This window comes from Neopoerus faecalis, assembly GCF_029218125.1.
GTDB classification, from domain to species: domain Bacteria; phylum Bacillota; class Clostridia; order Oscillospirales; family Oscillospiraceae; genus Oscillibacter; species Oscillibacter faecalis_A.
Genome location: NZ_JARFXX010000006.1, coordinates 114,636 through 171,449, shown reverse-complemented (window position 1 = coordinate 171,449; position 56,814 = coordinate 114,636). Strand labels below are relative to the sequence as shown.

Here is a 56,814-nt window from a genome sequence, read left to right as displayed (position 1 = left end):
CGAAGCAGCGCCCGGTGCACCCAGCTCTCCTCTTTCCCCGCCTGCCGGATATTGCCGGTCAGCAGCCGCCCATCCATGATAAAGGGCGTCTGCACCACTGTTTTTTTCGGTGTCTGCCCCAAATCCGATGGTGTAGCGGGCCGGTCCGTTTCCTTCGGCAGAAAGCTGACAACACCGTTATGCTCCAAAATTGCCGTTTGAAGCTGGTTTAGATCAAACCACCCGGCAATTCTGCAAAACGTGAGGAACTCGTTGATGTCCAGCTTCGCCTTTTTCAGATTGTCCCGGTAGAGCACACCATCCTCCAGCAGCACCAGCGGCTTGCCGGTCAGAACGCGGCGGGCTGTCAGCGAATGACTTGTCCACAAAGAGATTCCTACCGCCGCAAGGCCATAGAGCACCAGTGCTGTCAGGCTGTTCAGCGGCGCGTCCAGATTCGTTGCCAGTTCCGCCGCCACAGAGCCGATGGTAATTCCCTCCACATAGTCAAACATCGTCATCTGGGATACCTGCTTGGCTCCCATGAGCTTTGTCAGCAAAAACAGCACCACCAGTGACAGCAGCGTTGTCAGGCTTACAAGGCCAATGCTTTTCAGCACATCCATAAAAATACCTCCCACGGCACCTGTTTTCTACAGTATGCCGCGGGAGGACATTTTTTATTTTGCCTGCGCTTCCTCCGTCGGTAACTCACCGGCATGGTGCGCGTTGGTGTGGACGTTGATAAACTGCGCCTTCAGCTTGGAATACAAAATCGTCTGGCTGGAGTAGAGGCCCTGATAGCCGGAGAGCATATAGCTCAAGCAGCAGGCCAGTGCAAAATACAAAAGGCCCTCCGCGCCGAACAGCTCCACCGCCAGCAGCGTGGACGCCAGCGGGCAGTTCGTTACGCCGCAGAACACCGCCGCAAGGCCCACAGCCGCACCAAACCCGGCGGGCAGTCCCAGCAGCGGCGCCACAGCACAGCCAAAGGTAGCTCCCACAAAAAAGGAGGGTACCACCTCGCCGCCCTTAAAGCCCGCCGCCAAAGTAATGGCCGTGAACAGCAGCTTTAATAAAAACGCCCACGGGACCGTCACAATCCCCTGCTCCACCGCCGCCGTTACAATGTCCATGCCCGCGCCGTTATAGTCCGTGCCGAACAGCAGCGTCAGTACGATTACAGCCACGCCGCCGCAGGCCACCCGCAGCCACGGGCTTTTGATTTTTTTCATCAGGTGCCCGGCCCCGTGCATGACCACGCAGAATAGAATCGCTACCACGGCGCACAGCACGCCCAGCACCGCCACACGGATAAACACCCCTGTGCTCTGGGCCGGAATCGCCACGGAAAAACGGGTCGGCTCCACGCCGAGATGCAGTGACACGCCATAGGCCACCAGCGCCGCCAGCAGACTGGGATACAGGGCCACATGGTAAATAACGCCGATACTGATGACCATGATGGCAAATACCGTGGCCGCCAGCGGCGTCCCGAACAGCGCGGAAAAAAAGGCTGCCATGCCCGCCAGCGTTGCTACCCGCAGGTCCTTATCATCCAGATGGAACACCCGGCCCATACATTGGCCCACCGTACCGCCCATCTGAAGGGCAGCGCCCTCCCGTCCGGCGCTGCCGCCGCACAGGTGCGTTAAAATCGTTCCCAAAAAGATAGCGGGCAGCAGGAAAATGGGCAGCCTTTTTCCCTGATGCACAGCGTCAATGATGTCATCTGTCCCGAGACCGTCCGTTTTTGTCAGCTTATAAAAGCCCACAATGACCAGTCCCACCGCAGGCAGGCAATACAGCACCCACGGGTGCGCCCCCCGGAACGCGGTCACCTCATGGACGCCGAAGTGGAACAGTGTTCCAATCACGCCGCAGACTACGCCGATAGCCGCCGCGTCCACCGTCCACTTCAAAAGCGTCCAGCAGTATAGTCCCCAGCGCCGCAGAGCGGTCCGGGTCATTCCTTTGTTCATGGTTCTCTCTCCTCAACATATTCTGACATCCCGGCGGGGCTGTCATGCCTCCGTATCGTTGGCCCTTGCCGCCCCGGAAGCCACCGTTGTCATTATAGTTAAGGATTTGCTAAATTTCAAGCAAAAGTGACAGGATCGCTAAAATGTTCTCCCCTGCTGCTGACCGCCGATTGACGCCGCCAGCAGTCCCAGCGCCGCAGGCAACAGCCACAGGCTCCCGCCTGTCTGCCACATGAGCCATACCGCAAGGCAGCAAACGGCGGCGGCCGCCGCGCAGCCAATACACCGGCTGCCCCAGAAGGCCGCCTGCGGTCCTGCCAGCCAACTCAGCAGCAGATACAGCACCGTCCCCCCGTCCAAAGGTAAAACAGGCAGCAGATTGAAAAGGCACAGCACCGCGTTGGCACCTGCCAATCCGTCGCAGTCCAAAGCCCCGAACAAAACCGCCGCCAGCAGATTGGCTCCTGGTCCCGCCAGCAGACACAGCAGCTCCTGCCCATAGCTCAGATTCCCCCGTGTTTCCATTATCGCGCCCAGCACACTAATTCGCAGCCAGCAGATTCCCGCGCCGCTGAGCCGCAGTGCCAGAATATGCCCCAGCTCATGCAGCAGCGCCGCCGACAGCACCAGCAGCGCCGCCTCACCGCCGCAGCTCACGGCAAACCAGCCCACTATCAGAAAAAAGCCGCCGGAGACCGACAGCTCAGGCGGTTTCCACATAATAGACCGGATTGAGGTAGACACCGTCCTTCTGAAGCTCAAAATGCAGGTGCGGGCCGGTAGCCATGCCGGTCTGCCCCACCTCCCCCAGCTTTTCCCCTGCCTTTACAGCGGCGCCGGAGCTGACGCTGATGCGGCTGCAATGGGCATACAGCGTAGTACAGCCGTTGTCATGGGTCACGGTACAGTATTTGCCGTAGCTGCTGCTCTCACCCACGGCAGTCACGGTCCCGTCCGCAAAGCAGCCAATGGCGGTGCCGCTGTCTGCCGCCAAGTCCACACCGTAATGGAAGCGTTCCTCACCCTCTGTGGGGTGCTGCCGGTAGCCAAAGCAGGAGGACAGCGCTCCCTTCACCGGCGTCTGATGGTCAAAGCCCAGAATCGCCTGCCGCATACTGACGTTTTCCGGCAGCTCCTCATCGGAATACAGCACCAGATTCTCTGTATCTACCTCCCCGGCCCCGCTTTCTCCAGCAGGCAGCATATCCGCCAGACGGTGCGCCTTCAGCTCCGTCAGCGCCAGCGGCGTATCCGTGCTGTCCGCCGATGTTTTGTCCGCCTCTCCCACTTCGGGCTGGAAAACCGCGCGGTACACCTCCTCCGCAGCCGACGCCGCACCGCCCTCCCGGGTAAACAGCTCCCCTACCGCCGCGAACACAGCCTTGACGTCCATATTCCGATTCAGCGCCGCTGAAAGCGTTCGGTCAAGCTCTGTCATCCTCCCCGGCAGCAGCAGCTTGACCGCCACCAGCAGTACAAAAAGGCTCCCGCAGACCACCAGCCTCAATAGACCTGCCTGCCCCTTGGCCCCTCCTGCATCCTTTCTGTTTGTCCGATATCCCGCCGCCTGTTTTCTTTTTCCCGGCGCAGGGCTCACCCGGCGTCCTGTCCGTCCTGTCAACATAGGCAAGCCTCCTCCCAAAATTGAGCTGTTCCGGTTCCATATCTATGTCCCTCCGCCCCGGAAAATACCATAGGGTATTTTACTCGCTTGCCTTTCTGCGCCCTTTTGTCCGTATACTTTGGCAGGAGCGCCGCCCTTATCCCGTTTTTCGTTTTTTTCGCCATTTTCCACTTGACCTTATGTTAAAAATCTATTAAAATAGTAAATTGCATTGCAATATTATATTATGGAGAGTCTTTCGCTCTCCTTTGAATGGAAAGGCCGATCGATATCATGAAACATCCCTACAAAACCCGAGAGGGCGGCGCGACCGTCACAATCTTCGTTCCTTACGATTGTAAGAATCACTGCCCTTTCTGCATCAACAAGGAAGAATACGGTGATATGACTGGCTTCTCTCTGGAGAAGATCGTGGAAAGCATCCGCCGGATGGACGCCATCACGCCCCGGTGCGATTTTGTGTTTACCGGCGGCGAGCCCTTTGCCGATATTGAAAAGCTCCAGACCATGCTGGACGTTATCCCCACAACTCATCGCGTCTTCATCAACACGACTCTGCCGGTCTCCCAGCTTCAGACCGAGGATGACATTCTGGCGTTTGCGGAGCGGAACAAGGAGAAAATCACCTGCATCAACGTTTCCCGGCACATGCAGCATTATGTGGTGGAGTCCAATGACTCTCTGCTCTCCCGTCTGCCGGTGCCCTTCCGCATCAACTGCGTGCTCTACAAGGACTATCCCAAGGAAAACCTCATTCCCTTTATTGAGCGGTTCCGCAAAATTCCCGGCGCCAGCATCCAGTTCCGCTTTGATTACACGGCAACCACGCCGGAAAATCTCTACGAGCCGGATAAAATTCTCCATGATCTGAAGGAAATTGCCGATTATACCGGGCTGGATGGCTGCCGGATGCGCTGCGGCTTCCACTTTGACTACAAGGGCATGGAGCTGACCTACCACAAGACCCTGCCCTACTCCACCATTGAGGAGACCGACCCTACAGATGGCGTGACCTACGATATTCTCTATGATATCCTCATCAAGCAGAACGGCGATATCCACTCCGATTGGACCGGTGTGAAGATGGATGTTCCTGCCTACAAAAAGGTCACCTTTGAGCCCTATGACCTCAAGTGGCTGGAGGGCGGCCCCCGCAAGTAAACGAATTTGCTTCAGGCTGACAAATCACTTGTGTGATTTGTCAGCCTGTTTTTTATCTTCCATACGAAGTCATTTCATTTTCTGATAAGTCTGGCTTGTATTGCAAAAGCGCAAAAAAGGACGCCCTGTTCAAAATGAACAGGGCGTCCTTTTCCATATTCTATTCGGTTCCGGTGCCGTATCAGCGGTTCAGACTGGCCGCCCAAAGTCCTGCATCGCCAAAGCCCCCGCTGGGGTCTCCGCCCCACGGGTCCACCGGCACCGTCGGCTCCGTAGGCGTTGAGGGCTCAGAGGGAAGATTTTCATCTCCAAAGCCCCCGCTGGGGTCCTCCGTGGGCGGATTGTAATTGGGGTCATTGGGATCCTCGGCCTCTCCGCTGGAATGGTCGGGATCCTCCGGCGTCATCCCGGCATGGACCGGACAGCCGATGACTGCGGGATAGGTCTCGCCGCCATTCGCCGTGGGCGTGGGCTCCAGCCCGATGGCCCGCTTCATTTCGATCAGGTGGAACATACTGTCCGGGTTCTTGGCGCTGTCCGTTGTGATGGATGCGTAGCGAGTCCCGTTTGCCCGGAAATACTCCTCCCGCTCAAAGTCCAGCACGGCTACCTGCTTAACCGCAGAGGACGGGCAGCTATCCGTGGCAAGACATTTGCCCTCAGTACAGTAATCCACGAAAACGTGCATATCGCAGGACTCGGTGGGAGCAGTCCCCGATGCCACTGTGACCTCAACGATTCGGCTGCCCCGGATATCGGAGGCACACGCGTCCGTTGCCAGCTTGCCGCTGTCAGAACAGACCCGCACCGTTTCCAGACCACTGGAGGGTTTTGAAAAGCTCTTATTGGCCAGATTTTCGTGAATTTTCTGCATGACCGGTTTCCACATGGTAATAGCCGGGTTGCCGGAGGCGGAAATTTTCTCGTTGGTGGAGGGATAGCCTGTCCACACCGCTGCGCAGTAGTAGGGCGTATAGCCCACAAAGTAGCGCACGCGGCTGTCATCGGTGGTACCGGTCTTACCGGCGATGGTCATGCCGCTGAACTTGGCGGAGGTGCCGGTACCGGCGTTGACCACGCTGGTGAGCATCTGGTTCATGAGGTATGCGGTGGTCTCCTTCATGGCAACGTGGGTCTCACCCTCGTTTTTCAGGACCACCTCGCCGTTGCTGTCCCGGACCTCGGTGTACATCTTGGGGGAATTATAAACGCCGTTGTTGGCAAAGGCAGAAAAGGCCGCCGCCATCTCCACGGTGCTCAAGCCGTAGGTCAGACCGCCCATGCCCAGGGGCGAAACAGCCATATCCTCCGGCACAAGGCTCAGCCCCAGCTTCTCCGTGGCGTAAGCGTAGGATTCCGCCACCCCCAGCGCCTGCACGGTCTGCACGGCGATGGTATTGATGGAGCGGCGGACGCCCTCGCCGATCATGGTCCGGCCGGTGTAGGTATTGGGGGAGTTCTTGGGCCACGGCGTACCGTTCAACAGCTCGACGGGGTAGTTATCAAACGTGGTGGCCGGGGTCACGGCTCCGGCATCCAGCGCGGCGGAATACACCGTCAGCGGCTTGATAGAGGAGCCCACCTGATGCTTCTGCACCGCGTAGTTATCCACAAGGTTCTGGGTCTTGGCCCCCACTGCGCCCACCATGGCAACGATGTTGCCCGTATAGGGGTCCATGATGGTAATACCGGACTGAAGCTGCTTACCCTTCGCGGAGTGAATATTCAGGTTGTCCGTATTCTCATAAACGCTTTCGGCAATTCTCTGGATGTCCAGATCCATCGTGCAGTAGATCTGGTAGCCGCTGTTGTTCACAAGCCGCTGCGCCGCCTCATAAGAGATGCCTTTGGCCTCCGCAAGATCATTCGTCACATCCTTGATGAGCTGCTCAACGAACCAGTTGTTGATCTCAACACCGTCCGTCTGCTTGATGACGCTGCTGGCATCGCCGGAGGTATCTGTGAAGTTCAGCGGCTCCGCCTTGGCGGCCTCATATTCCTCTTTTGTCAGGTAAGGCTTGCCGGTGTCGGGATTGACAACCTCCGTCATTTTCTTCAGGATGGTCTCCTGCCGCTGCTTGTTCAGCTCCCGGGGCGTAATGGTTGTACCGTCCTTGCGGGTGTACGTCCGTTCATATTTGGGGTTGTATAGGGACGGGTTATTGGTGATGGCGATGATGCAGGCGCTCTCCGCCACAGTCAAATCCTTAGCGTCCTTGCCGAAGTAATATTCCGCGGCGGTCTGTACACCGTTGCAGCCGCTGCCAAGGTAGATCATATTCAGGTACAGCTCTAAGATTTGCGTTTTGGTGTAATTCTTTTCAAATTCCAGCGCTCGGAAAATCTCCTTGACCTTACGGTTGATGGTGTTCTGATTTTCGCCGGTCATGTTTTTCAGCATTTGCTGGGTAATGGTGGAGCCGCCGTAGCTGTCATTGCCGCCGGTAAGCATCGTCACCGTTGCGCCCAGCGTCCGCTTCCAGTCTACGCCGTGGTGGCTGAAGAAGCGCTCATCTTCAATGGAGACTGCCGCCTCCCACAGTCCCGGCGCCATATCGCCGATGTCCACCCAGACGCGGTTTTCCTGTCCGTGGACCTTCTGGAACTCCACCCACTCGCCGCTGTCCCGGTTCTGGTAGTACACCACGGAGCTCAGGGCCATGGTGTAATCCTCTGCCTTCACATCCAGTGTTGGCAGCAGGGATGTATTGACATACTTCATAAAAATGCCGAACAGCATCGCCACGGTGCACACACCCACCAACATCAGCGTCAGCACCGTCATTAAAATACCCTTGGCCGCGCCAGCGGTCCGGTTTCTCCGCTGCTTCCGGGGATGTCCGACCGGCTCCTGTGCCCGCGGGCTTCTTCTCTCGTCCATGAGGACCTCCTTTTTGCATTACTCAAAGCGCCATATAGGAATGGCTGCATACTACACCATTATCAGAGATATTATATCATCCCCTGTCAACCTTAAAAATGTCGGTTTCTCCTGCCAAAAAGTTTCCGTACTGCTCCGTTTTTTGGAAAACTCTTTGTTTTCTTAACGTCCGGCTGCAAAACTTCCACCGTTTTTCATCTCTTTTGCTCTTGCAAAGTCTGCTGCTTTCCGCTACAATAGCATCAAATCACCGTGCGCCGCTTTGGTGCCCGGTCTGAGAAAGGGTAAACGAGATGAGTGAAGAATTCGGCCCCACCTTTATTACCGTAACTGACGAGGACGGCAAGGAGCTGGTCCTTGAATTTGTGGATACTCTGGAATATAACGGCCAGATGTATCAGGCCTTCTTCCCCGCCGAAACCGAGGATGAAAACGAGGATGACCCCGATAACGGTCTGGTCATTCTGAAGGTCATCCATGAGGATGGCGAGGATATGCTCTCCACGCTGGATTCCGACGAGGAGCTGGAGGCCGTATACGAGCAGTTCATGGAGCTGCTGTTTGATGACGAGGAGGAATAACCGCCTCCCTGTCCGGGAAAACTGACACCATGCCCTGCGGGGTGCGTGATAGATCTTTTTTTAACCCACATTTCGTTATTCGGGATGCCGCCTCAGTATGTGGCTCGCAGGCCTCCCGGCTGCTGTTTGCGGCTGGAAGTTGGAAGCGGTAAAGCATACTGGAAGCAACCCACCTGTGCTTGAAGGTGCAGGTTATAACGAGGTCTACACGGCCGCCGCGGGGCACATGAATATCAAAACGGACTGCTTTGCAGTCCGTTTTTTCAGACTATTTTCAGATAACTTTGCTATACTTTTAAAAGTCGGGTCATGCCCTGCCGAACGCGGACATAATCTGGCTCTTGCATATCGCCGTCCAATCCAGTATAATAAATCGGTATGCAGCGGCGCCGTTCGGCTCTGCCGCAACGGAAGAACCATTGAATTTGAGAGGATGAACAACAAAAATGAGCGCATCGAACGAAAAGAAAACGCGAAAGGACGCCATTTCCGAAACGCCCAAGACCGCCATGGAGATTGAAAAGCAGAAGGCGGAAAAGCGCAGCAATTTCCTGTACGGTCTGATTGCCGTGGTATTTGTGGTGCTGGCCGTGGTGTCTCTGGTTTGGAAATCCGGCATTGTCAACCGCACCGCCACCGCCGTGACCATTGACGGACAGAAGTACAGCGCCGCCGAGGTGAACTTCTATTATCAGAATGTCTACCGCAGCTTTTTGAGCAGCAATTCTTATTTCATCAGCTATCTGGGACTGGACACCAGCTCCTCCCTGAAAAATCAGACCATCAACGCCACGGCCGCATCTATGATGGGCGTGGAGGAGGGCTCCTCCTGGTTTGATTACATGATGGATAACGCCATCCATCAGATGACCACCATCCAAAAGGGTCTGGAGGCTGCCAAGGCGGAGGGCTACCAGTTCCCGGACAGTGTGCAGGCCCAGTATCAGGACTCTATGGACTCTCTGAAGACCGCCGCCACTTCCAGCGGTATGTCCGTCAATAAGTACCTCCAGCAGAATCTCGGCAGCACCATGACGGAAAAGGTCTACGGCCAGCAGGTTCTGAAGCTCCTGCAGTATCAGGATTACGCCAACGCCTATGCCGACCGGCTGACCTATACCGATGAGCAGTTGGAGGAAGCCTATCAGGCCGATACCAAGACCTATGACAAGGCCTCTTGGGAGTATGTGGTTGTCAGCGGCGCCGCTGAGAGCACTACGGACGCCGATGGCAACACCGTTCAGCCCACGGATGAGGAAACCGAAGCCGCGAAGGCTGCCGCCAAGGAGACCGCCGATAAGATTCTGGCAGCCTACAAGGCCGGTACCTCTCTGGAAAGTGCCGCCGGCAACTATGAAAAGGCCAGCTATTACAGCAGCGACAGCACCACCTACTACGATGGCACCACCGGCAACTGGCTGTTCGACGGCGCCCGCAAGAGCGGCGATACCGCCGTTCTGGAGGTCGGCAGCAGCTACTATGTGGCTCTGTTCCACAGCTGCGGCCGCGAGGAATACAACACCGTGGATGTGCGCCACATCCTCATTCAGCCCGAGAGCGGCACCCTGTCCACTGATGACGAGGGCTATGATGCCGAGCAGGAGGAGTTGAAGGCCGCCGCCCGCACCAAGGCTGAAGAAATTCTGGCTGAGTGGAAGGCCGGTGACGCTACTGAGGATTCCTTTGCCAAGCTGGCAATGGAGGATTCCGCCGATGGCTCCAAGTATACCGGCGGCCTGTACGCCCGCATCACCAAGGGTCAGATGGTTGAAGCCTTTAATGACTGGTGCTTTGACTCCTCCCGCAAGAGCGGCGACACCGATGTGGTGGACACCACCTACGGCTCCCATGTCATGTACTTTGTCGGTACGGACCTGCCCGCTTGGGCCGCTGCTGTGACGGACAACCTCCAGACCGAGGACACAAACAAGTGGAACGAGGAGCTGACCAAGGACGCCGTAACGGAGCAGAAGAACTTCGGCATGAAGTTCGTCAGCTGATCTTATATTCCCCTTTAAATCTTTAATCACCGGGGCTGGCTGATGATCAGTCGGCCCCGCTTTATTTCTGATAAAAGCCTGTCCAAAGGCAGGCGGGAGCAAATGATGGACGCACGTTTTTTAAGAAATGAAATGCTCTGGGGCAAGGAGGGGCAGGCCCGTCTCGCCCGTGCCCATGTGATTTTATTCGGGCTGGGCGGTGTCGGCAGCTATGTGGCCGAATGTCTGGCCCGCTCCGGCATCGGAGAGCTGACGCTGGTGGACGGAGACACGGTGGCTCTGTCCAACCTGAACCGGCAGTTAGAGGCCCTGTCCTCTACCATTGGACTGCCAAAGGCCGAGGCCGTAGCCCGGCGCATCGCTGAAATCAATCCGGAGGCGGTCCTGCACCCCATGCAGGCGCTGTACAATGCCGATAACCGGGCACTCTTCTTCCCGGAGGGCTGCCACTATGATTACATCGTAGATGCCATTGACCTTGTGAGCTGCAAGCTGGATTTGGCTGAGACTGCCCGGCGGCTGCACATCCCGCTCATCATGGCGCTGGGAACCGGCAACAAGCTGGACCCCTTCCTGCTGCGGCTGGCGGATATTTCCGAAACCTATGGCTGTCCGCTGGCGCGGGTCATGCGAAGGGAACTGCGAAGCCGGGGGATTCAGCACCAAACCGTTGTCTTTTCCCCGGAGGAACCGGCCCCCACTCTCCAACTGGAGGCCCCGCCGCCGGGACGCCGCAGTGTTCCCGCCAGCAATCCGTGGGTCCCGGCCACGGCCGGTCTGCTGATGGGCAGCAAAGTTGTGCGGGAGCTTATCAGTCGAGAGGGATAATGCTATGTTAACCGGAACCATTATCAACACGCTTGCCATTGTCGCAGGCTCTCTGATTGGGCTTGCCATACAGGCCGTCACCAAGCACTCCGCCGACGACGTGTCCGCTGACAGCCTTGGTGGGCGGCTTCAGGCCCTTGTAATGCAGGGCATGGCACTGTGCGTCCTCTACATCGGCATCAGCGGCAGTCTCAAGGGGGAAAATACGCTGGTGATCATCATCTCTATTGCGCTGGGCGCCGTTATCGGCGAACTGCTGGACTTGGATGCCAAAATGCACGCCCTCGGCGACTGGGTACAAAAGAAAACCGCACGCCTCGTCCATACGGACGAAGGCTCCCCCAGCGTGGCAGACGGTTTTGTGACCGCTTCCCTGCTGTTCTGCGTAGGCGCCATGGCCATTGTCGGGTCGCTGGAAAACGGCCTCACCGGCAACTACGATACTCTGAAAGCCAAGGCCGTGATAGACGGAATTGCCGCCATTGTTTTCGCCTCGTCTCTTGGGATCGGCGTTCTCTTTTCCGCCGCGGCAATCTTTCTCTATCAGGGGACGATCTCCCTTGCAGCCGGATTGCTGGCCCCCCTGCTCAGCGATAGTGTAATCGCGGAGATGACCTGTGTCGGCTCTCTGCTCATTGTGGCGTTGGGACTGAATATGCTGGTGGCGTCAAAAATCAAGATCATGAATCTGGTCCCCGCCATTTTTCTCCCGATTTTGCTCTGCCTGTTTATGTAAATCTCCTGACCGTAAAGAGCAATTTCAAAGCGGACATTGCATAAAAGTAAAAACCCCGGCAGGTCATCGTTTCCGATGACCTGCCGGGGCTTCATTTTAAATCAGGTTAAGCATTCATACAGAGCAACCGCTCCGCGCCGGATACGGCTTACTCCTGATTGCCGTTGTCCTCTCCGTTGTCTTCCTCCAGAGAGCTCATGTCAAACTCCAGCTTTTCGCCGCAGTTGGGGCAGATGACCTCGCCATCCTCCAGCACGGACTCATCAAAATAGATGGTCTCCTCGCAGGTGGGGCAGGTGGTAGCGTAGCAGTCCTCGTCCTCCTCGGCATCGTCCTCATAATACTCATTGTCAAAGGACTCGTCCTCGTCATCATCCTCGCCGTACACAGCGTCCTCAACGTCCTCCAGATCGTCGCTGACAACGTCCAGACCGTCCTCCAGCTCTGTCTGAGAATCCCACAGGTCCTCCAGCTCCAGACTGATATCCTCTAAGATATCGGCCATGGCGGAGAGAATTTTTCCCTCGTTGGACTCGGTATCCAGCTTCATGCCTTCCATAAGGCCCTTTAGATAAGCAACTTTCTCAGTGATCTCCATCGTGATCGCTCCTTTCAAAATATCATGTTGGGAAATAAAGGGGGGACTGCAGTCCCCCCTTTCGGCTTACTCCTTGACGCGGCCCAGATACTCGCCGGTGCGGGTATCCACCTGAATCTTCTCGCCCTCGTTGATAAACAGGGGCACCTTGATGATCGCACCGGTCTCCAGCGTAGCGGGCTTCGTGACGTTGGTGGCGGTATCGCCCTTCACGCCGGGCTCGGTAGCGGTGACCTCCAGCTCCATGAAGTTAGGAGCCTCCACGCTGAACACATTGCCCTTATAGCTCACCAGCGTGCACATGGTATTCTCCTTGACAAACTGGAAGCTGTCGCCCAGAACGTCCTTGTTCAGCGGGGTCATGTCATAGGTCTCCGGGTCCATGAAATAGTACAGATCGCCGTCGTTGTAGCTGTACTCGGCGTTTCTGCGCTCCACAGTGCCGTTTTCAAACTTGGCGCTGGGGTTGAAGGACTCCTCACGGATAGCACCGGTCATCACGTTCTTGTACTTGGTGCGGACAAAGGCAGCGCCCTTGCCGGGCTTCACGTGCTGGAAGTCCACCACCAGCATGGGCTTACCGTCCATCTCAAAAACAACACCCTTGCGGAAATCGCCTGCGGAAATAGGCATAGTTAAATCCTCCTCACAAATCTTTACGAGAAAACGACCGTGAAGTGGACATTTTCTCAATATTTTCTGTTTCTTCAAAATTGACCGATGATATTTTACCCTATCTTGTCCGCCTTTGCAAGTAGTTTTCCGTTTATTTTGTGTTTTCTTTCGGCTTTTTTTGCATTTTCAGCGGACAGGCCGCCTTAAACGGCCGCTGCAGCAGGTGCAGAAATCGGTTCCACGCCCCCACCGGGCCGCCCAGCGGCTCCACCATCAGCGCCAGTACGCCTGCCCTGCGGGCGGCCAGCATATCCGTCAGCAGCTTGTCCCCCAGCATGGCCGTGTGGGCCGGGGACACGCCCACGCGCTCCATAGCGGCCCACAGGCCCTTGGGGCTTGGCTTTCCCGCGTGGCCCTGAAAGCCCACCCCCAAGTCCGCGCAGAACTCCGTGACCCGCTGCCCGGAGCGGTTGTTGGAAACGATCATGACCGTGATGCCCGCGTTCTCCATGGCGGCGATCCATCGGCGCAGCGCGTCATCCGGCCGCCGGACAGCCTTCGGCGCCAGCGTATAGTCAAGGTCCGTCAGCAGCAATCCGATTTCACGCTGCCGCAGAAACGCGGGCGTAATGTCCCGGTAGCTGTCAAAAAGAACATCCGGCGTCAAAAGCATGAACCGCTCCCCCTTTTCGTATAAGTGGTAGTATAGCAAAAAGCAAATCATTTCTCAAGGGGGGAATTCTCATGCGCCTCTATTTGACCGTGCGGCCCGAGGATGTCCGGGAGGCGGCGCCCTACCATCGGGAGCTGGCTCACGCCGCCTATCATATTGGGGAGGAATCCGCGCTTTTGCGGCGAAATCTGCTGGTGCAGACCAGCGGCGGGCTGCTGGTACTCAGCGACCGGGGCGCGCCGCCGGTGGAGGACCCGGAGGGACTGGCCGGGGCGCTGCTCCGGGAGTGCGGACGCAGGAGCTATTCCGGCATCGTACTGGATTTTGAAATGCCGCCGCGCCGGGACCTATCCGACCTTGCCGCCGCCCTCGGACGGAGCTGCGCCGCCGGACACCGCCCTCTTTACCTCCCGGAAGCGTATGCCAAATTAACAGCGCACCGCATCGTCATCATCAACACGGCAGTGTCCGGCGGCAGCTTTGAGGAGCACCTGCGTGAAGTCATCTCACTTTACGGCGGTTCCCAACACATTGCGCTGGACGTTCAACTGCTCCGAATGTGCTTTTCCCTCCCAGCCCCCACCGGGCTGGGAGAACCGCTGACGCCGGAGAAGCTGGATACGCTGCTGCACGCGCAGGGCCCCGCCGTTTTCTTCTCCCGGGACCTGTGCGCCCGGTACTTTACCTGTACACGAAGCGGTCAGGCGCAGTTCATTCTGTTCGACGATGCCGGAACGCTGCGGCAAAAGCTGCGGCTGGGACAGCAGCTTGGCGTAGCCGCCGCCTTTTTCCAGTGGCCGGAAATCAGCAACATCGCCCCGGAGCTGTTTGCCCGCTCCTGAACCAATATTTACCGTTTTATTTCCGCACTTGCCGGAACGCTGTCTTTACAAACCGCGCAGAAGCGTGTAAAATATTTGTTAATTATTGAATTTTGCAGAATACGGTCATATTTAAAAAAAGAGAGAGAATACAAGAGTGGTTATGAACAAACATACGAATTGGTCCCGGCTGGCCGCCGGTGCGCTGGCGCTGTCCCTTCTGTCCGGGTGTGGTGCAGAAAAGGCCGCCGCCGAAAGCAAAACCGTTACGCTGGACCCCAGCAATCCCGTTTCCCTGACGGTGTGGCACTACTACAACGGCGCACAGCAATCCGCTTTCGATGAGCTGGTTTCCGAGTTTAACGCCACCGTTGGCAAGGAGAAGGGCATTTATGTAGAGGGCTACAGTCAAGGCTCCGTATCAGACCTTGAAAAAGCTGTCACTGCCGCAGCCGCCGGCTCCGTCGGCTCTCAGGAGCTTCCCAATATCTTCTCCACCTATGCCGACACAGCATACGCCATGCAGCAGCAGGGCAAGCTGGCCGACCTTTCCCGGTTTTTCTCCGCTGAGGAGCTGAGCGAATACGTGGACGCCTATATTCAGGAGGGCTACTTCCACGATGACGGTGCGCTGTACATCTTCCCTGTCGCTAAATCCACCGAGATCACCATGATCAACACCACCGACTGGCAGCCCTTTGCCGACGCCACCGGCGTCACGCTGGACCAGCTTTCCACCACAGAGGGCATTGTGGACGTTGCGCGGCAATACTACGAGTGGACAGACAGCCTGACCCCCGATGTGCCCGATGACGGTAAGGCCTTTTATGGCCGGGATTCCATGTCCAACTATTTCATCATCGGCATGAAGCAGATGGGCGTGGACATTTTCGATGTGGAAAACGGTGAGGTCACGCTCCGGCCGGAAAAGGAGCAGATTCGCCGCCTGTGGGACAACTATTACGTTCCCTACGTCAACGGCTGGTTCGCAAGCCTCGGCAAATTCCGCTCCGACGATGTCAAGACCGGCGACATTCTGGCTTACACCGGTTCCTCTTCCTCCTCCATGTACTTCCCGGATCAGGTGGTGCTGGATGACAGAAGCCGCCCCATCGGCTACGCCGTACTGCCCACGCCGGTCATGGAGGGCGGCCAGCACATCAACGTGCAGCAGGGCGCCGGCATGGCCGTGACCCTGTCCGACGAGCAGCATGAGTTTGCCGCCTGCGAATTTTTGAAGTGGTTCACCGCCAAGGAAAATAATCTCCGCTTTGTGTGCGACTCCGCCTATCTGCCGGTCCGTAAGGACGCTAACTCCATGGAAGCGCTGGAGGCTGTCATTGAGGACCAGCAGCTCAGCATCAACAGCAAGGCGTATGACTGCCTGAGCAGCATCCTCAGCGATTACGATTCCATTTCGTTCTACACGCCCAAGTGCTTCCAAAACGGCTTTGCCGCCCGGAAGGTGCTGGACTACAACCTCTCCGACAAGGCCGTGGCTGACAAAGCCGCCATTGACGAGGCCGTTGCCGCCGGAACGCCCCGGGCCGAGGCTGTCACCCCCTATGTGACGGACGAGGCTTTCGAGACGTGGTACGAGGCCTTCTGCCAAGTGCTGGAAACCGCCGCTCAGTCCTGAGCGAAATGATGCAAGGCCCTGTCGGGCTGAAGGAGGCGCCATGAACCGGCGTAAAAAATCACTGACGTACCTGTTGCTTCTGCCTTTGCTGCTGGTTGTGCTGCTTCAGGGCATTGTCCCCTTTTCCATTCTGCTGGCCAGCGGCACCCGGGAAACCATGGAGCGCAATACCGTGGACATCGACAGCAATTTGGTGGAAAACCAGAGTGTTGTGCTGCAAAACGCCATGGTGGACCAGTGGAGCGGCATTCGGAACGAAAGCAACTTTCTAACCAATATGCTCTGGTCATTCCTTGCGGAGCAGGATATCTCCATAGGGACCTTTCTGGGAGATTCGGTGCTCCAGCGCGCCTATGCGGCGCAGGTATTCCCGGAGCTTCTGGACTATCTGCGGCGGGACAGCTCCTGCGGCGTGTTCCTGATTCTCGCCAACAGCGCCGACCCGATGCTTCCGGCAAATTACGAGGGCTTTTTCCTGCAGGATTCCGACCCCGCCACCAAAACCGAGACAAACTCCGACCTTCTGATTGAGCGCGGCGATAAGGCGCTGGCCCGCCAGTCCGGCATTACGCTGGACAGCTCATGGTCCCCCTCCTTCTCCTTTCAGGGGAGCGGTGTTCGGGCGGCGGACGATTTCTTCTATAAGCCCTATCTGGTAGCCCGCGAAAATACAACCGTGGACATGACCAGCCTTGGCTATTGGTCCCTGCCCTTTACATTAGAGGCGCATCCGCTGGATAACCACTGGATGATTACCTATTCCGTTCCCCTGCTGTGCAACGGCGAAATATACGGCATTGTCGGCGCGGAGGTATCCACCAGCTATCTTTCCAATAACTATCTCTCCCTCCGTGAGCTGGACCGCAGTCAAAACGCCGGCTACGCGCTGGCCATTGACCAGGGGGACGGAAGCTACCGGGCCATCATCGGCAAGGGCGCGCTGTATGAAGCCGTTCATCAGGAAGACGGTCTGTTTACCCTGTGGAAAACAGAGGTCAGTAATCTGCTCCGTGTCAAGGACTCTCAGGTGGGCGACCAGGACGTTTACGCCGTTGTCTCCGGCATGAAGCTCTATAACCGCAACGTTCCCTACGGAAATACGGATTGGGTCCTCTGCGGCTTTGTATCGGAAAGCTCCGTGTTCGGCCTTGGAAATCAGCTCTATCAGAATGTTCTCACCACGATTCTGTTCTGTGCGCTCATTGGCATGGCCGCCATGTTTGTGTGCGTCCGGCAAATTACCCGGCCGGTCTATCAACTGGTGGACAGCGTTCGAGGCGGTCTGCACGGCCTGAAGCTGTTCCGCCCCTCTGATATTTTAGAGGTGGACGAACTGCACCATGTCATTCAAACGCTGACGGAAAGCGAAATCACCACTGAAAATCAGCTTGCCGAAGAAAAGGAGCGCTACCGCATCGCGCTGAAAAGCTCCAGCGATGTCTTCTTCACCTACCGGCAGGAGGAACAGCTCATTGAAATCGTCAACAGCCGGCAATTTAACGGCACATGGACGGTAGAGCAGTTCCGGAAGGGTGTCCTACAGTCCTGCCTCACGCCGGAGGAGCAGGCATCCTTCAACGCCCTTCTATCCAGCTATGCACCGGAGGTACGGGCACAATTTCTGTTCCGCCTCCCGGAGCATCCTAACGGACTGTGGGTAGAGCTGCGCGGCAAGGCTGTTCCTGAGGCTCAGACGGGACATCGCCGCGTGGTGGGTTTTGCCCGTGACATTCAGGAGGAAAAGCTGAAAGAGCTGGAGCGGACACAGCGGCAGATGCTTGACCCCGTGACAGACTTTTACCGTTTGAAACCCGGTCTGAACGCCGTTGCCGCCGCCCGCCGCAGCAGCCCTGTGGGCTTCCTTGTTCTCATTGACATCTGCGACTTTACCAAAATCGTCCAAAGTCACAGCCTGACCTTCGGCGATGTGATTTTAGAGGAATTTTCCAAGCAGATTGCCTCCGTCTGCGGCGGCATAACCACGCAGCCCCTCTTGATTCGGGCCGGCTCCGACGAATTTCTCCTCTGGCTGCCGAACGTCACCGAAGTGGATTGCCGTGGCGCTTTGAAGGCATTGCAGACACAGTTCGCCTCTCTGATTCGTTCCAGCGCGCTGGAGCTTCGCTTCCGGGCCGGTATCACCCCTGCCACAGGAGAATCCACGGAGCTTCTTCTGCGTCAGGTCCGCACGGCCCTTGCCAATGCGGAGCTGCTGGATGCCCCGCTTGCCGTATGGGGCAGTTTGGAACAACCCAATGCCGCAGGCAAGCCCTTTGGCGAGGTCATATCCCTTGGCTACACGGAGCAGATGGGACTTGCCGCGCTGGCGCTGAATCTGTTTGACCGCAGCCCCTCCACCCCGGCGGCGCTGGACCTGCTGTGCTGCCGCCTGCGGGACCGCTTCGGCCTTAAAAATCTGCTGATCGACACGTTCCGGCAGGAGTATTTTTCCAGCAGCGTTGAATACGAGTGGCGCCCCGTTCTGGCACTTGGCAGTGAGCACAGCATCATTCGGTGGACCGATGAGAGCTACCGTCATCTGGACAGCGCTGTGGAGCAGGGCAAGCTGCTGCCCTTAAAGCAGCTTTATTTCATGCTCACGCTGCCCGATGACATCTATCAGCCAGAGGGCCTTATGTTCCCCATGTCGGATAACGGCCGGTATTCCGGCGGACTGTTCCTCATCGGCGTGGACGCCGCGCTTCTGGAGAAAAAAGAGGACGCCAATCTTCTCTGGGAACTCGGCACCATCATCCAGAACCGCATCAACCTGACCCACCATGACCAGTCCGCGCAGGCCAAATCCGAGTTCCTTGCCCGGATGTCCCACGAGATTCGCACACCCATGAACGGCATCATCGGCATGACGGAAATCGCCCTGAAGGAAAACCAGACCGAGGCCGCCCGGCTGGAGTGTCTGCAAAAGGTACGCAGCTCCTCCGAATATCTGCTGGGCCTGCTGAATGATATTCTGGATATGTCCAAAATTGAAAGCGGAAAGATGTCTCTGGTGGAGGAGGATTTTGACCTGCCACAGCTTTTGAACGAGCTGCATCCTGTGCTGGACGCCAAATTTGAGGAAAAGCAGCAGCTATTCCGCACGGATATTCAGCTTAATAATGACTGGTTCCGCAGCGATTCTCTCCGCATTACGCAGGTGCTCATCAATCTGCTGGGCAACGCCATCAAGTATTCCGGCAGCGGTACGGAAATTCTCCTGACCGTGCGGGAAACGGTGCTCTCCGGTGGGTGTTCCCGGGTCTATTTTGCCGTGCAGGACCACGGCATCGGCATCGGTGAGGCGGACCGCCAGCGGATTTTCCAGAGCTTTGAGCAGCTGGACAGCTCCGTTGCCCGCCGTCAGGGTACCGGCCTCGGTCTTGCCATCAGCAACCGGCTGGTGCACATGATGGGCAGCAGCATTCATCTGGACAGCACCGTGGGACAGGGCAGTACCTTCTCCTTCTCCCTGACCCTCAAGCACGGCACGGCTCAGGCGTCCCGTCCCGCGCAGCAGCCGGAGGGTGAACTGAAGTTCAACGGTCTCCGGGTCCTTGTGGCGGAGGACAATGCCCTGAACATGGAAATTCTGAAAACGTTTTTGGAGGACATGGACTGCCGCGTGGACTGCGCGTGCAACGGCAGTGAGGCCGTGGAAAAATTCTGTGCCTCCCCGGAGGGCTATTACCGGGTGGTCTTTATGGACGTTATGATGCCGGTCATGGACGGTCTGGCCGCCACTCATGCCATCCGCACCCTGCCTCGGAAGGACAGCGCTGCCGTTCCCATTGTGGCTGTCAGCGCCAACGCCTTTGACGAGGATATCAAGCGCTCCCTTGCCAGCGGCATGAACGCCCACCTCTCCAAGCCCATTGAGGTGCAGAAGCTCCGTGAGCTGCTCCGGCAGCTTACCTCCAACGCATAAATCAAGACGCGCCCCGGTACGGTGAAACGTACCGGGGCGCGCTTTCTATTCTTGTATTAAAAGACAGGCCGTTATTCGTCCAGCGCAGTCAAATCCGCAAACGTCTCGCGGCGGACCGCCGTATAGCTCCCCTCTGGCGTCAGCATCACAATGGGCGGACGGGGCAGGCGGTTATAATTGGAGGCCATGGAGTAATTATAGGCCCCGGTGGTGCAGACTGCCAAAATATCGCCCCGGCAGGTATCTGCCGGCAGCTCCACATGGGGCTGGATAATGTCGCCGCTTTCACAGCAGCGGCCCACCACATCGAAGCGCTCTGTGGGGCCGGTCTTGCTGCCGTGATACACCGTGTACCGGGACTGGTACAGCGCGTAGCGGGGATTGTCCGTCATGCCGCCATCCACTGCGGCATACTGCTTATAGCCGGGAATCCGCTTAATAGAGCCAACGGTATACAGCGTCATACCCGCGTCGGCCACAATGCTGCGGCCCGGCTCCATCAAAAAGCGGGGCATCGGCAAGCCGTGCTTTTCCGTTTCACGCCGCAGATGGAGGGCCACCTCCCGCAGCCGCGCCGGGATGTCAATGGCCTCGTCCTCCTCGGTATAGCGGACGCCGTAGCCGCCGCCCAAATTCAGCTCCTCCAGCACAGCGCCGGTCTCGTCCCGTATCTCCGCCAGAAACGCCGCCATGATGTCAATGGTCCGCTGGTACACATCCTCTCCAAACACCTGAGAGCCCACATGGCAGTGCAGCCCCAGCAGCTTCAGGTGCGGCTGGGCCAGCGCCAGCTTCACAAGCTCCATGGCCTGTCCCGTCTCCACGGCGGCCCCGAACTTGGAATCCACCTTTCCGGTGCTCACGGCCTCGTAGGTGTGGGGGTCGATGCCCGGCGTCACCCGCAGCAAAATGGCCTGCGTAACACCCGCCCCCGCCGCCGTTTTCTCCAGCGCCAGCAGTTCCTCCCGGTTATCCGCAATGAAGCAGCCGATACCGGATGCTACGCCGTAGGCAATGTCCGCGTCCGTCTTGCAGTTACCGTGAAAATGGATACGCTCCGCCGGAAAACCCGCGGCCAACGCGGTATACAGCTCCCCGGAGGACACGACATCCACGCCCATGCCCTCCTCCGCCATAATGCGGTAGATCTGCTTGAAGGACGCCGCTTTGCTGGCATACAGCGGTAGAGAGTCCTCTGGGAAATTCTCCCGGAACGCCTTTAGATACATCCGACAGTTGCTCCGAATCCGCTGCTCATCCATCAGGTACAGTGGGGTGCCGTATTCCGCCGCCAGGCGGGTCACCTCCTGACCCGCAATGGTCAAAACGCCCTCCGGCGTTCGTCCGATATTATCTGAAAGCATTTTTCATTCCTCCTGCGGCTAAGCCGACAATTCACGGCATTCCCGCAGGCGCCGTTATTTTGTGATAGATAATACCATATTTTTCCGACTGTGGAAAGCGTTTTCTTTCCATTTTTCGCCGCAAAACTGCACAAAATTACGGCGGACAACCGCCTTCTCTCCGTTGTCCGCCGTTTAAAAACAAATCAGGCAAAATATTTTCGTCTGCCGTGTCTGACCGTTTAGGAATCCTGTGTGCTCTGCCCGCCCGCCGAACGGTCCAGATAGGAATAGAGGGTATATTTGGATATTCCGAAATATTTGGCCACCTTCTCCCCGGAGCGGGTCACTAAAAAGGCCCCCTGCTCGCTGAGGAAGCGGATGGCGCGAATCTTGTCTTCCTTATTCATTAGTGCTGCCGGCTTTCCCACCAGCGCAACGGACTGTCCGATGAGCTCGTCCAGCACATCGTTGATGTTGATGATCTTCTCCGGCTCCGCCGACTGCGGCTCGTCCACGGAAATAAAGTCCCGCAGGGCCTCCCCCGCCAGCAGCATGGCGGAAATATCGAAGTTGATGGCCAGAATGGCCGTTACCCTTCCCCTGGCATTTTTGATGTAGATCGTGGAGGATTTCAAAATCTTCCCCTCCGGCGTCCGGGTCAGGTAGCAGAGATGGTCCCGGGCCTCCCACTCCTGATGCTCCATGCGCTCCAGCACAACGGCGGAGGCACCGTCCCCCACCTTTCTCCCGGAAACGTGCCCGTTCTCAATGGCAACGATGGTGTGGTCCGCGTGCCGGGTCAGGTCATGGACCACCACCTCACAATGACTGCCGAACTGCGCCGCAATGCCCTTTGCGATCTGGCATAAAAGTTCCAGCCTTCCGCTCTCCATGCACACCACCCTTTCCCGTTCATCATACCATACTCCCACGGCAATGCAAACATTTTTCTAAAAATTTTTTAGGTCTGTAAAAATTTTGTTTGACACCTGTTAAAAGCGTGTTATGATGAAGGTAACTACAGGCGCGATCCAGAAAATAACCATATTTGACGGAGGGCAACAACATGGATTTTGAAGCGATCAAGGCGGCGGCCCGCGGCTATCAGGCGGATATGACCCGCTTTCTGCGGGAAATGATCTCCCACCCCAGCGAAAGCTGCGAGGAGCGCGAGGTTGTTCACTGCATCAAGGCGGAGATGGAGCATCTCGGCTATGACGAGGTGGAGGTAGACGGTCTCGGCAATGTCATCGGCTGGATGGGCGATGGAGAAAAGATCATCGCCATCGACTCTCATATCGACACCGTCGGCATCGGCAACCTCTCCAATTGGGAGGCCGACCCCTACGAGGGCTACGAAACTGAGGACATCATCTACGGCCGGGGCGGCTCCGATCAGGAGGGCGGCATGGCCGCTGCCGTATACGGCGTCAAGATCATGAAAGATCTGAATCTCATTCCCTCCGGCTATCGAATCATGGTAGTGGGCTCCGTTCAGGAGGAGGACTGCGACGGTATGTGCTGGCAGTACATCGTCAACAAGGACTTTGGCGGCCCTGAGGACGCCCGCAGCAAAATCGAGTTCGTGATCTCCACCGAGCCTACGGACGGCGGCATTTACCGGGGTCACCGGGGCCGCATGGAGATTCGCGTAGATGTAAAGGGAATCTCCTGTCATGGCTCTGCCCCGGAGCGGGGCGACAACGCCATCTATAAAATGGCGGATATTTTGCAGGACATCCGTTCCCTGAATGAAAACGGCGATGGTCCCTCCAACGAGATTCGGGGCCTTGTGAAAATGCTGAACCCCGCCTTCAACCCGGAATACGCCGAGGACGCGCAGTTCTTGGGCCGGGGCACCTGCACGGTCTCCCAGATTTTCTACACCTCCCCCTCTCGCTGCGCCGTGGCGGATGGCTGCTCCATTTCCGTTGACCGCCGCATGACCGCCGGTGAAACATGGGACTCCTGTCTCAAGGAAATTGAGGCGCTCCCCGCCGTGCAAAAATATAAGGACGATGTGAAGGTCAGTATGTATATGTATGACCGTCCCTCCTGGACCGGCGCTGTCTATGAGACGGAGTGCTTCTTCCCCACTTGGATCAATAAGGAAAGCGCCGCCCATGTTCAGGCATTGGCGGACGCCCATAAGGCGCTTTGGGGCGAGCAGCGCATCGGCCACGCCGATGCCGATCCCAAATATGATGCCATGCACCTGCGGCAGCGGCCCCTTATCGACAAGTGGACGTTCTCCACAAACTGCGTATCCATTCAGGGCCGCTATGGCATCCCCTGTGTTGGCTTCGGCCCCGGCGCGGAATCGCAGGCCCACGCCCCCAACGAGATCACATGGAAGCAGGACCTTGTGACCTGCGCCGCGCTGTACGCCGCCGTTCCCGGCCTCTATAAGCCGGAAAACCGGACAAATGACGCAACTGAGTTCCGCCAGAGCCTGACCGACAACGAAATCCAATAAAAACACATATAGGAGAGAGAATCATGTCTAAGACAACCGAACTGGCCCGCCATTTAGAGCGCCTGCACATCAACAATATGTATAAGTCCGATTTTTACTGGACTTGGGATAAAACCGATGAGGAATTGGAGGCCATTTTCACGGTGGCCGATGCCCTGCGGGACCTGCGGGAACGGAACAGATCTACCCGCATCTTCGATTCCGGCCTTGGAATCTCTATTTTCCGGGATAATTCCACCCGCACCCGTTTCTCCTTTGCCTCTGCCTGCAACCTGCTGGGCCTTCAGACGCAGGACCTTGATGAGAAAAAGAGCCAGATCGCCCACGGCGAGACTGTCCGGGAAACGGCGAACATGGTGTCCTTCATGGCCGATGTCATCGGTATCCGGGACGATATGTACATCGGCGAGGGCCACAGATACCAGAAGACCTTCATGGATGCGCTGAATGAGGGCTACCGGGACGGTATTCTGGAGCAGCGTCCCACGTTGGTGAATCTTCAGTGCGATGTGGACCATCCGACGCAGTGCATGGCCGATATGCTGCACATTATCCACCAGTTCGGCGGCATAGAAAATCTGAAGGGCAAAAAGATCGCTATGACATGGGCCTATTCCCCCTCCTACGGCAAGCCCCTGTCCGTCCCGCAGGGCGTCATCGGCCTGATGACCCGCTTCGGCATGGACGTTGTGCTGGCTCACCCCGAGGGCTACGAGGTCATGCCCGAGGTGGAGGAGATCGCCCGGAAGAACGCGGCGGCCACCGGCGGCAGCTACAAACGGGTCGCCACGATGGAGGAGGCGTTTGACAATGCCGACATCGTGTATCCCAAGAGCTGGGCGCCCTTCGCCGCCATGCAGGAGCGCACCAAGCTCTATGCCGCCGGCGATCAGGCGGGCATTGACGCGCTGGAGCAGCGCCTGCTATCGCAGAACGCACAGCACAAGGACTGGACCTGCTCCGAGGACATGATGAAGCGGACAAAGGAGGGCAAAGCGCTGTATCTCCACTGCCTGCCCGCCGATATTTCCGGCGTGAGCTGCAAGGAGGGCGAGGTGGACGCCTCCGTATTTGACCGCTATCTGGTGCCGCTTTATAAAGAGGCCAGCTTCAAGCCCTATATCATCGCCGCCATGATCATGATGAGTCAGGTAAAGGACCCCGTTTCCGCTCTGCGGGCGCTGGACGCCGCTGACAGCAGCCGCAAGCACTTTTAAAAAGGCGAGCGTACATAAAATACAGCCATAGCGGGAATCCTATTCCCGCTATGAGCTTTTCTTGGGAAAGCCATCGTCATGATTATGATTAGAAACGAGGATGCAGCTATGGGTAAACGTATCGTCATTGCTCTGGGCGGCAATGCGCTGGGTAAAAATCTGCCGGAGCAGATGCAGGCTGTCAAGGAGACCTCCAAAGCCATCGCGGACCTGATCGAAGCCGGGCATCAGGTTGTTATCGCCCACGGAAACGGTCCTCAGGTGGGCATGATTCAAAACGCCTTTGCCGCTTACCGCAAGCAGGAGCCCAGCGCTGACGTCATGCCGCTTTCCATGTGCGTTGCCATGAGTCAGGGCTATATCGGCTACGATCTGCAGAACGCTCTGAAGGAGGAGCTTTTGAACCGTGGACTTCAGCAGGGCGTGGCCACCGTTTTAACGCAGGTGGTGGTGGATGAAAACGATCCCGCCTTCCGGCATCCCACAAAGCCCATCGGCGCCTTTATGGCAAAGGAGGAAGCGGAGAAAATGGCCCGGGAAAAGGGCTGGAGCGTGGTGGAGGACGCCGGACGCGGCTGGCGGCAGGTTGTTGCCTCCCCCCAACCCATGGCGGTGGTGGAGCTGACAACCATCAAGACGCTTGCCGAGGCCGGCAGCGTTGTCATCGCCTGCGGAGGCGGCGGTATTCCGGTCATTGCTACAAACCGCCACCACCTCAAGGGCGCCGCCGCTGTCATTGACAAGGACTTCGCCTCGGAGCTGCTGGCAGAGCACCTCAATGCCGATATGCTCATCATCCTTACAGCCGTTGAAAAGGTCGCAGTCAACTTCAACAAGCCTGACCAGAAATGGCTGGATACCATGACGCCCGATGAGGCCCGCGCCTATATGGCCGAGGGGCAGTTTGCCCCCGGCTCCATGCTGCCAAAGGTGGAGGCCGCCGTGAAATTCGCGGAATCCAAGCCCGGCCGCACCGCTCTTATCACACTGCTGGAAAAGGCCCGGGATGGTATCGACGGTAAAACCGGCACCAGAATCTCCCTGTAGTCACGCAAAAAAAAACAGGCGAACACACTTAAAGAGTGTTCGCCTGTTTTTTTATTTACTTCGTATGCAGTCGTGCGGCTGTGACAATATTGCTCATCAGCATAGCCCGAGTCATGGGTCCCACGCCTCCCGGCACCGGGGTGATGTAGGACGCAATAGGCTCTACACCTGCAAAATCCACATCGCCGCAGAGCTTGCCCGCGTCATTGCGGTTCATGGCCACATCAATGACCACCGCTCCGGCCTTCACCATATCGGCGGTGACAAAGTTCACACGCCCCACAGCAGAAACCAGAATGTCCGCCTGTCGGGTCAGCTCCGCCAAATCCGGCGTTCTGGAATGGCACAGCGTCACTGTCCCCTCCGCCTGCGTCAGCAACGCCGCCATGGGTTTGCCGACAATATTGCTGCGCCCCAGCACCACGCACCGCTTCCCCGCAGGGGAAATGCCGTATTCCCGCAGCATTTCCATGACGCCTGCCGGTGTGCAGGGCAGAAATACCGGACTGCCGGCCTGTAGTCGCCCCACATTATAGGGGTGGAAGCAGTCCACATCCTTCTCCGGCGCGATGGCCTCAATGACCGCCGCTTCTTCCAGCGGCTCCGGCAAAGGGAGCTGCACCAAAATCCCGTCTACCTCCGGGGCGCGGTTCAGACGGTCAATGAGCGTCAGCAGCTCTGCTTGTGTTGTCTGCGCCGGAAGCCGGTAGGGAAAGCTGCGGATGCCGCACTCCGCGCAGTCCACCTCTTTGCCCCGCACATACACCTGCGAGGCAGGGTCCTCCCCTACCAATACCACTGCCAGCCCCGGACGGCGGGGCAGCTCTGCCGCCGCTGCCGCAGCACGGGCCTTGACCTTGACCGCCAGTGCCTTTCCGTCAATCCGCACTGCCATGGTCTTCCTCATCGGCGGTCTCCGTTTCCGCGGACTCCCGATTTTCGGTCTCGGTCTCGACGGCTTCCGCCGTCTCCGCCTCCGTTTCCACGGCGTCCGTTTCTTCACCGGCAGTGGGCCCCTCATTCAAAAGCGTTTCCGCTAAAACCGCGTCCTCCGATGCCGCTGCGGCAGCCCGGGCCTTCTCGGCGGCCACTCGGTTCACCCATAGGCCCTCCGGCGACCGCTTTTTGACGGCGATGTTATATACCAGCATAAAGGCCGCCACCGCCGCCATAACGATGCTCAGCGCCTGAGAAACGCGGATGCGCTGGCCAAACAGCTCCCAGTTAAAGAGGTACAGGCTGTCCGTCCGCAGGCCTTCGATCCAGCTCCGGCCAAGGCCATACCACAGGAAGTAGAACCATGTGTTCTCCCCATCAAAGCGGCGGCCCTTGGACACGATGAACAGGATCAGCAGCAGGCCGATCAAATTCCAAAGGCTCTCATAGAGGAACGTGGGGTGCACCTCAATGCTGGTATAGCTGGTGACCCACAGCTTCATCCGCCAAGGCAGGGTTGTTTCCGTGCCGAAGGCCTCCCGGTTGATGAAATTGGCCCAGCGGCCGATGATCTGCCCCAGCATCAAACCCATCACCGCCAGATCCGTCATGGCAAAGAAGGGGATCTTATGCCGCTTCGTGTAGATCAGCGCCACAAGGACGCCGACGATCACCGTACCGTAAATGGCGAGGCCGCCATCCCAAATACGCAGCATGGCGCCCCAGTCCAGCGAACCGTCCGCTTTGCGGTAGAGGTCCAGATAAAAGAGCACATAATAAATGCGGGAGCCGATGATGCAGCAGGGCACGGCCCAGAGCACCATGTCCATGACGTTGTCCTCCGTCAGTCCGTAGTGCTTGGACTGCTTCATACAGAGATACAGCCCCGCCAGCATGGCAGCGGCCAGAATGATCCCGTACCAGTAGATCCCGTGGCCGATATGGATGGCCACCGGGTCAATGTTCAATTCCCAATCCCCGAACAGGCCGGGGAAGCTGATGGGCATGTTTTTCATTGCGGTCAATGCATTCACAACAGGTTCTTCCTTTCGCCAACGGAGCCGCCGCCCCATTGTATATGTTTTCGTGCAAGAGAGCCAACGGGCCTTTTCCTCCGTTCCCCCGCTTACTGCTTGGGAACAATGCGGCTGAGGACCATGTGCTCCGCCGTGACGTTCGTTTTCAGGAACGCGGCAATGTCCTCCGCCGTAATGGAGTCAAACACCTCCGGGAAGCGGAGCGGATCATAGCCGTGGAAATAGCCCTCCGTCAAGGTCACAGCGATGTTCTCAAAGGAGTTCAGACCCCGGAGATTTGCGCCGAAGGACGCCTTGCGGATACGCTGGAAGTACGCCTCGTCCATACCCTCCGCCGCAAGACGCTCCGCCTCCTGCAAAATGGCGTCTGTCACCGCGTTTGCGTCCCTGCTGTCTCCTCCGGCGTAGAGATACGCCACACCGGGCAGCATCTCATAGGCGCCGCCGAAGCTGGGATTGATGAGTCCCTGCTCATAGAGCCGCTGGTAAAGCGGGCTGGAATCCCCCAGCAGAATATCGCAGGCCAGATCGCCCAGGATATTTGCCCGCATATAGTCGCTACCCTCCGCCGCCGGCGCGCACTTGAAGCCCGCAAGGAACTGCGGCGCGGAGACCTCCATCTCCATGACAGTTTCCTTTTCCGCCACGGTCTCCGGCTCCTCGCCGTAATCCCGCTCAATGACCGGGCCGCTGAGCTTTGGCAGCACCCGGTTGGCAAGGTCAGCCACATGAATCGGGTCCACATCGCCCACCACTGTCAAAATCATGTTGGCCGGGGTGTAAAACGCCTTGTGGCAGTTATAGAGCGTGTCGGCGGTGATGTGGGAAATGCTCTCCACCGTTCCGGCAATGCTGGTGCGGGCCGCGTGGTTATGGTACAGCGCCCGTAGCATCCGGGTGTATATCTGCCAGTCGGGGTTGTCCTCGATCATACGAATCTCCTGCCCGATGATGCCCTGCTCCTTGGCAACACTCTCATCGGTGAAATAGGGAATGGACACAAAGGACAGCAAAATCCGCAGATTTTCCTCAAAATGCTCGGTGGAATCAAAATAGTAGGCCGTCATGGCATTGGCGGTAAAGGCATTGGGTTCCGCACCGTTTTTAGCAAGCTCCTGCAGGGCGTTGCCCTCCCGGGTGTCAAACATCTTGTGCTCCAGATAGTGCGCGATGCCTGCCGGAGTATCCAGCCATTTTCCATCCAGCCGGAAGCGGGTATCCATGCCGCCGTAACGGGTGGAGAAAAAGGCGTACTTCTTGCTGTAGCCGGGCTTTGGGACCACGCAGACCTCCAAGCCGTTTGCAAGGCGCTGGCGGCAGACCGCCTCGCCGATCCGCTCATAAAACGTTTCCTTCATGCCTGCGCCTCCTTACCCTTCAGGAAATAGACGGTATCCAGCTTCACCATGCTCATGGCCCGGCAGATACGCTCCGCCGAAACCTCCATCACAGCCTGCGCCAAATCGGCCGGGGTCTCGCTGCGGCCGGTAGCCGCCTGCCCCAAATAGAAGTTTTCCAGCTTGCCCTGGGAATCTCCCACAGTGGCGTAGCTGTTGAGCAGTGTGGAGCGGGCGCCGGCCAGCTCCCATTCCTCCAGCTCACCGTTCTGCACCGCCGCGAGCTGAGATAGAATCTCATCGTAGGCCCGCTGGTAATTCTGAAATTCGATACCGGAGGAAACCGTGATGATACCCTTCTGCCGGTGGTACATGGAGGAGGCGTAGTAGCACAGGGACAGCTTTTCCCGCACATTCAAAAAGAGCTTGGAGTTGCTGGAGCCGCCAAAGAGCGTGTTGCCCAGCAGCAGAGCGGGCATGTCGTCACTGCCGCAGGAAAAGCCCATGCTCAGCTTGCCCTGCGTCACCTCCATCTCGTCCTCCACGGTCTGTACGCTTTCCCGGCAGACATGTGGCACGGCATCGGCAATGGTCCGCACCTCCTCCCGGGGCAGCGTGGCAAAGGCCGCCGCCAACGCCTGACGCACCCGGTCCAGTTCGGCGCTGCCGCTGTAAATAATTTCCAGCGGTGCCGTTGTGATCAGGTCACGATACTGGTCATAAAGCCGCAGCGCCTGCAGCTTGTCCACCGTTTCCTCATCGCCCAGCCGGGGAATGGAATACGGCTCCCCGGTGCACATGGTCCGCAGCAGGCGGCTGTCCGCCCAGTCCCGCTTATCGTTGACGAGGGAGCGGATGGCCTCCAGCAAATTTGTCTTTTCGCTTTCAAAATACTCCGGAACAAACCGGCCATGGCTCGTCACCGGGTCGCAGATCAGCTCGCCCAGCAGCGCCGCCGCAGGCTCTAACAGACGCTCGCCCCCCGGCGCGTAGCGGTCGTCAATGAAACTGGCTACAAAGCCAATGCACTGATTTTCGCCCTTTTTCCGCACCGTGTAATCAATGGACGCATCGTAAAGGTCATCCATTTTCCGGGACAGCGCTCCCATGTCCGGGCAGCTCACCGTGCCCCGCCGCAGCACCGCCGCCAGCAGCGCGTTGGCCCCGGCGGTCTCCCACCGCAGCGGCGTGACAAACTGCGCGGAGAGCAGGCTGGTTTTGAATTTTCTGGCAGGCAGATAGGTCAGGTGGACGCCCTGCGCCAGCTGAATACGTGTTGCTTCCAAATCATCAGCTCCTTATGGGGCGGCAGAGCCGTCCCTCTCAATGTCAATACAGAGGATATTATATGCCATATTTATGAACAATTCAAACCTTTTTCGCAAAACAGGGCCGCATTTTACCATACGGGCAAAAAAAGTGCGGAAACCGCGAAAAAATGCGGTTTTCGCACTGATTTTCCAATCTATTCCAACACCCGCAGCAGATTTTCGGAGGCAATGCCCTGCCGCTCCGCCGCTGAAAAGCCCAGCCGCTCCAGCTCGAAGAAGAAATTTCCGGTCTGGGCGCAGCTCTCCATGCCCTCGCAGCCCTCATTGCCCGGGCCGAAGTATTCACAGAAATCAAAGCCGCAGGCCACGTGTTCCGGCCCGATGGTCTCCGCGATATGGGCGGCGTGGCGGGCCAGCATGGCTGCGGTCTGCATACGCGGCTCCGCATGGACGAACCCGTGGTACACATTGACACCAATGACGCCGCCGGTATCCCGAATAGCCCGGAGTTGCTCATCCGTCAGGTTCCGGCGGACATCGCACAGGGCGCGGCAATTGGAATGAGATGCCACCACCGGCCCTTCCGCCAGCTTCAGAATATCCCAAAAGCTGCGGTCGCTGGTGTGGGACACATCCGGGAGGATTCCCCGGGCCTGCATCCGGCGCACAGCCTCCCGTCCCAGCGGCGTCAGCCCCCGGTCCGGGTCGCCGCCTGCGCCGCAGGCCAATTGGTTTTCTTCATTCCATGTCAACATCCCCAGCCGGACACCCCATGCCGCATATTGGTCGATGCGCTCCAGCCGGTCTCCTACCGGCTCCATGCCCTCCACCACAAGAAAGGTAAAGCGCTTCCCCTCCGCCGCAGCGCGCCGGGCCTCCGCCGCTGTCCGCACCGGGACCAGCCACGGGCACTCTGTCAGCTCCGCCCGGGCACAGTCCATCATGAGTTCCGTCCTCTGCCAACCGTCCGCTTTGGGGTATTCCGTCCAGAAACCGTCCTCCTCTGCCGTTGTCCACAGGGACAACCCCAGTCCGCCAATGCCGCCCGCCCTCAGCCCCGACAGATGGCGGCGCTCCAGCACATGGTCCTCTCCCTCCAAGCGGCGGCGTGTCACATCGTAAAGCAGGTCCGAATGTCCGTCAAAAATCATCATCCGGTGTCGCTCCTCCCCTTTTTGTACAGTATATTCGGATACCGTCTCCGCCGCAAGCACAAATTTCTTTGAAAAATCCATGGTTTTTCCCCGATTTTCCCTTGACTTTTCAAAGAAAATCAGGTAAACTAATTGCTGTTGTAAAGCTCCACGGCTTTACAGGAAAGGAGTTCGGCATGAAAAATCAGACTTATCGGATGACGATGCTCTTTGATTTCTATGGAGAACTCCTGACAGAGAGACAAAAGGAGTTTTTCGATCTCTATTATAATGAGGACCTCTCCCTGTCTGAGATTGCCGAAAATGAGGGCATCTCCCGGCAGGGCGTCCGGGACGTCATCGTCCGGGCAGAGGCCGCCATGCAGGAGATTGAGGACAAAACCGGCCTGATTCGCCGCTTTGAGCAGTTCCGAGGGCATCTGGACGCCATCGGCGAAGCCGCCAATGAGATCAAAACGCTGAATTACCGGCAGTATGAGGACAACCGCCTGACAGAGCTCACCGATCAGATTTTGGCAGAGGCCGCCGCCCTGAAGGAGTAAGCATGGCATTTGAGGGTTTAAGTGAAAAACTGAATGTGGCCTTTAAGCGCCTGCGGGGCAAGGGCCGCCTGACGGAAAACGATGTCCGGGAGGCCATGCGCGAGGTACGCCTCGCTCTGCTGGAGGCCGACGTCAGCTACAAGGTGGTCAAGGAATTTGTTGCTGCCGTCACGGAGCGCGCCGTGGGCACAGATGTGCTGGACAGCCTGACTCCCGCGCAGCAGGTGGTGAAGATCGTCAATGAGGAGCTGACGAACCTCATGGGCGGCGGCACCGCCAAGCTGTCGCTGGCCAATAACGGCCCCACTGTTGTGATGATGGTGGGCCTGCAGGGCGCCGGTAAAACTACCACCACTGCTAAGCTGGCTGGCTATTTCAAAAAGCAGCACAGCAAGCGGCCGCTGCTTGCCGCCTGCGATGTGTACCGTCCCGCCGCTATTGAGCAGTTAAAGGTTGTGGGCGGTCAGTTGGGCCTCCCGGTTTACGAGGAAGGGCAGGGCGATCCCGTTGCCATCGCGGCAAACGCCATTCGCCACGCCAGAGACTACGGCAATGATCTGGTATTTCTGGATACCGCCGGCCGGCTCCATGTGGATGAAACCCTCATGGACGAGCTGAAGCGGATGAAGGCCACGGTCCATCCCAACGAGATTCTGCTGGTGGTGGACGCTATGACCGGTCAGGACGCGGTCAACGCCGCCGGTGCCTTCGATGAGGCTCTCGGGATTGACGGTGTGGTGCTGACAAAGCTGGACGGTGACGCCAGAGGCGGCGCGGCCCTTTCCATCAAGGCCGCCACCGGCAAGCCCATCAAATTTGTGGGTACCGGCGAAAAGCTGGATATGATCGAGCCGTTCCACCCGGACCGTATGGCCAGCCGCATTCTCGGTATGGGCGATATGCTGTCTTTCATCGAAAAGGCCCAGCAGACCTACGATGAAAAGCAGGCGAAAAAGCTGGAGGAAAAGCTGAAGAAAAACAGCTTCACCCTTTCAGATTATTATGACCAGCTCCAGCAGATTAAAGGCATGGGCGATCTCAGCCAGTTGGCCGGGATGATGCCCGGAAACCTCGGCAGCAAGCTGCAGGGCGCCACCATTGATGAAAAGGCCATGGCCCATACGGAGGCCATCATCCTCTCCATGACGCCGGAGGAACGGGAAAATCCCCAGATCTTAGGTGCCAATCGGAAAAAGCGCATTGCCGCCGGCTGCGGCCTTGAGGTGGTGGATGTGAACCGCCTTCTCAAGCAGTTTGAGGGAATGCAGCAGATCATCAAGCAGGTGGCAGGCCGCAAGCCCGCCATGGGCTTTGGCTTCGGTCACGGCCGGGGTCTGCGGAAGCGGAAGAAAAAGTAACACTGTATATTAGATGTCACATCTCAGACATTTATTATAAAAAATCAATTCATTTATTACATTTTGGAGGTACAGACAAATGGTTAAGATCAGACTGCGCCGCATGGGCGCCAAGAAGGCTCCCTTCTATCGTGTTGTTGTTGCCGACTCCCGCTTCCCCCGGGATGGCCGCTTCATCGAGGAGATCGGCACTTACAATCCCTGCGTGGCTCCCGCCGAGATCAAGATCGACGCTGACCGCGCCAAGGAGTGGATCAAGTCCGGCGCTCAGCCCACCGACACCGTGAGAGCTCTGCTGAAAAAAGTGGACGTCCTCTAATCCGGAGGACAGCGCATGAAGGACTTGCTGCTCTACATCGCCAGAAATCTGGTGGATGACCCGGACAGCGTTTCCGTAACGGAGGTCCAGGGTGATCAGGAGCTGACGTTGGAGCTGCGCGTCGCCCCCGATGACATGGGGAAGGTGATCGGCCGTCAGGGCCGCATCGCCAAGGAGATTCGGACCGTGGTCCGGTCCTACGCCCAGCGCACCGGCGTCAAGGTTTCTGTGGATATTGTAGACTGAAATCAGCCCATCCGCAATGCGGATGGGCTGATTTTTTTATTCACACTGCGAGGCCCGCATAAAACAGCCACACCAGCACATAACCCGTCAGGACCGCCGCCAGTGTAAACGGCACGCCAATGCGGACAAATTGCCCGGTTGTGACCTCATAGCCCTCCCGGCGAAGGATGCCGCAGGCGGCAATGTTGGCGCTGGCCCCCACCGGCGTCAGGTTTCCGCCCAGCGTGGCGCCGGTCAGCAGTCCGAAGCACAGCACCGCCTGATTGACGCCCAGCGACGCTGCCACACCGCCTACCACCGGCAGCATTGTCGCCGTATAGGGAATGTTATCCACAAAGGCGGAAATCAGTACCGACGCCCATACGATGATGGTATACGTCCAGAACAGGCTGCCGCCGCCCATGCGGGAGATCGCGCGGCTGAGCTCATCGATGATGCCCACCCGCTCAATGCCCCGAATCACGATAAACAGCCCTGCCAGCAGGCCCAGCGTTTCATAGTCAATGGCCTTCAGCACATCGGCTGTCAGGGATTTTTCCTTGCTTTTTCCGCTCTCCAGCAGCAATCCCACCAAAAAGAACGCCATGCAGATCACGCCGTTGGTGATGTCCGGCTTGTTGGGGATAAAGGACGCCGCGATCAGGCTCAGGACCGTTCCCAGCAGCATCCATGTGGGCAGATAGTCTGTCACCGGCGTCAGGCGGTCCGCCCGCAGTTTTCCCTTCTCTCTGCGGAACAGCACCAGCATCACCGGCACCGTCACCAGCGCCCCCGCTTCCACAACCCAGAACATTCCCGGACGCCCCCGGCAGACAAAAAAGTCCATGAAATCCAGTTCCATGTGGCCCGCCAGCAAAATCGAGGTGGTGTCCCCCACCAGTGTCGCCGCCCCCTGCAAATTGGAGCTGACCGCAATGGCCAGAATGGGCTGCACCGGGGAAATATTCAGCTTTTTGGAAATGGCCAGCCCCACCGGAGCCAGCATCAGCACCGTGGCTACATTATCTACAAAGGCGGAGACCAGTCCCGCAAACAGCGCCAGCGCGATGATAAGCCATTTCACGCTTGGCAGCACCGACACCAGCCTGTCGGACAGGCGGTTCGGCATATTGGAGCGGATGAACAGGTCCACCGTTCCCATCGTCCCCGCCAGCATCAGCAGCACATTCCAGTCCACCGCGCCGGCCACTTCCCCCACTGGAACAATGCCTATCAGCACAAAGGCCGCTGCCGCCGCCAACGCCGCAGCGGCGCGCCATGTTGGCAGCAGGAGCATCAGCGCATAAACGGCAATGAAAATCAGCAGTGCGATCAGTTTCAAAATAATTCCCCCTATTGTGTCTGATGCGCCCAAATACGACAAAAGCGAGACTCTCGCCGTACCGAAACGGCAAAAGTCTCGCCTCTTCCTACACGATCCGGGCCACAGGCTGGGATGACGAACCGTACAACGCCCCGCAGGGCGTGAGCTACTCCCTTTTACAGGTAACAGCATAGCAGACACCGCCCAGTCCTGTCAAGACAAACCTTTGTTAAGGCAGCCGGCAAATCCGCACCGCCTCAAAAGCTCCGCCAAAAGGAAGCACGTTCACTGCCGCCGCGCGGTACGGTATTCATCTCCGAGGCGATAAAACGGACAGGCATCGTTGGCAGCGCGGAGAAAGCGCTCCATCTCATCCTCGTCCAGATCCGCCTCGCAGAAATTCGTATCCGTTTCCGGGTCATAATCGTAATAGGCACATTCTTCGCAGTTGGTCATAGCGTCTCCCTTACCGCTCCGGCACGATCTCGATCCAGTAACCATCCGGATCAGAAATAAAATAGATGCCCATAGCCGGATTTTCATAGCAGATGCAGCCCAGCTTCTCGTGAAGCGCATGGGCCTTGTCCATATCCGGCACGCTGAGGGCCAGATGGAACTCACACTCTCCCAGATCATACTTCTGCGGATGGTCCCGGAGCCATGTCAACTCCAGACGGAAATCCGTTTTCCCGTCTCCTAAAAACGTCAGGACAAAGCTGCCATCCTCCGCCTCCTTCCGGCGCACCGACTCCAGTCCCAGCGCGTCATGATAAAACTGAATGGACTTGTCCAAATCCGCCACATTAAAATTAAAATGGTTAAAGGTGAACATTCTGCTTTCCTCCTGTTTTTCTTTCTCTTGGTCCGAAGCCGTCCTATCAGCATCGAGCCTTCTGTGCTGCGGACACTGCAGCCATTATACTGTATCCGTCCGCCCTGTGCAAGCGGTTCCCGGGGAGAACTTTTCTTCTTCCTTCGTCATTTTGTGCAAATCATTGCCATTTATTTGTATACAGCGTCATATCTTTATCCATTTTGCCCCGTGTCCCCCTGTTGACATTTCCGCTTTGCGGCGATAAAATAAGCCCAATATTCGACAGAAAGGAGCGGTCCATGATGTTCCATCGTTTTTCTCATAACCATACTATGATGTCTATGTCTGCGTCCGCTTCCTGCGCGAACGCGAATCGTTCCTGCGCTCGTTCTGCTTCTGCCAATCGTTCCATCATTGCCGTTCTGGACGCCATTATTATGGCGTCCTTTATTATTTTGTCCCTGCACGGCATTCTGGGACTGGCTTTGATTTGCCTGCCGGTCATTATTCTGCTGGTATCCGTACTTGTACTGGTACGTCTGGTTGTACGCAAGCCCATATCGCTCTGGCAGCTTGAACCTGCGATGTAACTGTTTGATACAGTAAAGCGGTTCCGCCAGCGGCGGGACCGCTTTTTTGTATGGCTTCTCCGCACCTCACACGATTGTGAAGCGCGGCGGGAGTACCTATATAACATTGTCAATTTTTGATGAAAAGGAGAACTTCAAATGAAAACGAAGAAATTACTTGCCTTTGTCATGGCCTCTGCCATGGTCCTCAGCATGGCGGCCTGCGGCGGCTCCAGCAGCTCCGGCAATTCCGGCAGTTCTGACGCTGCGGCCGACAACTCCGGCAGCACCGACACCGCCGATACCCAGACCTTCAAGCTGGGCTCCATCGGCCCCCTGACCGGTGACTACGCCATCTACGGCATGGCCGTGGTTCAGGGCGCGGAGCTGGCCGTCAATGAGATCAACGCCAGCGATTCCAAGATCAAGTTCGAGTTCCAGAAGCAGGACGATGAGGGCGATGGCGAGAAGGCCGTCAACGCCTACAACACCATGATGGACCATGGCCTGCAGGTCCTGGTTGGCCCCACCACCACCGGCGCGTCCATCGCTGTGGCCGACGTCTGCTACAATGACCGCACCTTCATGCTGACCCCCTCCGCCTCCTCTACCGACGTGACCGCCAATAAAGACAATGTGTTCCAGGTCTGCTTCACCGACCCCAATCAGGGCATTTCCTCCGCTGACTACATCTTCGAGCACATGCCCGAGAGCAAGCTGGCTGTGATCTACCGCAACGATGACGCCTATTCTCAGGGCATCCGCGATACCTTCGTTCAGGAGGCCGCCGATAAGGGCATGGAGGTCGTCTATCAGGGCACCTTCACCAATGACACTGCCTCCGATTTCACCGTTCAGCTCACCGGTGCCCAGAAAGCCGGCGCCGATCTGGTGTTCATGCCCATCTACTATCAGCCCGCTTCCATCATTCTGGCTCAGGCCAAGCAGATGGGCTATGCTCCCACCTTCTTCGGCGTGGATGGCATGGATGGCATCCTGACCATGGAGAACTTTGACGCTTCTCTGGCTGAGGGCCTGATGCTCCTGACCCCCTTCTCCGCTACCGTTCCCGAAACCAAGTCCTTCGTGGATGCTTACACCGCTGCTTATACCATCGAGCCCAACCAGTTCGCCGCTGACGCTTATGACGGTGTCTACATTGTCAAGGAAGCTCTGGAAAAGGCTGGCTGCACCGCTGATATGAGCAACTCCGACATCTGCGACGCCCTCGTGGCTCAGCTCACCAGCTCCGACTTTTCCTACTCCGGCCTCACCGGCAAGGACATGACCTGGAATGCTGAGGGTCAGGTCTCCAAGGCTCCTACCGCTTATGTCATCAAGGACGGCGAGTACGTTCTGCCCGAGGACTAAGCTGCCTTTTGAACCTTTACGCCCTGCGGCGGCCGCCGGGAATCTCCCCGGCAGCCCCGCGGCGTTGGGACGTCTGTCCTTTCCGCTTCCATAGCGGAAATCCGGGCAGAGGCAGCCCCTCCGTCCGGATTTCTGCCATGGAAATCCATTCATTCTATTTGGAAAAGAGGTTTGCCCCATGGAATTTCTCTCCTATCTGATCAGCGGCATCAGTCTTGGCAGCATTTACGCCATCATCGCGCTGGGCTACACCATGGTGTACGGCATCGCCAAAATGCTGAACTTCGCCCACGGCGACATCATCATGATCGGCGGCTATGTTTCCTTCTGCGCCATGTACTATATGAATCTTCCCCCCATCGTGGCGACGCTGCTGGCAGTCATTGCCTGCACGGCGCTGGGTATCATCATTGAGCGGCTGGCCTATAAGCCCCTCCGCTCCGCGCCCTCTCTGGCCGTGCTCATCACCGCCATCGGCGTCAGCTATTTCCTCCAGAACTCCGCTCTGCTGATCTGGAAGGCCGCCGCCAAGACCTATCCCCCTGTTGTGGAGGGATCTGTGAAGCTCTTTGACGGTCAGCTCACCATCCCCTATATTTCCCTTTTGACCATTGCTGCCTGCATCGTCATCATGCTGGCCCTGACCACCTTCGTCAGCAAGAGCAAAATGGGTAAAGCCATGCGTGCCTGCTCCGAGGATAAGGGCGCGGCGCAGCTCATGGGTATCGACGTCAACACTACCATTTCCGTGACGTTTGCCATCGGCTCCGCGCTGGCTGCCATCGCCGGTGTGCTGCTGTGCTCCTTCAACACCTCTCTGATGCCCACCACCGGCTCTATGCCCGGCATCAAGGCGTTTACCGCTGCCGTGTTCGGCGGCATCGGCTCCATTCCCGGCGCGTTCCTCGGCGGTCTGCTGCTGGGAATCATCGAGGCGCTGGCTAAGGCCTATATTTCCACGCAGCTTGCAAACTCCATCGTGTTCGCCGTTTTGATCGTGGTGCTGCTGGTGAAGCCCGCCGGCCTGCTGGGCAAGATCATGCCCGAGAAAGTGTAAGGTGACCGGAATGAAACTTCAGAAACTCAGTCGGACCAATGCCGTGAATTTCTCCACCTATCTCGGTGTTGTGGTCTTCTATGTGGCCGTCACACTGCTCAGCGGTGCCGGAGTCCTGAACCGCTCCATGACCGGCCTGCTGGTCCCCATCTGTTGCTATATGTCCATGGCCGTATCCCTGAACCTCACCGTGGGTATCCTCGGTGAGCTGAGTCTGGGGCACGCCGGCTTTATGAGCGTGGGTGCCTTCGCCGGTGTGATTGCCTCCCAGAGCTTGATAGACACCATCCCCTCCGCCGGTGTGCGTCTGGCCATCGCCATGATCGTCGGCGCTGTCTTTGCCACCATCGCGGGCTTCATTGTGGGCGCGCCTGTGCTGCGGCTTCAGGGTGACTATCTTGCCATTGTGACGCTGGCCTTTGGTGAGATCATCAAGGAGCTGGTGACCTGCCTCATTGTGGGCCATGATGAAAACGGTCTCCACATTCTCTTTAACCTCACCGGCAATAAGACGGTAGACGATCTGCACCTGACTGAGACCGGCACCGCCATCATCAAGGGCGCGCAGGGCACGGCCAATGTCAAAACCATCGCCTCCTTTACCGCCGGCTTTATTCTGGTGATGCTCACGCTGGTCATCGTCCTGAACCTGAAGCACAGCCGTGCCGGCCGGGCCATCATGGCCATGCGGGATAACCGCATTGCCACAGAGAGCATCGGCATCAACGTCACGAAGTACAAGCTTATGGCTTTTGTCACCTCCGCCGCGTTGGCCGGTGCCGCCGGTGCGCTGTACGGTCTGAACTACTCCTCCCTGCAGGCGTCCAAGTTCAACTTCAACACCTCTATTCTGGTGCTGGTGTTCGTGGTGCTGGGCGGTCTCGGCAACATCTGGGGCAGCCTCATTGCCGCTGCCGCGCTGACCATTCTGCCCGAGGCGCTGCGTCAGTTTGCGGATTACCGGATGCTGGTGTACGCCATCGTGCTGATTCTGGTGATGCTCATTACCAACAATCCCACGCTGAAGAATTTCTTCCTCCGGCTGAAGCCCGGCAAGAAAAACGAAAAGGAGGCCGCCTGATATGTTTGGAAAGCTGGTTCCTGTTCCCTCCGGCGCCATGATTCCGGAGCGGGACATTGATAAGCGGCCCATCCTCAACTGCGTGAATCTGGGCGTTACCTTCGGCGGCCTGAAGGCCGTGGACGATTTCAACCTCATGATCGGCCGCACGGAGATTGCCGGTCTCATCGGCCCCAACGGTGCCGGTAAGACCACGGTTTTCAATCTGCTGACCAAGGTTTACCAGCCCACTCACGGCACAATTCTGCTGGATGGCCGGGATACCCACGATATGTCCACCGCTCAGGTGAACCGGGCTGGTATCGCCCGTACCTTCCAGAATATCCGCCTGTTTGACAACCTGACCGTAGAGGAAAATGTCACCGCCGCCATGGATTCTCAGATGAAGTACGGCATGGTCAGCGGCATTCTCCGCCTCCCCGGCTTCTGGAAAGAAGAAAAGATTGCCCACGAGCGGGCGCTGGAGCTTTTGAGCCTGTTCCACATGGAGGACGTCGCAAACGTCAAGGCCGGTTCCCTGCCTTACGGTGCACAGCGCCGTTTGGAGATCGTCCGGGCGCTGGCCACCAACCCCTCTCTGCTGCTGCTGGACGAGCCTGCCGCCGGTATGAACCCCTCGGAAACGGCAGAGCTGATGGAAAATATCCGTAAAATTCGTGATACGTTCCAGATTGCCATTCTCCTCATCGAGCATGACATGAATCTGGTCATGAACATCTGCGAGGGCATCTGCGTGCTGAACTTCGGCAAGGTCATCGCCAAGGGCAGCCCCGCGGAAATTCAATCCAACCCGGTGGTCATTGAGGCCTATCTGGGTAAGCAAAAGGAGGCGTGAGCATGAGCACCATTTTGAAGGTTGATGACATCAACGTCTATTACGGCAGCATCCACGCCATCAAGGGTATCTCCTTTGAGGTCAACGAGGGCGAGATCGTTACTCTGATCGGCGCCAACGGTGCCGGTAAGTCCACAACACTGAACACCATCGCCTGCCTGCTGCGGAGCAAGAGCGGCCATATCGACTTCATGGGCCAGCCCTTGAACCACGTTCCCAGCCACAAGGTTGTCTCCAAGGGGCTTGCACTGGTCCCGGAGGGACGCCGGGTGTTCCTGCAGATGACCGTTCAGGAAAATCTGGACATGGGCGCGTTCTCCCGCAAGGGCGGCGATATTGAGGGCGACATGGAGCGCGTGTTTGAGCAGTTCCCCCGCCTGAAGGAGCGCCGCCGCCAAATCGCCGGAACGCTTTCCGGCGGCGAGCAGCAAATGCTGGCGATGGGCCGCGCTTTGATGAGCAACCCCAAGCTGCTGATGCTGGACGAGCCTTCCATGGGCCTTGCCCCGATTTTGGTGGAACAGATTTTTGACATTATCAAGGAACTGCACAAAGCGGGCACCACGATCCTTCTCGTGGAGCAGAATGCACAGGCGGCCCTTTCCGTGGCCGACCGCGGCTACGTGCTGGAAACCGGCAAGATCGTCACCACCGGCACCGGCGCGGAGCTGCTGGCCTCCCCCGCCATCAAAAAAGCATATCTGGGCGGCTGATTTTTCCGCCCATCATCAAAATCTCCCCGTTGCTTCCAGCGGGGAGATTTTTTCCCGCTTTTCAAACGGCACAGCGCATGGTATACTGGTGTCAAGACACCTGTAGACCATATTCAAAAAGGGGGCAAGCGCTGTGTATCTCATCGGCGGACTTCTCATGATTGCGCTGGGGCTATTTATGCTGCTGCGCCCGGACGATTTTTTCGACCTGGCAGAGCTGGAAATCCGAAGCTCCCGGTGAGTCCTCCCCCGGCTATTGCTGCTCTATCCGGTTCGGCGGTATCATATTCTGCATCGTGGGTATGATCGCCATCGTAACGCAGTTTCTCACATAATCACCTATCGGCCGCTCTCGGCCATTTTCCCGTATTTTAAGGAGGTCTTTTGATGCACGCACAGGAACGCCGACAGGAAATTTTAAAGCTCCTGCACCAATCCGCACACCCCATCAGCGCCTCGGCGCTGGCGGAGCGCTTTTCCGTCACCCGTCAGGTCATCGTGGGCGATATTGCGCTGCTTCGCTCCGGCGGCGCGGATATTCTGGCTACCCCCCGGGGCTATTGCATTCAGGGCGCCGCTCCCGGCCTTGTGCGCCGGGTAGCAGTCCGGCACACGCCGCACCGCATGGAAACGGAGCTGAACATCATGGTGGATAACGGCTGCACCGTGGTAGATGTGATCGTGGAGCACCCGCTCTACGGACAGCTCACCGGCTCCCTTCAGCTTTCCACCCGTGCGGAGGTCGAACAGTTCATGGCCCGCAGCCTAACCACACAGCCCCTCTCCGCCCTCACCGGCGGCATCCACCTCCATACGCTGCTCTGCCCCGATGAGGCCGCGTTCCAGCGCGTCCGGGAGGCTCTGCGGCAGGAGGATATTCTGCTGGAGGACTAAACCGCGCAAATCACGGTTGACAGCCGGAGAAACTATGTGTATGATAGAGTATACAGGTGTCAAGACACCTGTATACTCTATCATTTTGTAAAGGATACACACCCATGGAAAGCATCAAGAAATTTTTGCAGCGCAAGAACATCGTCTTTTCCGCGAAGCGCTATGGCATCGACGCACTGGGGGCCATGGCACAGGGCCTTTTCTGCTCCCTGCTCATCGGCACCATCCTCAATACCCTCGGCAGCCAGTTCCACATCGACTTTCTCACCGCGCAGATCGCCGAAAAGGTTCCCTATACCGTAGGCGGCCTGACCTCCTTCATGAGCGGCCCCGCTATGGCCATCGCTATCGGCTACGCCTTGCAGGCCCCGCCGCTGGTGTTGTTCTCTCTGGCGGCCGTGGGCTATGCCTGCAACCTGCTGGGCGGCGCGGGCGGCCCGCTGGCAGTGCTGTTTGTCGCCATCATCGCCGCCGAATGCGGTAAGGCCGTCAGCAAGGAAACCAAGATCGACATTCTGGTCACGCCCATTGTCACCACCCTCATCGGCGTCGGCGCGGCCTACCTCATTGCGCCGCCCATCGGCGCGGCGGCCAGCGCCTTCGGTCAGGTCATCATGCAGGCCACGGCGCTCCAGCCCTTCCTGATGGGTATTCTCGTATCCGTTTTAGTGGGAATCGCCCTGACGCTGCCCATCTCCTCTGCCGCCATCTGCTCCGTCCTGAGCCTGACCGGGCTTGCCGGCGGCGCCGCCGTGGCAGGCTGCTGTGCGCAGATGGTGGGTTTTGCCGTGATGAGCTTCCGGGAAAACGGCTGGGGCGGTCTCATCAGCCAGGGCCTCGGCACCTCCATGCTGCAAATGCCGAACATCGTGAAAAATCCCCGGGTCTGGATCGCTCCCATTGTCACCTCCGCCATCACCGGTCCTATTGCCACCTGTCTGTTCCATCTGGAAATGAATGGCGCGGCCATCAACTCCGGCATGGGAACCTGCGGCCTGTGCGGCCAACTGGGTGTCTGGACAGGCTGGGTGGCTCCCAGCGAGGCTGCCGTAGCCAACGGCGCCGCGGCCATTATCCCCACTGCCTTTGACTGGGCGGGCCTCCTGCTGATTTCCTTTATTCTGCCCGCTATTCTCTGTCCCCTTATCAATCAGTTCTGCCGCAGAGCCGGCTGGGTCAAGGACGGAGACCTGAAGCTCCCTTGATTTTCCGCCGCAGCCGTGCTATCCTTGGTAAAAAGGAATGTGAGGTGCGTTTCATGGAATACAGGAAATTCGGCGATACCTATGTGCTCCGTCTGGATCAGGGCGAGGAGGTCATGGAGTCGCTCCGCCGCTTTGCAGAGGCAGAACAGATTTCGCTTGCTTCCGTACAGGGCATTGGTGCCCTCAGCGCCTTTGATTTAAAGGCCCACCACTATGAGGGCTGCTATGAGATCACCTCCCTGCTGGGAACCATTGATACCATGGACGGGCAATTCTATTGCCATCTTCATCTCAATGCCGCCGAACAGGATGACCGCCCCGTGGGCGGACACCTGACACGCGCCGTGATTCGCGTCACCGGCGAGTTGATCGTCCGGGTGCTGGACGGCCAGGTGGAGCGGGCCATGGACCCTGTGATTCAGCGCAATCTCTGGCACTTTTAACGCTTTGACAACAGCACATTTTACGAACATTCCGGCCGTTTTCGGCCGGAATGTTCTTTTTTCTCTGTTCTTTATAAAAATCAGTCTGGATTTCATTTTATTTTGTTTGCATTTCAGACGGCAAAAGCGGAACATCTGTTGACGTTTCGCGCATTTATGGTTTAAAATAGATGTAAACACAGGCATTTTTCCGCATACTGTACCCGTTTATTGCCGAGGCACACATCTTACGGTATATCGCGGTATGCTTACGCGCCTGTTCACGCCCCGCAAATCTCTTTAAGCAGCTCATTCATCTATCAGAAAGGATGCGTATATTACATGGATGTAAAGAAGTGCAGTATCTTGGCGGCCAAAATCCGGCTGGAGACCCTGAAGGTCATCCACTCCCGGGGCTTCGGCCATGTGGGCGGCTCTATGGATCTGGCAGACCTGATGGCCGTGCTGTATGGCGAGGTCATGCGCTATGATCCCAAGAACCCCCGCTGGGAGGACCGCGACTGGCTGGTGCTCAGTAAGGGCCACGCCGGCCCCGTGGCCTACGCCACCTTCGGTCTTGTGGGCTTTTACCCCATGGAGGAGGCCTACACCCTGAACCAGCCCCACACCAAATTTCCCAGCCACACGGACCGGAAGCTGACGCCCGGCGTGGATCTGACCACCGGCTCCTTAGGACAGGGTGCCTCCTCTGCCGCCGGCGCCGCCCTCGGCAACAAAATTGATGGCCGTACCAATCATGTTTTCTGCGTTGTAGGCGATGGCGAGGCCGATGAGGGCGAGGTCTGGGAGGCTTTCCACTTTGCCTATGCTCACAAGCTGGACAACCTCATCTATTTTATTGACAAAAACGGCTATCAGTTGGACGGTCCCACAGATGACATTCTGGCCCACGGCGACCTCGCCAAAAAGGCCGCGTCCTTTGGCCTCTACACGCAGGAGATCAACGGACATGACCTGCAGGCCATCTATGACGCCATTCAGAATGCCTACGCGAAAAAGGGTGTTCCCAGCTGTATCGTGCTGGACACCTGCAAGGGCAAGGGCGCGACCTTTGCCGAACCGAAGCATGACCACTCCTCCCAGCCCAGCGAGGAGCAGTGGGCTGAGGCCATTGCCGCTTCCGAAAAGGCTTTGAAGGCCATTGAAAACGCTTGAGGAGGGTGCGAGAGATGAGCGTAAAACTGATTGGAAAGCATGAAAAGGACTCCCGCGCCTGCCGCGACGCGCTGGCCCTGCCCCTGAACGAAATGATGGCCGAGGACAAGTCCATTTGCTATGTGGACTGTGACCTGACCGGCTGCATCAATACGAAGCAGCTTCTCAAAAACTATCCCGACCGCGCCCTTGAGGCCGGTATTGCCGAGGGTAATGCCGCCGGTGTTGCCGCCGGTCTGGCCGCCACCGGAAAAAAGGTATTCTTCCATTCCTTCGGATCCTTTTCCTCCCGCCGCTGTTATGACCAGATTTATATGTCCGCTGCCTATTCCGGACTGACGGTACACGTTCTGGGCTCCGATGCCGGCGTCTGCGCCGCCTTCAACGGCGGCACCCATATGCCGCTGGAGGACGCCGCCATGTACCTCAGCATCCCGGAGACCACCGTGCTGGACCCCGCTGACTACGCCCAGCTTGCAAGTATTACCCGCCAGCTTCCCGGCATCACCAAGGGCGTGACCTACACCCGCTTTGTGCGTAAGGGCATCATCAAGGTCTATGAGGACGGTTCCGAGTTCCCCATCGGCAAGGGCGTTGTCCTCCACGAGAGCGACCACGATGCTGCCGCCATCCTCACCTCCGGCATTATGGTGGACGAGGCTCTGAAAGCCTATGAGGCGCTTCAGGCAGAGGGAATCTCCGTTCGGGTCATCGACCTGTTTACATGGAAGCCGCTGGATGAGGAGTTGGTCATCAAGGCCGCCCGGGAGACCGGCGCCATCGTCACCGCCGAAAATCACAATGTCACCTGCGGTCTTGGCAGTGTGGTTGCTAACTGCCTTGCGAAAAATGCGCCGACCATTCAGGAATTTGTCGGTGTGCAGGACCGGTTCGGTCAGGTCGGCCCGCAGGACTTTTTGATGGATGAGTACGGGCTCCGATCCGTTAATATCGTGGCCGCGGTCAAAAAGGCAATCAGCCGGAAGTAAAGCCGATTTCCCCGTTTTAAAAATAAAAAAGGAGCGCCATCCGAAAGGATGGCGCTCTTTTAATTAGATTTCAGCTTACTTCGCGGCCTTGGCAGCCTTGATGGCCTCGATCAGCATGGGAGTGACCTTGAACAGGTCGCCGCAGATGCCGTAGTCAGCGATCTCAAAGATGGGAGCGGTGTCGTTCTTGTTGACGGCGATGATGCACTCGGAATCCTGCATACCAGCCTTGTGCTGGATGGCGCCGGAGATACCCAGAGCAACGTACACCTTGGGATGGACGGTCTTGCCGGTCTGACCCACCTGATGGTCGGCAGACAGCCAGCCGGAGTCGATGGTGGCACGGGAGCCGCCCACAACACCGCCGAGAACCTCAGCCAGCTCCTCAGCCAGCTTGATGCCGCCCTCAACGTCCTTGGAAATGCCGCGGCCAACGGACACGATGTAATCGGCGCCGATGAGGTCCACCAGCTTCTTGGCGGCCTTCACCACCTCGGTAACGTCGGTGTGGATGTCCTCAGCAGTCAGAGTGAAGTTGGGCTTCACGATCTCCACAGCGTTGGCCTTGGCCTCGTCAAAGGCGTTCTTCTTCATAACGCCGGGACGGACAGTAGCCATGCAGGGACGGAAGCGGGGGCAGATGATGGTAGCCATCAGGTGACCGCCGAAAGCAGGACGGGTCATCTTCAGGTTACGGTCCTCCATATCCCACTTCATGGAGTCCACGTCCAGCGTGGAGCTCTCACGCAGGAACTGGATGTAGTTGGGAACATCCACGTCCAGGTGGGTGCAGTCAGCGCACAGGCCGGTGTGCAGACGGGCCGCGCAGCGGGGGCCCAGATCACGGCCGATGTTGGTGGCGCCGATCAGGAAAGCCTCGGGCTTCAGGTCCTCGATCACGTCGCAGATGACCTTGGCGTAGGCGTCGGTGGTGTAGGTAGCCAGCAGGGGGCTCTCGCAGACAATGACCTTGTCGGCGCCGTAGCCGCCCAGCTCCTTAGCGGCGGACTCAATGCCCTCGCCGCCCAGCAGCAGACCGCACAGGTTCACGCCCAGCTCGTCGGCAAGGTCGCGGCCCTTGGAGATCAGCTCGAAATCGGTGGGCATCAGCTTGCCCTCACGCTGCTCGCAGAACACCCATACATCCTTGAAAGCAGCGATATCAGCACTGTTGAAGTTAGACATAATTCTTCTATCCCCTTTCTCAGATGATGTGCTTGGCGGCCAGAATGCCGGCCAGCTTTTCGCAGGTGGCCTTGTCAGCACCCTCCAGCATCATGCCGGCACCCTTCTGGGGAGGCGTGAAGCTCTTGAAGATGTTGGTGGGAGAGCCCTTCAGGCCGATGGTGGTAGCATCGATCAGGGGATCGTCCTTCAGGTCCTCATAGCCCAGCGTGGTCAAGGGCTTGGAATAAGCCTCAAACACGCCGCCGACGCTCATGTAACGGGGCTCGTTGAGCTCCTTGATGCAGGTCAGCAGGCAGGGGGTGTGGACCTTGATGGTCATGTAACCGTCCTCCAGCATACGCTTGACGGTAATGGTATCGCCATCTTTCTGGATGTCGGCGGCGTAGGTAACCTGGGGCAGATGCAGCTTCTCGGCGATCTGGGGACCGACCTGCGCGGTATCACCGTCGATAGCCTGACGGCCGCACAGCACAACATCGTCCTTCTCCACGCCAATCTTGTTGATGGCGGCAGCCAGAATCTGAGAGGTAGCGTAAGTATCGGAACCGCCGAACTCGCGGGCGGAAACCAGATAGGCCTCGTCAGCGCCCATAGCCAGCGCCTCACGCAGCATACCGGCGGCGGGAGGGGGGCCCATGGTGACAACGGTGACCGGGCAGCCGGTGGCGTCCTTGATCTTCAGGGCGGCCTCCAGAGCATTCATGTCATCGGGGTTGGTGATGGTCTGCATGGAAGCACGGTTCAGCGTACCATCGGGGTTGACAGCGACCTTGCCGGAGGTATCGGGAACCTGCTTAATAGAAACAATAATTTTCATTTTAACCTTTACCTCCTTAAATTATTTCACGCCCAAGCGGCTGGAAATAACCATGCGCTGGACCTCAGAAGTACCCTCATAGATCTCGGTGATCTTGGCGTCGCGCATCATGCGCTCCACGGGATACTCACGGGTGTAGCCGTAGCCGCCGAACAGCTGCACGGCGCGGCGGGTCACATCGGAAGCGGCCTCAGCGGCAAACAGCTTGGCCATGGAAGCGTCCATGGAGTAATCCTCATGGTTCTGCTTCTTCATAGCAGCGGCATACACCAGATACTGCGCGGCCTGCATACGGGTGTGCATATCGGCCAGCTGGAACTGGGTGTTCTGGAACTGGCTCAGGCGGCGGCCGAACTGAACACGCTCCTGCGTATACTTAATGGCCTCGTTGACAGCGCCCTCGCCCAGACCCAGAGCCTGAGAGGCGATGCCGATACGACCGCCATCCAGCGTCTGCATGGCGATCTTGAAGCCCTTGCCTTCCTTACCCAGCAGATTCTCCTTGGGAACTACGCAGTCCTCAAAGATCAGATCGCAGGTGGAGGAGCCGCGAATGCCCATCTTCTTCTCGTGCTTGCCGGTAGAGAAGCCGGGGAAGCTCTTTTCCACGATGAAGGCGGAAATGCCGTGGTTGCCCTTGGTCTTATCGGTCATGGCGAACACCACGAAGGTATCGGCCACGTTGCCGTTGGTGATGAAGCACTTGCTGCCGTTGAGGACATAGTCACCATTCTCGTTCTTGACAGCGGTGGTCTGCTGGCCGGAAGCGTCGGTACCGGCGTTGGGCTCAGTCAGGCCGAAGGCGCCGATCTTGCGGCCGCTCAGCAGGTCGGGCAGATACTTCTTCTTCTGCTCCTCGGTGCCGTTCTCAAAAATGGGAGCGCAGCACAAAGAGGTGTGTGCAGAAACGATAACAGCAGTTGTACCGCAGACCTTGGCCAGCTCCTCCACGCACATGGCATAGGACAGAACATCGCCGCCGGCGCCGCCGTACTCCTTGGGGAAGTAGATGCCCATCATGCCCAGCTTCGCCATTTTCTCGACGGTCTCCATGGGGAAGCGCTCTTCCTCATCGATCTCCTCAGCCAGAGGCTTGACCTCGTTCTCGGCGAATTCCCGGTACATCTTGCGGAGCATCTGCTGCTCGTTTGTCAGATGAAAATCCATGATTCGATCCTCCTACAATTTCTTGTTCGGTTATTACAGTCCCCCGGGAGGGTGCCAAAGGGTTCCCTGACCCGAAGTAAGCAATACGAATGAACGTACCCGTGAAACACCATTGTCAGACTTTTAACAACAGCACTCAAAGAAATGCAACAGCGGGAGACCTCCCCTGTTGCGCTCTCGGAGCCTTTTATCACTGATACTATGTGAAAATTATAACGCAGCCTTGAAAGAAAGGCAAGGAAAAGCCTCTCGTTAAAAGCGACAAATTTTTTTGAAAAAACTGTCGCTTATGTAAAACCGTGAAATTTCCGTATCCCGGCGCTGATTTTGCTGCCACATTATGTACCGTTTTACATGGAAAAAAGAGCGTGCGTAGAAAATCTACGCACGCTCTTTTTTAAGTAAAAATCAGTTCATGATCAGCAGCGCCATAGTGAGCACCAGAAACACCGCGCCGAACCACTTGGTCGCGCGGGCCAGCTTAGCATCAATGGTCCGAGCCTTGTTCTTGGCAAGGAAGGAATCAGCCACGCCGCCGATGGCGCCGGACAGGCCCTCGCTCTTGCCGGACTGGAACAGCACGATCAGAATGATCGCCAGACCGCAAAGCAACTGTAAAATCGTAACAGCAAGTTTCATAATGGAAAACCTCCAACATTCATTCGTGCGTACAGGCACAGGAAATCATTTTACAGAATGAAATCATACCACAATCCGTGTACCATTTCAAGTACAAATTTCAAAATGTCCGCACTCTTTTCTCTTGGCAAAAATTTTGCCAGTGTATAGAACAAATGTTTGCATTTTCGGTTCTATTATGCTATACTGATGCCAGAAAATTCCCGGCCTGTCAGGCAGCGCCGGTCAGGAGGTACATTCATGCTCTCCAATATGCAGCAGAAAATTTACGATTACATCGCCGCCTGCATCCATGAACAGGGCTATCCCCCCTCTGTCCGGGAGATTGGCGAGGCCGTAGGGCTGAAGTCCCCGTCTACCGTCCACTTCCATCTGAAAAAGCTGGCGGATCTCGGCGTCATTGAGATTGGCGCGGGCAAGGGCCGTGCCATCAGCCTGACGCATCCCGCCCCTGCCGCGCCGGAGATAGACGAAACGCCTGCCGGAAAGGTCCCCATTGTGGGAAATGTGGCTGCCGGCAGCCCCATTCTGGCGCAGGAATGTATTGAGGATTACCTGACCTTTGATACCGGTCGCCTCGGCGACACACACTTTGCGCTGCGGGTCCGGGGAGAATCCATGCTGAACGCCGGAATTCTGCCCGGCGATCTGGTGGTAGTGCGCCAGCAGCAGACCTGTAACCAAGGCGAGATCGTGGTGGCCATGATCGACGATGAGGCCACAGTCAAGCGCTTTTCCCGCAAGGGCGGCCATGTCTGGCTGCTGCCGGAAAATGACGCCTACTCCCCGATTGACGGTACCTACGCTCAGATTCTCGGCAAGGTTGTGGCCGTGGTGCGGCAGTATTGAGTCATTTTCCGGCGGAGCGGTACAGCACTCCTTCCTGCGGTTGAATTCCGCCAAGGATCAGCAGCTCCTCCACCGTAACAAGCCAATACCCCTGCTCCTCCAGCGTGTCCACGATCTGAAGCGCCGCGTCTACAGAGGTGGAGTAAATATCGTGCAGCAGAATGATATCTCCAGGCTGCACCGCCTCCAGCACGGCCCGTACCACCTTGTCCGTATTGCGGCTTTCCCAGTCCCGTGGGTCTACGGACCAGTGCACCATAGGCACCGTGATTCCGGCCTGTACCGTCGGCGCCACAAGGCCATATGGTGGGCGCAGCCAGCAGCTTTCCGTGCCTAAAATGCCGCAGATGGCCCGCTGAGCCTCCTCGATGTCGGCCAGCTGCCCGGCCGCGTCGCTGCCATCCAGCCGGATATGGCTGTAGGTATGATTTCCGATTTGGTGCCCCTCTCTCTGCATCCGTAGAACAAGGTCCTCATTACCCGCCAGCCGCTCCCCCACCAGAAAAAATGTCGCGCTGGCCCCCCGCTGCCGCAGGCCATCCAGCAGGCGGGCCGTTGTATCCCGCCGAGGTCCGTCATCAAAGGTCAGCGCCACGTACTTCGGCTCTGCCGAAATTTCGGCCGGTGCTGAGGCCGGAACACCCGTCACCTCGGCGGCAGACTCTATGAAAATCAGCATCAGCAGATAAATAAAAATTGACAGCAGTTTTTGCATTCCTATCGCTCTTTCTTCCCGTATTCAGACATAGTTTATGCCTGCGCGGGAAAATTACTGTTGTCAAATGCAGAGAAACCATGAAAAATCAGGCAGCGGTTGTTTTTTCTTTTTTCATGAAAAACAGGACAGGCACAAAAATCTCTGTGCCTGTCCTGTTTTTTGCTGCGGATTTTCAATTTTTTGATAAACCGTTGATCAAAGTGGATTTCTCTGGTACAGCAGCGTATTTCCGTTTATATCATAAAAGGTAATGCTTCCTGCATTGACGGGCAGAACGATTGCAAAGGGCTTCCTGCTGTCAATATCCAGCACTTGAACTTCGTTTCCGTCATCAATTTCTGCCCGTGCCGCCTGTTGCCGGTTCATGGAAATAAACGCCTGCTCCTTGTATCCCTCCACTGTGCACGCCAGAATTTCCTTATCTACACTCGAAAGGTTTCCCCCGTCGCAAAAGAAATAGCCAAAGGAAAGTCCGGGACGATTCAAACGAATGGTCCGTCCGCTCCTGCGGATACGCAATATAGGCCGCCATTGTGTTGGAAACACTTCCGTCAACAGTCCAATCGGCCTGTATTTTTGATGAGCCGCGGATATCCGTCTCCAGTTTGGCAGCCGCTATGCCTATATCATGACGGGAATAAAGAAAAACGGCAAATAACGCGCATATCAGAGCAAGTCCCGATATGACCCTATACAAGCTTCGTTTCATTTTGCTATGTCCCACAAAATCAACTCTTATGGATAAAAGCATAACATAATACCCTCATGCCGGTTGCAAGGATTTGTGAGAAATCAAAGCCACACGAGTACATTTGCTGTTAGCATAACCAGCCGCAAAAAGGCAGGCACCGATGCGAAATCGGTGCCTGCCTTTTATTCTTTTAAGGGATACCTGCCGTGTTTGAACAGAGGGCTTTTCGCCTTAAATCTCCTCCAGCGTGGCTTCCTTTTCCTCAACTGTCTCGTCGGGCACAAGCTGCTCGGCAAAATCGTGGTATGCCTGCAGACCGGTACCGGCGGGAATCAGCTTGCCGATGATGACATTCTCCTTCAGGCCCACCAGATGGTCCTTCTTGCCCTTGATAGCGGCCTCGGTCAGAACCTTGGTCGTCTCCTGGAAGGAAGCAGCGGACAGGAAGGAATCGGTGGCCAGAGACGCCTTTGTAATACCCATCAGCAACTGGGTCGCCTGCGCGTGGCGCAGAGGCTCGCCCTGCTCGTTGGTCTCGCCTGCCGCGTTGCGGCGGTCGATTTCCTCATTGGCGGCGTCAAATTCCAGAACGTCCACCATAGAGCCATCCAGCAGCTTCGTGTCGCCGGAATCCTCCATACGAACTTTTCGCATCATCTGGCGGACAATGACCTCAATGTGCTTATCGTTGATGTCAACGCCCTGCTGACGGTACACACGCAGGACCTCTTGGATGAGGTAGTTGTACACTGCGTCATTGCCGCGGATGCGCAGGACCTCGTGGGGGTTCAGTGCGCCGTAGGTGAGCTGGGTGCCCTTTTCAATGACATCGCCATCCTTCACCTGCAGACCCGTGTGAGGCACGGCGTAGGTGCGGGTGTCTCCGTCCGGCGCGGTGATGATGATGTTCAGCAGGCTGCCCTTGGTAGCCTCCTCGAACTTCACGGTGCCGCCGATCTCTGCCAGCGTGGCCATACGCTTGGGCTTCCGGGCCTCGAACAGCTCCTCAACACGGGGAAGGCCCTGCGTGATGTCGCCGCCGGCCAGACCGCCGGTATGGAAGGTACGCATGGTCAGCTGGGTACCGGGCTCGCCGATGGACTGGGCTGCGATAATGCCGACTGCCTCGCCGGGGCCGACAGGCTGCTGCGTGGCAAGGTTCATGCCATAGCACTTGGCGCACACACCGCTGTGGGCCTTGCAGGTCAGAACAGTGCGGATCATGACAGTGGGATACTCGTCCTTGGCCGGGTCGAAGGCACACACATCGCCCTCCCGGGGATTGAGCTGGACCCATGCACGGCTCTCCATGAGCTTGGCATCGTCTTCGGTCATCATCTTGCTGTTGGGAATCAGGACCTCACGGGTCTCGGGGTCCACAACATCGCCCACGAGGAAGCGGCCCCGGACACGGTCGGAGAACTTCTCAATGACCTGACCGTTCTCACTGATACGGGAGACCTTGATGCCGTGAGTCACGCCGCAGTCCTGCTCGCGGATGATGACGTCCTGAGAGACGTCCACCATGCGGCGTGTCAGATAACCGGAGTCTGCGGTACGCAGAGCGGTATCGGCCAAACCCTTACGGGCGCCGCGGCTGGAAATGAAGTATTCCAGAGCGGTCAGGCCCTCGCGGTAGTTTGCCTTGATGGGGATTTCGATGGTCTTACCAGCGGTGTTTGCGATCAGGCCGCGCATACCGGCCAACTGACGAATCTGCTTCATGGAGCCACGGGCGCCGGAGTCCGCCATCATGAAGATGGGGTTGTAGCGGTCCAGATTCTCCTGCAGAGCGGTGGAGACCTCGTCGGTGGTCTTCTCCCAGACCTGCACCACCTGCTTATAGCGCTCATGGTCGGTCATAAAGCCCATCTTGTACTGGTTTTCGATGTCCACCACCATCTGCTCGGACTGATGGACCAGCTCGTACTTCTTGGGCGGGATGGTCATATCCGCGATGGAAACGGTGATGGCGGCAATGGTGGAATTATGGTAGCCGGTGGCCTTGATGGCATCCAGCACCTCAGAGGCCACGGTGAAGCCGTGCTTGTTGATGGTGCGGTCAACGATCTGGCCCAGTTGCTTCTTACCGCAGGTAAAGGTGATCTCGTAGTCGCAGATGTGGTCGGGATCGCTGCGGTCCACGAAGCCGAGGTCCTGCGGGATGTTCTTGTTGAAAATGATACGGCCGGGGGTGCCGGGAACCACACGGGTAATCTTCTCGCCGTTGACCTCCAGCGTACGGCGCACCAGAAGCGGGCAGTGGGGCCCGATGATGCGCTCGTTGTAGGCCATAAGAGCCTCATCCTCGCTGGCATACACATGGATGGGCTTGAAGGTCGCGGGCTTCTGGCCCTTTTCCAGCGCGGCGTTGGCCGCAAGGAACTCATCAGCGTCCACAATGCTCTGAGCGGGAAGGTTCGTATCGCCGGCGTCCTCGCACCAGATGTTCTCCGCGCCGATCTCCGCCTTGCCCATGCGGTCCATGGTCAGGTAGTAGGAGCCCAGCACCATATCCTGCGTCGGCACGGTGACAGGGCCGCCGTCCTGAGGACGCAGCAGGTTGTTGGCAGAGAGCATCAGGATACGGGCCTCGGCCTGTGCCTCGGCAGACAGGGGCACGTGAATTGCCATCTGGTCGCCGTCGAAGTCGGCGTTGAAGGCGGTGCAGTTCAGGGGGTGCAGCTTCAGGGCGCGGCCATCCACCAGCACCGGCTCGAAGGCCTGAATACCCAGACGGTGCAGGGTCGGCGCGCGGTTGAGCATAACGGGGTGATCCTTGATGATGACGTCCAGCGCATCCCACACCTCGGTGGTGCCCTTATCCACCATCTTCTTGGCGGACTTGATGTTATTGGCGGTGCCGTCCTCCACCAGCTTCTTCATGATAAAGGGGCGGAACAGCTCCACGGCCATCTCCTTAGGCACGCCGCACTGATAGATCTTCAGCTCGGGGCCGACCACGATAACGCTGCGGCCGGAGTAGTCCACGCGCTTGCCCAGCAGATTCTGGCGGAAACGGCCCTGCTTTCCCTTCAGGAAGTCACTGAGGGACTTGAGGGCACGGTTGTTGGCGCCGGTAACAGCGCGGCCGCGGCGGCCATTGTCGATGAGGGCGTCCACGGCCTCCTGCAGCATCCGCTTCTCGTTGCGGACGATGATATCGGGGGCGTTGAGGTCCATGAGCCGCTTGAGGCGGTTATTGCGGTTGATGACCCGGCGGTACAGGTCATTGAGGTCAGAGGTGGCGAAGCGTCCGCCATCCAACTGCACCATGGGGCGCAGATCGGGGGGCAGCACCGGCAGAACGTCCATGACCATCCACTCCGGCTTGTTGCCGGAAAGACGGAAAGCGTCCACCACCTCCAACCGCTTGACGATACGGGCCTTCTTCTGGCCGGAGGCGTCCTTCAGCTCGGCGTGGAGCTGGGCGGAAAGGGCCTCAAGGTCCACATCCGCCAGCAGCTTCTTCACGGCCTCAGCGCCCATGCCGGCCTGAAAATCGTCCTCATATTTTTCGCGGTAATCGCGGTATTCCTTCTCGGAGAGAATCTGGTTTTTGGTCAGGGGCGTTTCGCCGGGATCGGTGACGATATAGTTGGCGAAATACAGCACCTTCTCCAGAATCCGGGGGCTGATGTCCAGCAGCAGACCCATCCGGGAGGGGATGCCCTTGAAATACCAGATGTGAGAGACCGGGGTGGCCAGCTCAATGTGACCCATGCGCTCCCGGCGGACCTTGGAGCGGGTGACCTCCACGCCGCAGCGGTCGCAGATCTTGCCCTTATAACGAATCTTCTTATACTTGCCGCAGTGGCACTCCCAGTCCTTCGTGGGCCCGAAAATGCGCTCACAGTACAGACCGTCCTTCTCGGGCTTCAGGGTGCGGTAGTTGATGGTCTCCGGCTTTTTGACCTCGCCGTAGGACCACTCCCGGATCTGCTCCGGGGAAGCCATGCCGATTTTAATTGCATCAAAGGCAAACTT

52 protein-coding genes and 1 other RNA gene (2 of these 53 running past the window's edge) are annotated in these 56,814 nt (G+C 57.6%); 28 read left to right on the top strand and 25 right to left on the bottom strand.

The features are described 5' to 3' along the window. The 4 genes from PY311_RS08940 to PY311_RS08925 form a co-directional block, all read right to left on the bottom strand. Positions 1-605, bottom strand: partial view of a DUF421 domain-containing protein gene (locus PY311_RS08940; RefSeq protein WP_286148337.1) — the 5' portion only. 115 nt of this gene lie to the left of the window's left edge; the window shows 605 of its 720 coding nt (coding positions 1-605); its start codon is at positions 603-605; the stop codon falls past the left edge of the window. Between the two features lie 54 nt (positions 606-659). Continuing rightward, positions 660-1,961 (bottom strand): chloride channel protein, encoded by a 1,302-nt coding sequence (locus PY311_RS08935; RefSeq protein WP_286148336.1) that lies wholly within the window; start codon positions 1,959-1,961, stop codon positions 660-662. 138 nt (positions 1,962-2,099) lie between these two features. Next, positions 2,100-2,681, bottom strand: coding sequence for a zinc metalloprotease (locus PY311_RS08930; RefSeq protein ID WP_286148335.1), 582 nt, complete (start codon positions 2,679-2,681; stop codon positions 2,100-2,102). Beyond that, positions 2,665-3,585, bottom strand: a complete 921-nt coding sequence (locus tag PY311_RS08925; protein WP_286148334.1) for a M23 family metallopeptidase — start codon at positions 3,583-3,585, stop codon at positions 2,665-2,667. The genes PY311_RS08930 and PY311_RS08925 overlap by 17 nt, the downstream gene beginning before the upstream one ends. A gap of 273 nt (positions 3,586-3,858) precedes the next feature. On the opposite strand from PY311_RS08925, the gene PY311_RS08920 reads away from it, so the two are divergent. After that, positions 3,859-4,746: a 4Fe-4S cluster-binding domain-containing protein gene (locus PY311_RS08920; RefSeq protein ID WP_286148333.1), complete on the top strand. Its 888-nt coding sequence runs from the start codon at positions 3,859-3,861 to the stop codon at positions 4,744-4,746. 181 nt (positions 4,747-4,927) lie between these two features. On the opposite strand, the gene PY311_RS08915 is transcribed toward PY311_RS08920, so the two are convergent. Further along, positions 4,928-7,627, bottom strand: a complete 2,700-nt coding sequence (locus PY311_RS08915) for a transglycosylase domain-containing protein (protein ID WP_286148332.1) — start codon at positions 7,625-7,627, stop codon at positions 4,928-4,930. Positions 7,628-7,920: 293 nt separating this feature from the next. Here PY311_RS08915 and PY311_RS08910 point away from each other — a divergent pair, with 293 nt between their 5' ends. The 5 genes from PY311_RS08910 (at position 7,921) to PY311_RS08890 (ending at position 11,772) form a co-directional block, all read left to right on the top strand. After that, the gene (locus PY311_RS08910; RefSeq protein ID WP_286148331.1) at positions 7,921-8,208 is read left to right on the top strand and encodes a DUF1292 domain-containing protein; all 288 of its coding nucleotides are present in this window, start codon (positions 7,921-7,923) and stop codon (positions 8,206-8,208) included. A 28-nt stretch (positions 8,209-8,236) separates the two neighbouring features. Further along, a non-coding RNA gene (gene ssrS / locus PY311_RS08905) (6S RNA) lies at positions 8,237-8,436 on the top strand. A 218-nt stretch (positions 8,437-8,654) separates the two neighbouring features. Next, on the top strand, positions 8,655-10,208 hold the full coding sequence (locus PY311_RS08900; RefSeq protein ID WP_286148330.1) for a peptidylprolyl isomerase: 1,554 nt from the start codon (positions 8,655-8,657) through the stop codon (positions 10,206-10,208). Between the two features lie 102 nt (positions 10,209-10,310). Then, complete coding sequence (locus PY311_RS08895; protein WP_434059939.1) at positions 10,311-11,036, top strand: tRNA threonylcarbamoyladenosine dehydratase; 726 nt, start codon at positions 10,311-10,313, stop codon at positions 11,034-11,036. 4 nt (positions 11,037-11,040) lie between these two features. Then, positions 11,041-11,772 carry a DUF554 domain-containing protein gene (locus tag PY311_RS08890; RefSeq protein ID WP_286148328.1) on the top strand — a complete coding sequence of 244 codons (732 nt, stop codon included), beginning with the start codon at positions 11,041-11,043 and terminating at the stop codon, positions 11,770-11,772. 148 nt (positions 11,773-11,920) lie between these two features. On the opposite strand, the gene PY311_RS08885 is transcribed toward PY311_RS08890, so the two are convergent. The 3 genes from PY311_RS08885 to PY311_RS08875 all read right to left on the bottom strand — a co-directional run bounded on the left by PY311_RS08885 (position 11,921) and on the right by PY311_RS08875 (position 13,658). Beyond that, positions 11,921-12,370, bottom strand: coding sequence for a CD1247 N-terminal domain-containing protein (locus PY311_RS08885; RefSeq protein ID WP_286148327.1), 450 nt, complete (start codon positions 12,368-12,370; stop codon positions 11,921-11,923). 66 nt (positions 12,371-12,436) lie between these two features. Next, positions 12,437-13,003 carry an elongation factor P gene (gene efp, locus PY311_RS08880; protein ID WP_286148326.1) on the bottom strand — a complete coding sequence of 189 codons (567 nt, stop codon included), beginning with the start codon at positions 13,001-13,003 and terminating at the stop codon, positions 12,437-12,439. A 133-nt stretch (positions 13,004-13,136) separates the two neighbouring features. Beyond that, the gene (locus PY311_RS08875) at positions 13,137-13,658 is read right to left on the bottom strand and encodes a YqeG family HAD IIIA-type phosphatase (protein ID WP_286148325.1); all 522 of its coding nucleotides are present in this window, start codon (positions 13,656-13,658) and stop codon (positions 13,137-13,139) included. A 71-nt stretch (positions 13,659-13,729) separates the two neighbouring features. On the opposite strand from PY311_RS08875, the gene PY311_RS08870 reads away from it, so the two are divergent. From PY311_RS08870 to PY311_RS08860, 3 genes are all read left to right on the top strand, one after another. After that, positions 13,730-14,500 (top strand): hypothetical protein, encoded by a 771-nt coding sequence (locus tag PY311_RS08870; protein WP_286148324.1) that lies wholly within the window; start codon positions 13,730-13,732, stop codon positions 14,498-14,500. A gap of 142 nt (positions 14,501-14,642) precedes the next feature. Further along, positions 14,643-16,118 carry an extracellular solute-binding protein gene (locus PY311_RS08865; RefSeq protein WP_286148323.1) on the top strand — a complete coding sequence of 492 codons (1,476 nt, stop codon included), beginning with the start codon at positions 14,643-14,645 and terminating at the stop codon, positions 16,116-16,118. A gap of 40 nt (positions 16,119-16,158) precedes the next feature. Continuing rightward, the gene (locus PY311_RS08860; RefSeq protein ID WP_286148322.1) at positions 16,159-20,043 is read left to right on the top strand and encodes an ATP-binding protein; all 3,885 of its coding nucleotides are present in this window, start codon (positions 16,159-16,161) and stop codon (positions 20,041-20,043) included. Positions 20,044-20,114: 71 nt separating this feature from the next. On the opposite strand, the gene lysA is transcribed toward PY311_RS08860, so the two are convergent. Together lysA and PY311_RS08850 are read right to left on the bottom strand one after the other, a co-directional pair. After that, entirely contained in the window at positions 20,115-21,407 is a 1,293-nt protein-coding gene (gene lysA / locus PY311_RS08855) for a diaminopimelate decarboxylase (RefSeq protein WP_286148321.1), read from the bottom strand. Positions 21,408-21,628: 221 nt separating this feature from the next. After that, positions 21,629-22,282: a helix-turn-helix transcriptional regulator gene (locus tag PY311_RS08850; RefSeq protein ID WP_286148320.1), complete on the bottom strand. Its 654-nt coding sequence runs from the start codon at positions 22,280-22,282 to the stop codon at positions 21,629-21,631. Positions 22,283-22,455: 173 nt separating this feature from the next. Here PY311_RS08850 and PY311_RS08845 point away from each other — a divergent pair, with 173 nt between their 5' ends. The 3 genes from PY311_RS08845 (at position 22,456) to arcC (ending at position 26,129) form a co-directional block, all read left to right on the top strand. Continuing rightward, on the top strand, positions 22,456-23,865 hold the full coding sequence (locus PY311_RS08845) for a YgeY family selenium metabolism-linked hydrolase (protein WP_286148318.1): 1,410 nt from the start codon (positions 22,456-22,458) through the stop codon (positions 23,863-23,865). Positions 23,866-23,888: 23 nt separating this feature from the next. After that, positions 23,889-25,082, top strand: coding sequence for a knotted carbamoyltransferase YgeW (gene ygeW, locus PY311_RS08840; RefSeq protein WP_286148317.1), 1,194 nt, complete (start codon positions 23,889-23,891; stop codon positions 25,080-25,082). 108 nt (positions 25,083-25,190) lie between these two features. After that, on the top strand, positions 25,191-26,129 hold the full coding sequence (arcC, locus tag PY311_RS08835; protein WP_286148316.1) for a carbamate kinase: 939 nt from the start codon (positions 25,191-25,193) through the stop codon (positions 26,127-26,129). 55 nt (positions 26,130-26,184) lie between these two features. Here arcC and folD read toward each other — a convergent pair whose 3' ends face one another. The 5 genes from folD to PY311_RS08810 form a co-directional block, all read right to left on the bottom strand. Beyond that, positions 26,185-27,024: a bifunctional methylenetetrahydrofolate dehydrogenase/methenyltetrahydrofolate cyclohydrolase FolD gene (gene folD / locus PY311_RS08830; RefSeq protein WP_286148315.1), complete on the bottom strand. Its 840-nt coding sequence runs from the start codon at positions 27,022-27,024 to the stop codon at positions 26,185-26,187. Next, complete coding sequence (gene lgt / locus PY311_RS08825; RefSeq protein ID WP_286148313.1) at positions 27,008-28,099, bottom strand: prolipoprotein diacylglyceryl transferase; 1,092 nt, start codon at positions 28,097-28,099, stop codon at positions 27,008-27,010. Before lgt ends, folD begins: the two co-directional genes overlap by 17 nt. A 92-nt stretch (positions 28,100-28,191) precedes the next feature. Then, positions 28,192-29,460 carry an EF-P 5-aminopentanol modification-associated protein YfmH gene (yfmH, locus tag PY311_RS08820; RefSeq protein WP_286148312.1) on the bottom strand — a complete coding sequence of 423 codons (1,269 nt, stop codon included), beginning with the start codon at positions 29,458-29,460 and terminating at the stop codon, positions 28,192-28,194. After that, complete coding sequence (gene yfmF, locus PY311_RS08815; protein WP_286148311.1) at positions 29,457-30,725, bottom strand: EF-P 5-aminopentanol modification-associated protein YfmF; 1,269 nt, start codon at positions 30,723-30,725, stop codon at positions 29,457-29,459. The genes yfmH and yfmF overlap by 4 nt, the downstream gene beginning before the upstream one ends. A 179-nt stretch (positions 30,726-30,904) precedes the next feature. After that, complete coding sequence (locus tag PY311_RS08810) at positions 30,905-31,864, bottom strand: dipeptidase (RefSeq protein ID WP_286148310.1); 960 nt, start codon at positions 31,862-31,864, stop codon at positions 30,905-30,907. Positions 31,865-32,040: 176 nt separating this feature from the next. Between PY311_RS08810 and ylxM the strand changes: the two genes are divergently transcribed. From ylxM to PY311_RS08790, 4 genes are all read left to right on the top strand, one after another. Next, positions 32,041-32,406 (top strand): YlxM family DNA-binding protein, encoded by a 366-nt coding sequence (gene ylxM, locus PY311_RS08805; protein ID WP_286148309.1) that lies wholly within the window; start codon positions 32,041-32,043, stop codon positions 32,404-32,406. Positions 32,407-32,408: 2 nt separating this feature from the next. Continuing rightward, entirely contained in the window at positions 32,409-33,764 is a 1,356-nt protein-coding gene (gene ffh / locus PY311_RS08800; RefSeq protein WP_286148308.1) for a signal recognition particle protein, read from the top strand. A gap of 79 nt (positions 33,765-33,843) precedes the next feature. Beyond that, the gene (gene rpsP, locus PY311_RS08795) at positions 33,844-34,083 is read left to right on the top strand and encodes a 30S ribosomal protein S16 (protein WP_286148307.1); all 240 of its coding nucleotides are present in this window, start codon (positions 33,844-33,846) and stop codon (positions 34,081-34,083) included. Between the two features lie 15 nt (positions 34,084-34,098). Next, entirely contained in the window at positions 34,099-34,329 is a 231-nt protein-coding gene (locus PY311_RS08790) for a KH domain-containing protein (RefSeq protein WP_187015653.1), read from the top strand. A 40-nt stretch (positions 34,330-34,369) separates the two neighbouring features. Here the strand turns inward: PY311_RS08790 and PY311_RS08785 are convergent, their stop codons facing one another. From PY311_RS08785 to PY311_RS08775, 3 genes are all read right to left on the bottom strand, one after another. Further along, on the bottom strand, positions 34,370-35,650 hold the full coding sequence (locus PY311_RS08785; RefSeq protein ID WP_350309722.1) for an ArsB/NhaD family transporter: 1,281 nt from the start codon (positions 35,648-35,650) through the stop codon (positions 34,370-34,372). 267 nt (positions 35,651-35,917) lie between these two features. Continuing rightward, positions 35,918-36,088 (bottom strand): DUF6472 family protein, encoded by a 171-nt coding sequence (locus tag PY311_RS08780; RefSeq protein WP_286148305.1) that lies wholly within the window; start codon positions 36,086-36,088, stop codon positions 35,918-35,920. A 10-nt stretch (positions 36,089-36,098) separates the two neighbouring features. Further along, entirely contained in the window at positions 36,099-36,464 is a 366-nt protein-coding gene (locus PY311_RS08775; RefSeq protein WP_286148304.1) for a VOC family protein, read from the bottom strand. A 281-nt stretch (positions 36,465-36,745) separates the two neighbouring features. On the opposite strand from PY311_RS08775, the gene PY311_RS08770 reads away from it, so the two are divergent. The 11 genes from PY311_RS08770 to PY311_RS08720 all read left to right on the top strand — a co-directional run bounded on the left by PY311_RS08770 (position 36,746) and on the right by PY311_RS08720 (position 46,758). Beyond that, on the top strand, positions 36,746-37,036 hold the full coding sequence (locus tag PY311_RS08770; RefSeq protein WP_286148303.1) for a hypothetical protein: 291 nt from the start codon (positions 36,746-36,748) through the stop codon (positions 37,034-37,036). Positions 37,037-37,174: 138 nt separating this feature from the next. Next, entirely contained in the window at positions 37,175-38,386 is a 1,212-nt protein-coding gene (locus PY311_RS08765) for an ABC transporter substrate-binding protein (RefSeq protein ID WP_286148302.1), read from the top strand. Positions 38,387-38,564: 178 nt separating this feature from the next. Next, positions 38,565-39,443, top strand: coding sequence for a branched-chain amino acid ABC transporter permease (locus tag PY311_RS08760; RefSeq protein WP_286148301.1), 879 nt, complete (start codon positions 38,565-38,567; stop codon positions 39,441-39,443). A 10-nt stretch (positions 39,444-39,453) separates the two neighbouring features. After that, positions 39,454-40,524 (top strand): branched-chain amino acid ABC transporter permease, encoded by a 1,071-nt coding sequence (locus PY311_RS08755; protein WP_286148299.1) that lies wholly within the window; start codon positions 39,454-39,456, stop codon positions 40,522-40,524. 37 nt (positions 40,525-40,561) lie between these two features. Continuing rightward, positions 40,562-41,359, top strand: a complete 798-nt coding sequence (locus PY311_RS08750) for an ABC transporter ATP-binding protein (RefSeq protein WP_434059941.1) — start codon at positions 40,562-40,564, stop codon at positions 41,357-41,359. Positions 41,360-41,361: 2 nt separating this feature from the next. Continuing rightward, positions 41,362-42,072, top strand: a complete 711-nt coding sequence (locus PY311_RS08745) for an ABC transporter ATP-binding protein (protein WP_286148297.1) — start codon at positions 41,362-41,364, stop codon at positions 42,070-42,072. Positions 42,073-42,459: 387 nt separating this feature from the next. Next, positions 42,460-42,966 carry a transcription repressor NadR gene (locus PY311_RS08740; protein WP_286148296.1) on the top strand — a complete coding sequence of 169 codons (507 nt, stop codon included), beginning with the start codon at positions 42,460-42,462 and terminating at the stop codon, positions 42,964-42,966. A 104-nt stretch (positions 42,967-43,070) separates the two neighbouring features. Further along, entirely contained in the window at positions 43,071-44,171 is a 1,101-nt protein-coding gene (locus tag PY311_RS08735; protein WP_286148295.1) for a PTS sugar transporter subunit IIC, read from the top strand. Positions 44,172-44,224: 53 nt separating this feature from the next. Further along, on the top strand, positions 44,225-44,614 hold the full coding sequence (locus PY311_RS08730) for a PPC domain-containing DNA-binding protein (RefSeq protein WP_286148294.1): 390 nt from the start codon (positions 44,225-44,227) through the stop codon (positions 44,612-44,614). 321 nt (positions 44,615-44,935) lie between these two features. Further along, on the top strand, positions 44,936-45,769 hold the full coding sequence (locus tag PY311_RS08725; RefSeq protein ID WP_286148293.1) for a transketolase: 834 nt from the start codon (positions 44,936-44,938) through the stop codon (positions 45,767-45,769). Positions 45,770-45,783: 14 nt separating this feature from the next. Continuing rightward, complete coding sequence (locus PY311_RS08720) at positions 45,784-46,758, top strand: transketolase family protein (RefSeq protein ID WP_286148292.1); 975 nt, start codon at positions 45,784-45,786, stop codon at positions 46,756-46,758. A gap of 75 nt (positions 46,759-46,833) precedes the next feature. On the opposite strand, the gene acrA is transcribed toward PY311_RS08720, so the two are convergent. The 4 genes from acrA to secG all read right to left on the bottom strand — a co-directional run bounded on the left by acrA (position 46,834) and on the right by secG (position 50,569). After that, on the bottom strand, positions 46,834-47,943 hold the full coding sequence (acrA, locus tag PY311_RS08715; RefSeq protein WP_286148290.1) for an acryloyl-CoA reductase electron transfer subunit beta: 1,110 nt from the start codon (positions 47,941-47,943) through the stop codon (positions 46,834-46,836). A 19-nt stretch (positions 47,944-47,962) separates the two neighbouring features. Further along, a complete protein-coding gene (gene acrB / locus PY311_RS08710) occupies positions 47,963-48,763 on the bottom strand; it encodes an acryloyl-CoA reductase electron transfer subunit gamma (protein ID WP_286148289.1) in 801 nt (266 codons plus the stop codon). 21 nt (positions 48,764-48,784) lie between these two features. Continuing rightward, on the bottom strand, positions 48,785-49,930 hold the full coding sequence (locus tag PY311_RS08705; RefSeq protein ID WP_286148288.1) for an acyl-CoA dehydrogenase: 1,146 nt from the start codon (positions 49,928-49,930) through the stop codon (positions 48,785-48,787). A gap of 408 nt (positions 49,931-50,338) precedes the next feature. Then, positions 50,339-50,569: a preprotein translocase subunit SecG gene (gene secG / locus PY311_RS08700; RefSeq protein ID WP_286148287.1), complete on the bottom strand. Its 231-nt coding sequence runs from the start codon at positions 50,567-50,569 to the stop codon at positions 50,339-50,341. Between the two features lie 240 nt (positions 50,570-50,809). Between secG and lexA the strand changes: the two genes are divergently transcribed. Beyond that, a complete protein-coding gene (gene lexA / locus PY311_RS08695; RefSeq protein ID WP_286148286.1) occupies positions 50,810-51,418 on the top strand; it encodes a transcriptional repressor LexA in 609 nt (202 codons plus the stop codon). A gap of 1 nt (position 51,419) precedes the next feature. Here the strand turns inward: lexA and PY311_RS08690 are convergent, their stop codons facing one another. The 3 genes from PY311_RS08690 to rpoC all read right to left on the bottom strand — a co-directional run. Continuing rightward, positions 51,420-52,133, bottom strand: coding sequence for a polysaccharide deacetylase family protein (locus tag PY311_RS08690; protein WP_286148285.1), 714 nt, complete (start codon positions 52,131-52,133; stop codon positions 51,420-51,422). Between the two features lie 198 nt (positions 52,134-52,331). Next, on the bottom strand, positions 52,332-52,502 hold the full coding sequence (locus PY311_RS08685; protein ID WP_286148284.1) for a hypothetical protein: 171 nt from the start codon (positions 52,500-52,502) through the stop codon (positions 52,332-52,334). Positions 52,503-53,058: 556 nt separating this feature from the next. Continuing rightward, positions 53,059-56,814: the 3' portion of a DNA-directed RNA polymerase subunit beta' gene (gene rpoC, locus PY311_RS08680; RefSeq protein ID WP_350309724.1), read on the bottom strand. Its footprint extends 21 nt past the window's final position; only the last 3,756 of its 3,777 coding nucleotides appear in the window; its start codon lies off the right edge, out of view; its stop codon occupies positions 53,059-53,061.

Excerpts from the sequence above, each read along its gene's own strand:
- PY311_RS08935 (WP_286148336.1), bottom strand. The coding sequence starts at position 1,961 with ATGAACAAAGGAATGACCCGGACCGCTCTGCGGCGCTGGGGACTATAC.
- PY311_RS08930 (WP_286148335.1), bottom strand. The coding sequence starts at position 2,681 with ATGTGGAAACCGCCTGAGCTGTCGGTCTCCGGCGGCTTTTTTCTGATA.
- PY311_RS08925 (WP_286148334.1), bottom strand. The coding sequence starts at position 3,585 with ATGTTGACAGGACGGACAGGACGCCGGGTGAGCCCTGCGCCGGGAAAA.
- PY311_RS08920 (WP_286148333.1), top strand. The coding sequence starts at position 3,859 with ATGAAACATCCCTACAAAACCCGAGAGGGCGGCGCGACCGTCACAATC.
- PY311_RS08915 (WP_286148332.1), bottom strand. The coding sequence starts at position 7,627 with ATGGACGAGAGAAGAAGCCCGCGGGCACAGGAGCCGGTCGGACATCCC.
- PY311_RS08910 (WP_286148331.1), top strand. The coding sequence starts at position 7,921 with ATGAGTGAAGAATTCGGCCCCACCTTTATTACCGTAACTGACGAGGAC.
- PY311_RS08900 (WP_286148330.1), top strand. The coding sequence starts at position 8,655 with ATGAGCGCATCGAACGAAAAGAAAACGCGAAAGGACGCCATTTCCGAA.
- PY311_RS08895 (WP_434059939.1), top strand. The coding sequence starts at position 10,311 with ATGATGGACGCACGTTTTTTAAGAAATGAAATGCTCTGGGGCAAGGAG.
- PY311_RS08890 (WP_286148328.1), top strand. The coding sequence starts at position 11,041 with ATGTTAACCGGAACCATTATCAACACGCTTGCCATTGTCGCAGGCTCT.
- PY311_RS08885 (WP_286148327.1), bottom strand. The coding sequence starts at position 12,370 with ATGGAGATCACTGAGAAAGTTGCTTATCTAAAGGGCCTTATGGAAGGC.
- efp (WP_286148326.1), bottom strand. The coding sequence starts at position 13,003 with ATGCCTATTTCCGCAGGCGATTTCCGCAAGGGTGTTGTTTTTGAGATG.
- PY311_RS08875 (WP_286148325.1), bottom strand. The coding sequence starts at position 13,658 with ATGCTTTTGACGCCGGATGTTCTTTTTGACAGCTACCGGGACATTACG.
- PY311_RS08870 (WP_286148324.1), top strand. The coding sequence starts at position 13,730 with ATGCGCCTCTATTTGACCGTGCGGCCCGAGGATGTCCGGGAGGCGGCG.
- PY311_RS08865 (WP_286148323.1), top strand. The coding sequence starts at position 14,643 with ATGAACAAACATACGAATTGGTCCCGGCTGGCCGCCGGTGCGCTGGCG.
- PY311_RS08860 (WP_286148322.1), top strand. The coding sequence starts at position 16,159 with ATGAACCGGCGTAAAAAATCACTGACGTACCTGTTGCTTCTGCCTTTG.
- lysA (WP_286148321.1), bottom strand. The coding sequence starts at position 21,407 with ATGCTTTCAGATAATATCGGACGAACGCCGGAGGGCGTTTTGACCATT.
- PY311_RS08850 (WP_286148320.1), bottom strand. The coding sequence starts at position 22,282 with ATGGAGAGCGGAAGGCTGGAACTTTTATGCCAGATCGCAAAGGGCATT.
- PY311_RS08845 (WP_286148318.1), top strand. The coding sequence starts at position 22,456 with ATGGATTTTGAAGCGATCAAGGCGGCGGCCCGCGGCTATCAGGCGGAT.
- ygeW (WP_286148317.1), top strand. The coding sequence starts at position 23,889 with ATGTCTAAGACAACCGAACTGGCCCGCCATTTAGAGCGCCTGCACATC.
- arcC (WP_286148316.1), top strand. The coding sequence starts at position 25,191 with ATGGGTAAACGTATCGTCATTGCTCTGGGCGGCAATGCGCTGGGTAAA.
- folD (WP_286148315.1), bottom strand. The coding sequence starts at position 27,024 with ATGGCAGTGCGGATTGACGGAAAGGCACTGGCGGTCAAGGTCAAGGCC.
- yfmH (WP_286148312.1), bottom strand. The coding sequence starts at position 29,460 with ATGAAGGAAACGTTTTATGAGCGGATCGGCGAGGCGGTCTGCCGCCAG.
- PY311_RS08810 (WP_286148310.1), bottom strand. The coding sequence starts at position 31,864 with ATGATGATTTTTGACGGACATTCGGACCTGCTTTACGATGTGACACGC.
- ylxM (WP_286148309.1), top strand. The coding sequence starts at position 32,041 with ATGAAAAATCAGACTTATCGGATGACGATGCTCTTTGATTTCTATGGA.
- ffh (WP_286148308.1), top strand. The coding sequence starts at position 32,409 with ATGGCATTTGAGGGTTTAAGTGAAAAACTGAATGTGGCCTTTAAGCGC.
- rpsP (WP_286148307.1), top strand. The coding sequence starts at position 33,844 with ATGGTTAAGATCAGACTGCGCCGCATGGGCGCCAAGAAGGCTCCCTTC.
- PY311_RS08790 (WP_187015653.1), top strand. The coding sequence starts at position 34,099 with ATGAAGGACTTGCTGCTCTACATCGCCAGAAATCTGGTGGATGACCCG.
- PY311_RS08780 (WP_286148305.1), bottom strand. The coding sequence starts at position 36,088 with ATGACCAACTGCGAAGAATGTGCCTATTACGATTATGACCCGGAAACG.
- PY311_RS08775 (WP_286148304.1), bottom strand. The coding sequence starts at position 36,464 with ATGTTCACCTTTAACCATTTTAATTTTAATGTGGCGGATTTGGACAAG.
- PY311_RS08770 (WP_286148303.1), top strand. The coding sequence starts at position 36,746 with ATGATGTTCCATCGTTTTTCTCATAACCATACTATGATGTCTATGTCT.
- PY311_RS08765 (WP_286148302.1), top strand. The coding sequence starts at position 37,175 with ATGAAAACGAAGAAATTACTTGCCTTTGTCATGGCCTCTGCCATGGTC.
- PY311_RS08760 (WP_286148301.1), top strand. The coding sequence starts at position 38,565 with ATGGAATTTCTCTCCTATCTGATCAGCGGCATCAGTCTTGGCAGCATT.
- PY311_RS08755 (WP_286148299.1), top strand. The coding sequence starts at position 39,454 with ATGAAACTTCAGAAACTCAGTCGGACCAATGCCGTGAATTTCTCCACC.
- PY311_RS08750 (WP_434059941.1), top strand. The coding sequence starts at position 40,562 with ATGATTCCGGAGCGGGACATTGATAAGCGGCCCATCCTCAACTGCGTG.
- PY311_RS08745 (WP_286148297.1), top strand. The coding sequence starts at position 41,362 with ATGAGCACCATTTTGAAGGTTGATGACATCAACGTCTATTACGGCAGC.
- PY311_RS08740 (WP_286148296.1), top strand. The coding sequence starts at position 42,460 with ATGCACGCACAGGAACGCCGACAGGAAATTTTAAAGCTCCTGCACCAA.
- PY311_RS08735 (WP_286148295.1), top strand. The coding sequence starts at position 43,071 with ATGGAAAGCATCAAGAAATTTTTGCAGCGCAAGAACATCGTCTTTTCC.
- PY311_RS08730 (WP_286148294.1), top strand. The coding sequence starts at position 44,225 with ATGGAATACAGGAAATTCGGCGATACCTATGTGCTCCGTCTGGATCAG.
- PY311_RS08725 (WP_286148293.1), top strand. The coding sequence starts at position 44,936 with ATGGATGTAAAGAAGTGCAGTATCTTGGCGGCCAAAATCCGGCTGGAG.
- PY311_RS08720 (WP_286148292.1), top strand. The coding sequence starts at position 45,784 with ATGAGCGTAAAACTGATTGGAAAGCATGAAAAGGACTCCCGCGCCTGC.
- acrA (WP_286148290.1), bottom strand. The coding sequence starts at position 47,943 with ATGTCTAACTTCAACAGTGCTGATATCGCTGCTTTCAAGGATGTATGG.
- acrB (WP_286148289.1), bottom strand. The coding sequence starts at position 48,763 with ATGAAAATTATTGTTTCTATTAAGCAGGTTCCCGATACCTCCGGCAAG.
- PY311_RS08705 (WP_286148288.1), bottom strand. The coding sequence starts at position 49,930 with ATGGATTTTCATCTGACAAACGAGCAGCAGATGCTCCGCAAGATGTAC.
- secG (WP_286148287.1), bottom strand. The coding sequence starts at position 50,569 with ATGAAACTTGCTGTTACGATTTTACAGTTGCTTTGCGGTCTGGCGATC.
- lexA (WP_286148286.1), top strand. The coding sequence starts at position 50,810 with ATGCTCTCCAATATGCAGCAGAAAATTTACGATTACATCGCCGCCTGC.
- PY311_RS08690 (WP_286148285.1), bottom strand. The coding sequence starts at position 52,133 with ATGCAAAAACTGCTGTCAATTTTTATTTATCTGCTGATGCTGATTTTC.
- PY311_RS08685 (WP_286148284.1), bottom strand. The coding sequence starts at position 52,502 with ATGAACCGGCAACAGGCGGCACGGGCAGAAATTGATGACGGAAACGAA.